This window comes from Streptomyces sp. NBC_00376 (assembly GCF_036077095.1).
Classification (GTDB): domain Bacteria; phylum Actinomycetota; class Actinomycetes; order Streptomycetales; family Streptomycetaceae; genus Streptomyces.
In genome coordinates this window covers 8,666,381-8,722,841 of sequence record NZ_CP107960.1, presented here as the reverse complement: position 1 = coordinate 8,722,841, position 56,461 = coordinate 8,666,381, and the positions used below count along the sequence as shown (strand labels likewise).

The following is a 56,461-nucleotide window of genomic DNA, read 5'->3' as shown; positions in this document are numbered from 1 at the left end:
CAGGCCATGGGATTGGCGGCGCCGGTAGGCGCGTTTGCCTTCGGTGGCCATCGACAAGGCCGGGAAGTCATGTAGGAGGAAGCGCCGCTGACAGCCCGTCCCGTTCTGATAGAAAATCAGGTCACGGCTTCCCGCAACTCTCCGGACTCAGGTTCGCCGGTCGCCGACCGTGCCACCCTGTCCTGCTTCCAGGCCGTGATCATCGGCTGAGGATGCCCTGGAGGCAGAACGGGTCCGAGACTGGCCTTGGCCCCGGCGACCGCTTGGAGGCGCGCCCGTCTCACGTCGCCGGCGTGAGACGGTACGGACGGAGTGAGGAGCGGTCGAGGAGGCTCCGAACGGGGCATGTTGCCGCTCCTGGGGTCGGCCATAGTAATGACCACCGCGCAGGCCGGTTACTCATTCCGGTTTCGAGATCGACACCTGTACCCGTGCAGCGGCAGGCCCTGTGCATGATGGTCGGCCGGCGCCCCCAGCGGTCAGCTCGACAACACACGACGGGGAAGCGGTTTCAGGGGCTGAACAGGCTGGGATTCTTACGGACGAATTCAGCAACCCCTGAAGGAGGTCGTCCGGTGACCTGCTCGACGCCTTCTGCCTTGCGGTCGTATCGATTCTCCGCGTGAAGGCGTCCCATGGTGGTGATGTGCTGGAAGACGTGGTCGGGCAGCCCCAACGGCCTCAGATCGTGGTCGACCCAATCCCGCAACGGAACGTCGGTGTACGTTACCGGTCGGCCCAGAACTGTGGAGACCTCCGCCGCCATGGCGGCGACGTCCTCCGAGCGCGGGCCGGTCAGCTCGTAAGTACTGCCGATGTGCGGGGCCGGGTCGGCCAGGATCTCCTCCACGACCGCAGCGACATCGCCAGCCGCCACAGGGGAGGTTCTCGCCCGGCCGAAGGGCAGTCTGATGGTTCCGTACTTCGCGACCGAGGAAAAGCCGACCCGGAACAGGGGGTTTTCCATGAACACGGTGGGCCTGACCTGGACAACGGGCAGGCCCGACCAGTCGAGAACCTGCTCCACCAACCACTGCTGCCGCTGCTGCACGGACTCGAAGGTGCTGGTAAGGCCGATCTCGGCGACTGTCAACTGGGACATGTTCACGAACGCTTCCAGGCCTCCGGAAGCACGCGCGACGGCCGCCGCCGTCACGGCAGCCTGCAGATACTGCGCCGACACACCCATGCCGAAATACATGCGTGCACAGCCTGCCAGGGCATCGGCGATGTCGCCCGCACGCGTCAGGTCTCCGACGACGACCTCAGCACCGGTCGCGCGCAGCGCCTGCGCCCGCTCGTCGTCCCGACGCACCATGGCCCGGACGGGCAGGTCCCGTTGTCGAAGCCCTTCGACCACGGATCGTCCGACGGCACCGACACTGCCCGCCGCGCCCGTCACCAGGATGGGCGGCACTCCGACTTTTCGGGTGCGGTTCATAGGGGAAGCCTGCGGTCCGCACGACTGCGACGCAACCGGAGCCCGAGAACCTCGGACGCTGGCTCTATCAGTCGCATGCCCGCACCCTGGAGGCGCGATACGGCCGGTCGGCGACTCGCGGCACCGGTTCGGAGTCGAAACGGTGGCCTTGAGGAGCCGGAGAACGCGAGGCTGGGGGCTCGAACCGCTCTGAGTCCTCGTCCGAGACCAGATCCCGGTACTCGCGCAGGTCATGCAACACCGCCAGCACGGACAGCCGAGGAAGCGTCTTGAGCGAACTGGTCTTCACCCGCATCCGCAACACGGTCGGCAAGCTCGGCCCGCCTCACCTGGCCGACGCGATCAACGAGTACGCCCGCCGGGCCGACGAGGGCATCCCCTGGTTGGACTGCACCAGCTTCTACCTAACCGCGGGGACGGTCCGGCGGTGGTGGACTTGCACCTCCACTCGGCCGTACAGAACTTCGTGGCACACCCATGCATCGCTTGAGGACATCACACTCCATCTCCAGCTCGCGTATCCGCTTGTTTCCCTCATTCATCTCCCGGCACAGCCGCTCCGGTTCAGTGCGTTCCCTTCCGCCACAAGGGAAGCGACAGGTCCGCGTGCACGTTCTCGGTGCCACCTGCCACGGCAAGCGCCGTTACACATTCGCGGCCCCTTGCCGCGGCCTGGAGGCCAAAGGTGTGGGCAGGAGTTCCAGCCGCAGCAGACCAGGGCCAGTACATAACACGAGTCCAGGTAGCCATCGCCGAGTTCGTCCTGTCGGCCTTCGGAGCGTGCGGGGTGGAAGGCCGAGGCCGATTACCGCCTGCACGGGCGGTCGCTACGGCCGGGTGAAGGTCATGTGCGTGACGCCGCTGGAGGTTGTCACGGACTCGGCCTGGAAGCGCTGCTCGAGTCCTTCGAGTCCGTCCCACAGGCGCTCGCCACGGCCCAGAACGATCGGGACGACGGCGATGTGCAGATGATCGATGAGGTCTTCGACGAGGAACTCGCGGATCGTGGTCGGCCCGCCACCGATCCTCACGTCCAGGCCGCCTGCGGCCTCGCGCGCCTGACGGAGTGCCTCCTGCGGCGTGGCGTCGATGAAGTGGAATGTGGTGCCGCCTTCCATCTCCACCGAGGGGCGGGGGTGGTGGGTCAGGACGAACACCGGGGTGTGGAAGGGTGGGTTGGGCCCCCACCAGCCGTTCCAGTCGTCGTTCTCCCAAGGCCCGCGCTGGGGGCCGAACTTGTTGCGGCCCATGATCTCCGCTCCGATGCCGACATCCCAGGTGCCGGCGATGGCGTCATCGACCCCGGTACTCCCGTCCGGCTTGCCCAGCATCTGCTGGAAGGTCCTGGTCGGGAAGAACCACTCATGGAGCCGCGTGTCGGCGTGGCCGAACGGGGCATCGAGACTCTGCCCTTCACCAGTGGCGAATCCGTCGATAGAGACGGAGAAGTTGTGGACCCTCACGCGGGACATTGCACGGACCCCTGCCCTCGAAGCGATGTGATTGCGAACTGCAATCACTAGCCGTGGGCGAGCCTAGACTCGGTGATGGCAGCATGCAATCACTGGAGGTGGGCATGCGAGACAAACCGCGGTCCGGATGCGCGGTCAACGCGGCGGTGGAGGCACTCGGGGATCAGTGGAGCCTCATCGTCCTGCGCGACGTGATGTTCGGCGGGCGCCGACACTTCCGCGAGCTGCTCAGCCACTCCGAGGAGGGGATCGCGTCGAACATCCTCAGCAGCCGTCTCAAGGCCCTCGTCGCCGGCGGTCTCCTCACGCAGGAACAGGCCGAACGAGGACGTCGAGCGACCTACAGCCTCACAGAAGCGGGCATCCAGACAGTCCCCATCATGGTCGCGCTCGGCTCCTGGGGAATGCGACACCGCCCGATCACACCCGAACTCAGCGTCCGCGCTGGCCTCTTGGAGGACGGCGGCCCGCATCTCTGGGAGGACCTCATGGACGAACTCCGCGAGGTGCACCTGGGTATTGCCCGCCCGAACCCCAACCACCCCCGGCCCTCCGAACTCCTTCAGGCAGCCTATGAGCAGGCACTCACGGAGGCGCACTGACACACCCCTCCGACCGGCATCAAGATCGCTTGGACTACTGGTCCTCCGCCAATACCCATCTTTCCGCGCGGGCGGCCTGACGATGGTCTTCAGAGTCCGCGCGGACAGGCGGCAGGTCATGCGCGGCGTCGGAGGCGTTCCTCCCAGCGGTGGGTGGTCCATGCCTGCCGGATCAGGCTACGGACGGTGACGATCGTGTCGGCGAGGCCGAAGAATGCGTCGATGACGGTGGTGCGCCGCTCGTAGCAGCGGGCGAGCCGGCGGAAAGCGTTCTGCCAGGCGTGAGTGCGTTCGACATGCCAACGCTGACTGGCAATGGCCAAAGATCGTCCAGACGGTCCAGGGGCGGGGCGAGCAGCGGGGAGTCGTGGCGGTTGGCACCGGCCAGGACACGGCCCAGGGGAATCCCGTAGCCGTCCGTCATGTCCGGTCGTTTGAGGCCCTGTTTGCCGCGGTCGACCGGTGAGCGATCGGCCGCCTCGCCGCCTCCGGGGCCTTGGCGATGGAGCCGTCCACAGCGATCTGATCAAGGACGAGGCAGACAGTCCGGGTGGCCATGCCGACGTGGGGTTCGCGGTTGCTGTCGTGCCTCAGCCGGAAACCGGGTGGGGTCTGTGGGACCGCAGTTTCGGGTCCGTCACTCCGCCCGGGCATGCGAGCGGGTCGATCGGCCATCCGGCGCGCCGGGCACCGGCCCGGTACGCGCTCTCGTAGAAGGCGAGTACGGCGCCACGCGGGTCGGCTTCGGCACGGGCTTCGTCGTACGGCAGTACGGCCAGGTGGCTGTCGTTCCGGGCGACCCAGTACGCCGCCGCGGGTTCGAGCGGCTCCTCTGCCAGGTGCGCCGGCTCTGGGGCTGTGTAGGAGTAGAACGCGGGTGCGGGGAAGGTGTCGTCCCCGAACCAGAAGCCAAAGCTGATCACCTCCCGGGAGTATGCCTCCCGGGTGACGGGGTCCACCTGCTGAGGCTGCTCGATGTGACGCTCGGAGAACCGGGTGTGCGCGATGTCGAAGGTGTGCCAGAAGTGGTGCACCGGGCTCACCTTTCCCGAATACCCTGCGGCGAATTCCTCCAGCACCGACGCCACCTGGCTGAGGACCCGCCAGTAGCGGTTGGCCTGCGCGGGCTCGTACGTCGCATGCTCGGCGTCCTCGGCGAACGGCCGGGCGGAGTCGGGCAGGTCGAAGGGCCTGGGCACGTCCAGCCGCACCCTGATGCCCAACGCTGCCAGCGACTCCATGACCGCGTCGTGGAAGGAAGCAACGGACTGACCGACGAGCGGAAAGGAGATCTCCCGGCCGTCCAGCATCGAGATGACCAACTGATGCGCGACAAAGTCGAAGTCCATCGTGAAGATCGGGTTGCCGTCGACCTGCCCCATCGGGCGCGTCGTGATACCGCGCCCCGCGAGGTGGAACGGAACATTCCACCAGTGGTTGCGCCGGGCGCTGGCGGCGAGACGGATCTTCCCGACGATCTGCGCGAAGCGGTGGAGCGTCTCCTTGGTGTCCCGCCACTCGGCAAGCGGGATCGGCAGGAACAGTTCCATGGTCATCACCCTTCCCTGGCCTTGCTGAACGGACCCACACCATCCGGTAGTCCCGGCGGCGTCCCTTCCCATCAACGGGGTCGCTTGTCACCCTCCCCGGTGTTCCCTGGATCGGGCTGCGCCAGTTTCACCGGACCGTTGCGGCGGCCTGACGGACGAGTGCGTGCCAAGGGCATCGCTCGGGGCCATGGCGAGGCTCGCACCCTCCATCCAGCACGAGAAACAGTACGGTGACCGCAGGCAACCCACTCGCCATGACACGGCAACCCTGGAACGTCATGCGTGGCCGATGGTGACCAGAACATCGTCGGCCAGAGCCCGCGCAGATGTACGGAGATTCCCGATGAACCTCCATATACAAAGGCCGACGGTCTCGGCGGTCAGGGCGGACTGCCGGATCGCCGGATGAGGAACCGGCTAGAACTGCCCGCTACCGAACGCCTGCAGGGTCACCACCCGGACGAGCTTCTCATCCAACGGGCACGGGCCTGAGCCCGATTGGCGCAAGCTGCAGTACGGAGTTCCCTTGCCGCGCCAGACGGTGCGGCCGCCCGGAGCGGCCACCAGGCAGTTGAAGCGCAGATCCCCGCCTGCCGGTGGTGGTCGGCAAAGCGATCGCGCAGGGCGAAGACCTCGGGAGGTGAGTGCCGGCGCAGCGGCACGGGTGGGAACAGCTCCTCCCCGCACAGCAATGGCTCCTGGCAAACTTTTTCGGAATCGAACCCGCCGAGAAAGCAGAACGGCCGGTAAAACGGACACAGGACGACATGTGGGCACTCAACCTGCGTGCGGCACGGCAGTACCACGCCCGCGAGGGGCATCTTCGGGTATCCCGGAAACACGAACACCTGGAAGGAGCAGCGGAGGGAACAGCCGGCCCGGCAGGCCATCAGACAAGTACTGGCAGGCTTGTGGTGATCAAACTCGGCACCTGGCTCGACAACGTACGCAAACGCGCCCACAGGCTTACCGAGCAGCGCCGTGCGGACCTCGTCGCCCTCGGCATGCGCTGGTAGGGCAGGCGGGCGTGCAGGAACCGTCCTCTGACCGGACGGTGCTGTTCTTCGCTGTTGTGCTGGACGTCCTAATGCCGCTCGGTTCCATGCCCGTGAGGGGCACCTTCGGGTGTCTCGGAAGCACGTCGAGCACTTGGAGGCGGAGGCCGGTGCGGCGGGCCGTCAGAACGGGGCTGACGGGGTCGTGGTGGTGAGGCTCGGTACGTGGATCGACAACGCTCGGCGGCGGGGCGACAAGCTCACTGAGCAGCGGCGGGCGGACCTGGATGTGCTTGGGATGCGCTGGTGGAGCGGGGAACGTGGGTGTCTGTCTCAATCCGGTGTCGGCGCTTCGGTGAAGGCCGCGAACGGAAAGGCGGGCGACGGCCGTGTCAGGCGGGCGGGAGCAGGAACTCGTGCAGGGACCGCCGCACCTTGTCCAGGGACTCCTCGAGTTCCTCGGGGTCGTTGTGGCGTAGGGACCAGGTGACGCCCCGCAGTTCACGTCGGACTCCGGCGAGCCTGGTCTCTTCGTGCAAGACCTTGTAGTCACAGGAGTTCCGGGCCGCGTAGGCGCTCATCATCTCCTCGGTGAAGTCGCGGCCCAGGTACCAGACGCCGCACAGATCGACCGCCCGCGGGCCGACCCTCACCTCGTCCCAGTCCAGGACGCCGGACAGCCTCCCGGAGGTGTGCAGGAGGTTGCCGGGCCAGACATCGCCGTGGATCGGCACGACCTCGGCACCGGCGAGCCACCCCCGATGGGCTGTGGCCCATCGTTCGAACACCTGCCGCTCGCGACCGGCCAGCCGGTCCGCGGTGGCTGCGGCCGTCCCGGCATCGAGGGCATCGATCACCTGTCCGGCCCCGTCCGCCCCGAGGATGCCCAGCAGCGGTTCGTCGCCGCAGTTGTGCAGCGCCGAGACGAAAGCTGTCAGGTCGCCGGTGAAAGCTTCACGATCCGCGCGAGCGACGTCGTCGTCCACGACAGCGCCTGGCAGTCTCCTGAGAAGCACGGCGCCAAAGGGCAGCCGCGGCCCGGTCGGAAGCATTCCGAGCACCTCGGGGACGGCCAGCGGCAGGGGCGGCAGTCGCCGCAGGACCTCGGCAGTGTGCTTGCTTCTGCCCTTGGCCTCGGGAGTGCGCGGCACCCTGATGAGGACGTCGGTGCCGACCCTGAGCACGACGTTCGAGAAGCCCCAGCCGACGATTCCGACGGGACCCCCGCTCCACGGAACCGACAGGTTCTGCAGGCTTGATACGACGGCTTCGAGCGTCGCGTCAGGGTCGAGGATCATGAGCAGTCCTTGGCTGTTCAACGATGTCGGCGGCCGACAGGTCCGGGAAGCTTCCGAGCTACCGGGGTCCGCCCGAGACGGTCGCCACGCCCCGGCCGCTTCGGACGTGGACGCCCCAGCAGCCCGCCCTCTGGGCAGCAGCACGCCCCGCGCCCGAACGTCCCCTCGGGCAGGGGGCCGCAGACAAAAGACGGTTCCCCACGACTACAAGGTAGCTTCCACGACGACGACATAATGCGTCACTGCGGCGAAGAAGGGCCCCGCAGCGAGATGGTCGAGCCACTTCTTCGATGCCGGGGCTGAAAGGTAGCCCGCGGACACGGCGCGCTCGGTGTTGCGCTGAAGGCCAAGCACTTGGTCTGCGGCCTGAACATCACGGAAGACCGAGGTGACCGGGACTACGGCTGGCACCGCGAATCCCGCATCCAGTGCGAGCCGGGCCAGCTGACGGCCGATGACCCCGTTGCGTACGATCTTGTCCGTCGGTTGGCGGGTGTAAGCGCGCGAGACCTCGAGATCGGGGTAGTCGATGGTCAGCGAGTCCCAGTCGGGTTCGCCCATGACTCCGCTCCCCCGGCGGCGAGCTCGGCGGCGACCCCGGCCTGGGCGACGACGCCGGTGTCCGAGACCGCCGGGATAGCCGTGTTGCGGCGCTACGGCCGAGGCTATGCGGCGAAGCCGAGCCCAGGAACGTCTTCGCGGCCTGTTCCGGGTCCTGCGGGTCGGCGCCGAGGACCTCGGTACCGGCCTGTGTGTACCCGGCCACGATCGCCGAGCGGGTACCGGCAGTGATCCACACCAGCACGTCGACCCACCGGATTCCCAGGCGGCGCAGGATCACACCTACCTGGTGCGGCCAGGAGGCCCGTTCCCGCGGGGCGGTCTGCTGCACGACGGTCAGCCCGCCGACGTGCCCGCTGATCGCGGTACCGCCTGCGGAGGCGGTGGCGTCCCCGGTCCCGGATATCTGCACCCGGCCGCGAGGCGGAAGGCCGGCGGGCTCGGAGGCCGGCCCGCGGTAGCCGGTCAGCGCAGTTCCCCCGCCGTGGGCGTGAGCGGCGCCGGTGTCCGAGACCTCCACCGCCCGTGCTGGAACACCGTCCCCGGCGCCGGGCCCGGCTTCATCGGGGCCGGCCACATCGGGGCCGGGCGTTGAACGGCGCTCCAGAACCTCATGGCAGAAAAGAGCTTCCCTCTCGTGGAGTGCTGCTGGATCTGAGGGTCAACTGTGGTCGATACCGGTACCGGCGCTGCTGTCCGGCCCGTGCGCGGTGGCGTCTCCGGTCCGCTCCGCCTTCGTCGGCCACGGGCGGAGGTGACTCCCACCGCAACCGGCCCCGGCCTCACCCAGCCTCACGTTCATCCCGTCACATGGCTCACCCCGCCCCGTGGCTCATTCCAGCACCAACAGCACCGCCAGAGCGACGAGGAGGGAGTCGATCCGGTCGAGGAGGCCGCCGGAGCCGGGCAGCCACCGGCCGGCGTCCTTGGCGCGGGCGCCCCGCTTGACCATCGACTCCAGCAGGTCCCCGAGCGGGCCGCCGACCGCCACAGCCACCGCCGTCTGCCACGTGAGGGAGGACAGCACGGCCAGCGTGAGGAGACCGGCCACGGCCCCGGCCAGCGTGCCGCTCCACCGCTTGGCGGGCGACAGCGGGGAGAGCCGGGGGCCGCCGAGACGGCGACCCGCCGCGTACGCGAGGATGTCGGCGATCGACACGGCCACGAACAGGACGAGGCCGAGGGCGCCGGACGGTACGAGGCCGGCCAGGGCACCCAGCCACACGAGCCCCAGCAGGCCCGCCCCCAGGCGGCGGAGTCCGTGCTCCGCGTCGCCCGAGAGCAACGGCACCCCGGCGATCGCAAGCACCCCGGCCGCCGCCACCCGGAGCACCTCCCCGGGGGCCAGCCAGGTGGTCAGGACGAGTCCGACGATCGCCGCGCCCAGCACCGCCCGGTCCACCGGACCCAGCCGGAGCAGCCCACCGAGCTCCGCCACCGCGACCACACCGACCACGGCCGCGAGCACCGCGATCCCCGGTGGACCGAGCCAGAACGCGGCGGTCACCAGGGGCACTCCGAGCGCCCACACGCACCAGCGGACCATCAGCTCACGGCGCCGGGTCGCCGCCACCGCGACGCCCCCGACCGCCAGTGCCCCGCCGAGGTACGGTACGAGACCGGCGACCGTCGTCACCGGGAGGCCGGCCCCGGCGCGCCCGACACCACTGCGGCCGGCGCGCGCAGCGCGTCCAGGGCGCTCCGGCACGCCGCCACGATCCGCGCGTTCTCCGCCGTGTCGCGGACGGCGATCCGGACGGTCCGCCCCTTGTACGCCGGGGACATCAGCGACAGGTCACGCAGGAACACGTCGTGCCGTCGGCACTCGCGCACCAGCTGCGCCGCGCTCGGTCCGTCCGGCGGCAGGGTCACCGTGAGGAAGTTCGCCACCCCCTCGTCGACCGAGGAGAACCCGTCCAACTCCTCGAGTTCGTACGCCAGTCCCCGGCGCAGCACATGGGTGCGAGCCCAGCGCTCCGCGTAGTACGCGGGGTCGCGCAGCGCCGTCACGGCAGCCAGCTGGGCCGGCAGGCTCACGGGCCACGGCGGCGTCCAGCGCCGCAGCTCCCTGGCCGTCTCCGGGCCGGCCACCAGGTACGCGGCCCGCATCCCCGACAGTGCGTACATCTTCGACAGCGAGGTGCAGACCACGACCCGGGCGTTGGCCGAGGCGAGCCCGGCAAGCGAGTCCGCCGGATCGACGTAGCCCAGGTACGCCTCGTCGATCCACCACCGGGTCCGCACGGGCGAGGCCTCGATCACCGCGCGCAGCGTGTCGGCCGGGGCGTGGTGGCCGGTCGGGTTGTTCGGGTTGACCACCACCACGAGGTCGTACCGTCCGTCGTCGGTCGCGGCGGCGAGCCGGGCCGGGTCGAGCAGCCAGCCGTCCTCCGGGCGCAGCTGGAGCCGGTCGACCCGGCAGCCGATCACCCGTTCGGTGACATGGGCGTACTCCCCGTAGCCCGGATCGAGCAGGAGCACCCGGCTCCCCGGCGTCAGCCACCGGCCGAACGCCCGGAAGATCAGCTCGGACGAGCCCGCCCCGATGACCAGCGACTCTACCGGCAGCCCGCGGACCCCGGCGATCTCCGCGAGCAGTCCCTCCGCGCCAGTCGGCGGCGAGGTCCGGGCCGCCCACCCCGGATCCTCCGAAAGGATCGTGCGGACCCCTGGGGACGGCGGGAACCAGGCGTCCAGCACATCCGCCGCGACCACCTCGTGACGGCGGGTCAGCGTCCGGAAGTCGGTGCCGATCGCCGAGAAGAACGCCCCGCCGTGCTCACAGCCGTCCGAACGCGGCGCGAAGGGCACGTCGAGCCGCCAGTCGACGCCCGTCCGCAGCCGCTCCAGGGTCCGGCCGTGGCGCTCCGCGACCGCCCTCGTCAGCTCGGCCACGGAGCCGCTGAGGACCTCGAACGAGACCGCGCCCGAGCGGACCGTGCGCCCCACCGGCCGCAGCCCGGCGGCGAGGTACATGTCGAGCAGCTCCGTGCGTCCCATCGCCACCACCCGGCGGCCGCCCCGCGCCGCGGCCCAGCGCAGCGCCGCGTACATGAGGAGCGGCGCCGCCGCGGTGGACCGCCAGTGTTCCTCGACGGTCAGGACGCGGATCTCGAACGGCGCCTCATCAGTCAGAACCGGCAGCTCCTCGCGCGTCAGGTACTTGTCGAGGGAGTAGCGGCCGACCCACGGCGGGGTGAGGCTGACGAAGCCGATCCGCGTCTCGCCGCGCGCGGCCACGAGATAGACGTTGTCGCCGTCGAGGCCGTCGCTCAGCTTTCCCGACGGATCCACCGGATGCTGGCCGAGCTCCTCCGCGTACACCCGGTGGCGCAGTTCGTGGATCCAGTCGTGATCCCGAGGCGTGGCAGTGCGCAACTGCAGGGCGTGGTCCATGCGTATGTCCCCCTGAGACGGTCCGGCGTTCGCGCCCCAGCATGGAGGAGTCCGGCAGACGGCACCTGAGCACGCGTACTCAGCCGGAAAGCGGAGGAGTTGGAAGCGGTCCAGGTCAGGGCCGAGTCCATGGGCAGGTGCCGAACCACCGGCGCCGGCCGTGCCCCGGCACCGCGGTCCCGGCCGGAGGTGGATGAAGCCCACTGAGCCCGTGCCGATATGGCGTGAACGGATGAGGCCCGGCGCCCAGACGCGCCCTGGGACGCAGTACCGCCGGGCCGCCCCACTCCTCCGCCTTCCGGCGAGCACGACCGGGAGCACGACGACGTCCTCTGTACCAAGGCCGTCCTGCAGCGCAACGCCACAGTCGGCGCCGCGCACTGTCGGCGGTCTCGGCTGCTGCGCAGGTCGCAGGGCTTTTTGGAATTCCGTCGCGGTAAAGGCGGTGGTACCGGCCCAAGACGCCCACCCGTGACGGGACACCTCGTACCGGAATACCGCACGCTTGGAATGACGCTGCCTGCCAGCTGGAGCCTCGGCGTGGGACCCCGACCGGCGTATGCGATACGCGAACGACCTCGATGCCGACCGCAGCCTCATGGCCGTCACAGCGGAGAGGGATCGCAGCAAGGCTGACAAGGCCCCCCTCGGAGTGGATGCCGCCGGCCAACTCCGCGAAGTGCACCTACCTCGCCGACTGGACCGCCACGAAACTCCGCCGGAAGCTGTCCGCGGACAACAAGGAACAGGCCGCACTGGAAAAGCTCGCCACCGGCTGCTCCAACACCGTCGTGAAGTACGAGGTCGCCGCCTGACCGGCTCCAGCGCCCCACCCCGGCCGGCGGTGGCCTGCGGCCGCGGCTTCCCCCAGGCGCCCTCTGGTGAACAGTCCGTCCCCGCACGGCCTGTGCGGCGGCCGGCCTGTGGCCGCTGCGGCGACACCGAGGGCATCGACTCGACCCCGGCCTTCCTCCACACCAAGCAAGCCGAGGCCGCCCGCCTCCGCCAAAAGGGCCCGTCACCGACCTCGGCATCCCACGGCCCTGTCCCGCAGATACCCAGTGATCCACCACCGGACGGTGTCCCGCCATGGGTGCAGCCGATCTCGCCGGTGACCTTCATCATCGCTCGGCTGCGACTACGCGGGGGCGGCTGCACCTGCCAGGTCGCCCACTCCGAGTTCTTCAACACGGGGCGGCAGCCGAAGGGCTGCGGATCACGGCGACCCAGGCTGGGGCTCCTCGCCGTCGTAGGCCGCCAGCGCAGCCTGGCGGCATTCCAGCACGTCGCCAACGTCCTCGTGGGACACGTGCTCCTGGGTCAGTGCAACCATGGCCCTGGCCTCGACCGAGGCCCATGCGTGCCGGGCGCGTTTGTTGGCGCGGCGCCTGGCGTCGCTGCGCAGGAAGCCCGCCCCCGCCGCGAACCCGGCAGAGGCCAGAGCGGCGAGGGCGGCGGGAACGCGCACGTCCGCCGAGGCCAGTCCTGCCGCTCCCGCCGTGCCCGCGAGCAGGGCCGCGGGGAAACCGAGGGCGATGTCCGTCTTGGCCCAGAACTCGGCCCGACGGTGGGCGAGTTTCCTCTGGCGCGTCGCCTCGTCTCTCAGCCGCTCGATCTCGGCACGCAGGCGGTGCGCGAACTCGTCCGGGCTCAGGCGCGTGGTTCCGTCAGCGGAAGTGACCATAAAGGCATTCCAACACGCCTACACCAGAAGGTACTTGGCGAGCCCGGACAACCTTCGGGCGCGGCGGACGTGAGCTTCCCACAATGCCCCGCCCGGACGGCCCTGCTAGCACAATGGGCCCCAGACAGCCCGCAGTACCCGGACCAGGCTTCCGATGAGACGGTTCCCGGAACAGACGACGACAGCCTCGACGATCACATGACCTGGCGCAGCGTGACGCCGTCCTCGTAGCCCTCCACGGTCTGGCGGGCGCGGTCCACGACGGCCGACCACCGAATCTGTTCACGTGCCATATGGGTACATGTACCCGTTGCTGTGCCACTGGGTACGGGGCCACGTCGTACGTCGTCTTCGGGCCGCAGCTCGACCAGACCCGCCGCGCACGCGGCCACCTCACGCTCCGCTCCTATCGGCCCTCCACCGAGCGGCAGCTGCCACACCACGACGTCGCCATGGACTACCCGACGGCAGCGCGATAGCGGTCCCAGGCATCGCGGCTGTCAGGAGTGAACGGGTGCCGATGCATGAACTCGTGCAGTTCGGACTCCGGCAGCCAGCCGTGCCACGCCACCTCGTCGGCCCGGGGCTTCGGGTCGACGAGTACGAGGGCCTCATGGATACCGAGCCAGTGCGGGCTCAGGCCATCTCGGTTCAGGAACTTCACGACGGATCGGACCGTCGTGTCGATGCCCAATTCCTCAGCCAGTTCCCGGACGGCGGCCTCCTCATAGGACTCTCCCGCCGCGACGGCTCCGCCTGCCATCAACTCGTAGTGTCCCGGGAACCGGGAGACCTGTTCGGACCGGCGATGGACAAGGACCTGTCGCCGACTGTCCCGGCAGACTGTCACCGCAATCCGATGCAACCAGCCGCGGCGGACGGCCTCGCCCCGGCCTACCACTGCCAACACCCGGTCCTGCTCGTCAACGTGCTCAACCATCTCGTCCACGAGCCCCACAATCGCAGGCCCCTCTGACAACGGGGCCATCTGCGCCACGATCCTCACCGTCTTGGCGGCACTTGCGGTTCGAGGCGGGCCTGGCCGCGCTCAGGAGTCGGTGTCTTGCGGAAACTTCGATCCCGAAGAGGCAGCGATCGAGTGACTCTTCAGTGGCAGCAGCTTCGAGGAGCTCATGAAAGCCGACAAGCCTTCTATTGTCGCTGGCCAGGACAACGACGGCTGTGTGGTCTTCGCCTTCTCGGACCGTTTGGTCTCAGCGTGGTGTGCCGTCAGGGAGCCCAGGATCAGCGAGGTGGCAGGGCTCTGGTCTCCGCTGCGAGAGCGGGACGGAGAGGTCCTCGACGTGGAAGTAGCCGGCGAGATTCTGGATGATCTGCCCCGTCTTGCCCGTGCTGCCAAAGGGCAGGGAAGCGGTGTCGATTGCTGGGCTGCATGAGTCACGGCCGCTGCCGAATCAGCGCTCTCCTGACGAAGGAGGTTCGCTGCAGACGCGGTGACGACGACCCCATGACGCAGCACACGGATGTTCCGTGAACGGGAGCGCGGACCGGCTGCCGCGCACTCGGGTCGTCAGGACCGCTCCTGTGGGCGTCACGATGCCGCGAGTACGCGCCATGTGAGGGCCGGGAGAGTCGACAGGTCCGACCGGCAGGTGCCGCGCCAGGCGATGTGTCCGTCGGGGCGCACCAGGAGTGCGGCGTCCTCGTGGTTGGAGGCGATGAGGCGTGCCCACTGCCCAGGCTCGGCCTCCCGCTGTGCGGCGGTGCGGACGCTGCGGAGGGTGAAGTTCCACCCTGGGCTTGGACAGCGGGTGTTTATGCTGCGGGAGTGAGGTCTTGCGTCGCCAGAGCTCTGGTCTCGATTGGGGTGACGTAGCCGTACTCGGGGTGCTTGCGCAGGCGGTTGCGGTTGTACTCGACCTCGATGAAACGGAAGACGTCGGCTCGGGCGGCTTCGTGGGACTCCCAGACCGTGGTGCCGATCTCCGCTTTCAGTAGACCGAAAAAGCTTTCGGCAGCGGCGATATCGTAACATGACCCGGTTCGTCCCATGCTCTGCCTCAGGCCCAACTCCTGTATCAGAGAGCGGTATTCACGTGAGGTGTACTCTGAACCGCGGTCCGAGTGCGTGATGCACCCCTCCTTCAGCCCGCCGCGGGCAGCGGCCATCCGCAGAGCGTCGACAACGAGCTCGGCCCTGTGGTGGTCGGCCATCGCGTACCCGATCACCTCGCGTGTGGCCAGGTCAATGACCGTCGCGAGATACCACCAGCTGGCCAAGGTGGGCAGGTAGGTGATGTCGGACACCAGCTTCGTGCCAGGCTCGGCGGCGGTGAAGTCGCGGCCGACCAGGTCCGGCGACGGCGCCGCTTTGGTGTCGGCCTTCGTCAGACCGCGACGCCGACGTCGCGTGATCCCGCGGATGCCGCGTTCCCGCATGATCCGTTCGACCTTCTTCCGGTTGACCGGCCTGCCCCCGCGCCGCAGGACCGCGGTCACCCGCGGGGCACCGTAAGCGCCACGGGATTCGGCGTGGATTTGCCGGATCTCCCCGGCGAGCTCGTCCTCGCCCTCCTGCCGAATCTGGGCAGCCTCCCGGCCCGCAAGGTAGGCGTAGTAGGCCGAGCGGCCCACCTTCAGCAGCCGGCACAGCAGCGACACGCTGTACCCGCCGGGATTGGCCTCACTCGCCCTCTCCACCTCGATGAACCGGTAGCGCGCGGCTACTTCGTCCTCTGCTGCGCGAAGAAGGCCGTGTCTTTTCCCAGCACCTCGATCGTCTGCTCCTGCTCGCGGGCCTTGCGCCGCAGCCTCGCGAGCTCCTCACGTTCCGCCGTCGTGAGCGCACCGGCCGGTCCCTCACCCCGGTCGATCTACGCCTGCTTCACCCAGCCCCGCAGGCCCTCCGGACTCACGCCGAGATCCCGGGCGACCTCGGTCACCGTCTTGTCCGAGGACAGCGCCAGCGCGACCGCATCCCGCTTGAACTCGGCCGTGTACTGCTTGCTCGTATTGCTCTTCTTGCTCACTACCTGGAACTGCTTCCTCCGGGACCTGTCGTCCCAGTATCAGGCTGTCTAGGCCGAGGGTGGAACTTCACTCCAGCGTTAAGTGCTCAGCGCGTCGGACGGTAGGTCGCGATGATCACTCCGCTGCTGGTCGGCTGGGCGCTCACCAGCTCCAACTTCTTCAGGGCAGCGTCGTCGGCGAACAGCTTCTTGCGACCCTCGCCGGCCACCACCGGGTGGATCAGCAGCACCAGTTCGTCCAGCAGGTCCTGCTCCAGCAGCGAACGCACCAGCGTCGGGCTGCCCGCGACGGTGATGTCCTTGCCCTCGCCCGCCTTGAGCTTCTCGATTGCGGCCGCCAGATCGCCGTTGATGAGCGTGCTGTTCGCCCAGCCCTCGACACTGTCCAGCGTGGAGGAGACGACGTACTTGGGCGAATCGTTGATCCACTTGGCGAAACCGGCGTCCTCGCCGCTGTTCACCGTCGGCCAGTACCCGGCCCACTCAGTGAAGGTCACCCGGCCCAGCAGAATCGTGTCGGCCGTCTCCAGCGTTTCCCTCAGCGCCGCGCCCATCTCCTCGTCGAAAGCGAACTGCCACTCGTTCGGCGACTGGGCGACACCGTCGAGCGAGACGAACAGACCCGAGACGACCTTGCGCATGATTCCTCCGTGCTGAGTTCGGGGTCGTCTGCCCGGTCCTGGCCGGGACGGCCCTCTGACCGGGACGAACCGACTCCGTCGGCTGCGCCAGGAAGACTATGCGGGCATCGAGGCTGAAGTCTTGTACAGAAGCGACAGGGGCTCCGCCTTGTCCGGAGCTCTCAGCCGAGTGGTGGTCCGGCCGATGTACCGGGTTAAAGACCGCGCCAGATGCGGCTGGTCGAAGTAGCCCAGCCGGTGCACGACATCCTGGGCCGACACACCCTCCTGGATCAGTACCGCCGCCTCGCGGGCGCGGTGGATCTGTCGGATGGCGCCCCGGGTGAGGCCCGTCGCCGCGACGAAACGCCGCTGGAGGGTGCGCTCGGAGACACCAGGGGAAGCGCCGTCGAGCACGGCGGGCACGATCGGGTCGCAGTCCACGATGCCCTCACGCACCATGCGCCGTACGAACGCCTCGGCGTTGTCGTAATCGGGTGGGTGCCAAGCGGAGCCCTTCAGCCAGACGGAGCGCCGCGTCACGTCGGGTATCTCCGCGCTACCGCCCACGAGCCGGCTGATCGGTATGTGCGGCATCGAGGTGCCGAGGGCAAAGCTGATGCCGAAGAACGTGGCGTCCTTGGGGACGGGGGCCGGGCATGCCTTGGGCTCTGGGCCCAGTACGGTTGCCTGGACCTGGCCGTGGTGCTCCCAGAAGACGAGCTCCCAGTGCGATGTCGCAATCGACGTCATCCGGCCCACTTCGCCGCTGCGGCTGCGCCACACCCGCTCGATGAACGGCAGCTCCGACGGCCGGCTCTCGATCTCCAGACCCAACCGGATCATCCCCCGTTCACCGCTGCCTGAGCCGTCAGTGTGTCACGCCGTCCGGACGGCCAGAGCGCATGCGAGATGCTCGGGGAGGATCGGCACGGCTCGGCCTGAACGCGGCCAGTGGGCCGATGCCCGCGATGCCCAGTTCCCGGACCACCGCCAACGCGGTTCAACCGCGAGTACCGCAGCGCCTACGGGCCGCCTCCCGGACAGGACGCGGCCCGGCTCCGCTCCCGGCTCATCCCGGCTTCCACAAGCCCTTGACAGGCCGAGGACGGGCCCTGGGGAAAGCTCTGCGGTCTCGTTCAAGCCCTTGGAGCTCGCAGGTGTTGACGTCGGGCCAGCTCCTCGTCATCGACCAGAGTGAGCATGGGCTGACCGGGCGCACACAACATGGTGACGAGGAATCGGCTCCAGGAGTCCGTCCGGTTGTTGCCGTCCTGGTAGTGGACGACATCGCCACCTGGCTCCCAGAACGTCTCCCCGGCCCTGATCACCCGCTCGGGCTCGCCTTCCAGCTCGAAGACCATCTCCCCCTCCAGCATGTAGCCGAAGGCGGGTCCCGAGTGCCGGTGGGGAGGGGTGCCAGGATCACCGGGAGGGAATTCGACGAGAACCGTCATCGCCTCTGCCCCCTCCGGAACGAACGGCGGTTTCGCCGACTGCAGCACGGTGAGCGCCGTCTTCCACGCTTCCGAGCGTGGCCGGCTTCCGGCGCCGCCCGCCGTCGGTTCATTGTTCGCCATGGATGAGGCCTCCTCCGATAGGCGGGCTGGGTCAGGAGAGCCAGTCCGTGTAGTGCGTGGGGGCGATACGGGCGTCGCCCTCGGTGATGAGAACGTCGCCGCTGACAGTCGGCGAACATGCCGTCGGTGACGACGCTGCGACCGTCGGGACGGGCGTCAAGGATGATCCGTCCGAGGTCGTCGAGGGGGAAGACGTCGGGCCCGCCGACGTTGAGAGTGCCGTTCAGGGGGTACCCGCGGCGACTTCGGCGACGGCGTCGGAGACGTCCTGGGCGGCGATCGGCTGGATCGGGGTGGTGGGCAGACGGACGACGTCACCCTCAGTGGTCCACGACAGGACCGCGGCGACGAACTCCGGCGGCACGGCCTTGTGCCCTGCCACGTTCAGCTTCTTCACGACCTGCGATCCGATCAGCCCCGTACCGCCGATCACTGCGAACTTCATCGGTCACCTTTCGTCGCGTACTGCTGGGTCGTGCCCCCAGCCTGCGACGGCTTGGTGTGCGGCGCACGCGGGCCGTGCCCGGCCGGTCGGCGCCCCCGTGACGTACCCGTGCTGGTGAGCTCTGGCGGCACACCAGGTGGTGCTCCGGCTCGGCAGCGCTCTGTCACCGTCAGGTCACCCGGGCCGCACGGGCCGTAGCAGCCGAAGCGGTCCGGCTCGATCGAACATACGATGGTCGGGAGCGTGCCCGGGCAGCTCGTCGTGCCGGCCGTCGGGAGCGCGCAGGGCGGAGGAGTATGGCACAGGCCACCGACGCAACGCGGACCGTCATCCTGACAGTGGACGACGACCCGGGAGTCTCCCGCGCCATCGCCCGCGACCTGCGGCGCCGCTACGGCGGCGGTTACCGGATCGTACGCGCCGAGTCCGGCGAATCCGCGCTGGAGGCGCTGCGCGAGCTGAAGCTGCGCGGCGACCTGGTGGCCGTGATCCTCGCCGACTACCGGATGCCGCAGATGAACGGCATCGAGTTCCTCGAACAAGCCCTCGGCGTGTACCCGGGGGCGCGGCGCGTGCTGCTGACCGCCTACGCCGACACCGACGCTGCCATCGACGCGATCAACGTCGTCGACCTCGACCACTATCTCCTCAAGCCTTGGGACCCGCCCGAGGAGAAGCTCTACCCGGTCCTGGACGATCTCCTCACGGCCTGGCGATCCAGCGACTACCGCCCGGTACCCGCCACCAAGGTGGTCGGGCACCGCTGGTCCGCCCCCTCCTCGCGGGCGCGCGAATTCCTCGCCCGCAACCAGGTGCCGTACCGCTGGTACTCCTCCGACGAACCGGAGGGGCAGAGGCTTCTGGCGGCGGCCGGGGCCGACGGCCGACGGCTCCCCCTGGTGATCACGCCGGACGGTACCGCGCTGATCGAGCCGGAGTCGACCGAACTGGCCGCCCACGTGGGGCTCGCGACCACGCCGACCGCCGCGTTCTACGACCTCGTCATCATCGGCGGCGGCCCGGCCGGACTCGGCTCGGCGGTGTACGGGGCCTCCGAGGGGCTGCGGACCGTACTGGTCGAGCGGTCGGCGACCGGTGGACAGGCCGGCCAGAGTTCCCGTATCGAGAACTACCTCGGCTTCCCGGACGGCGTGTCCGGTGCGCAGCTGACCGATCGTGCCCGCCGCCAGGCGAGCCGCTTCGGTGCCGAGATCCTCACCGCTCGCGAGGTCACGGGGCTGGAGGTGAACGGTCCGGCGCGCGTCGTGCGCTTCTCCGACGGCTCAGCGGTCGCCGCGCACAGCGTCATCCTGGCGACCGGCGTGTCGTACCGGCAGCTGGGGGCGCCGGGATGCGACGAGCTGACCGGCTGCGGGGTGTACTACGGCTCGTCCCTCACCGAGGCGTCGTCCTGCGAGGGCCAGGACGTGTACGTCGTCGGCGGCGCGAATTCCGCCGGGCAGGCGGCAGTGTTCCTGGCTCGGGGCGCGAAGTCGGTGACCATGCTGGTGCGCGGTGAGTCCCTGACAGCGTCGATGTCGTACTACCTGATCCAGCAGATCGACGAGGCCCCGAACATCACTGTGCGGCCCCGGACCGTCGTCGAGGAGGCGCACGGCGAGGAGCACCTGGAACGGCTGATTCTGCGGGATACCGTGACCGGCGCCACCGAAGTCGTCGATGCCCAGTGGATGTTCGTCTTCATCGGTGCCGCCCCGCTGACCGACTGGCTCGGCGGGACTGTGCTGCGCAACGAGAACGGCTTCATCCTCGCCGGACCGGATTTGACGCCGGACGGGCGCCCCCCTGCCGAATGGGCACTGGACCGGCCGCCCTACTACCTGGAGACCAGCATCCCGGGTGTGTTCGTGGCGGGCGACGCGCGCGCCCGGTCCGCGAAGCGCGTCGCGTCCGCCGTGGGAGAGGGAGCCATGGCCGTGATACTCGTCCACCGCTTCCTGGAGCAGTCATGAGTTCCCTGAGTCAACCTCTATGCCGCCAAGAGGGTGTCGTCGGCTGTGTTGATCTTCCCGTTGGCCTGATGGATCCCGGGGTCGTAGCAGGCTCCGTCACGCGAGCAGGCCCAGATCACGCGGAGCCAGGCGCGGGCGAGGATACGGGTGGCGTGGGGGTGACGCTTCTTGCGGGCCCGCGCGTCGGTGTAGATCTTCGCTGCCCAGTCGCTGCCGTGGCGGCTGTTGTCCGCGCAGGTCGTGATCGCGACACGGGCTCTCCGGTTCGTCGCAAAACGGAAGGTCACGGCATGGGACTTCCCGGAGGCCCGGGTGACGGGGACGACTCCGGTCTCGGCGACGAACTGCTCGCAGGAATCGGCGCGTTCGAGGATCGGGCCGATCTCACCGATGATCTGTCCGAGGTTGACCTTCCCGATGCGGGGCATGGAGACCAGCAGCGGCGCGTAGGGGTGTCCTTCGACGGCGGTGGTGATCTCGCGGTCCAGCTCGCGGATCGTGGCGCGCATGGCCCGCACGAGCTGGACCTGGACGCGGATGAGCGTGGCGACGGTGGCCTCACCGAGCCGGGTGGCGGCGGCCGGGGCGGCGCGCAGGCGCTCGATGAGCTGCCTGCCGGTGCGCTTGCCGGAGTAACCGCGCCGTTTGCACCACGCTTCCAGCCTGGCGGGGGTGAGTTTGGCGGCAGCCTGCGGGGTCGGGTAGCGGTCGAGGAAGTCCAGAGCGATGTCGCTGTCGCGGTCGGCGAAGACCGCCTTGCCGCCCGGCCACAGCTGGTCGAGCTGGGCATCGAACTGGTTGACGGCGGCAATCTTGGCCTCGACGTGGTCGGCGCGCTGGCGGGTGAGGGCCTGCAGCTCCAGGGTCCTGGGGTCGGTCGGGGTCAGCCGTCGCAGCTGGTGACCGTCGGTGCGCAGGTAGTCGGCCAGCTTGTGGCCGTCCCCGGCGTCGGTCTTGGCCTTGGAGGCTCCCCAGCGCGGGCGCATGGCGTGGAAGGCGTTCGGGTGCACAGGCACCACCGGGTGGCCGGCGGCCAGCAGCCGGTCCACGACCAGGCCGCGGGTCGTCTCGATCGCCACCGGCAAGTCGGCCGGACTCCCGTGCCGGGCAAGGCGTTTGAGGGTCGCCTCGATGCCTTGCTCGGTGTGTGCCAGCTCCCAGCGGTCCACGCGGGTGCCGGAGCTGTCCATGACGCCGACGTCGTGGGTCTCGGTCGCCCAGTCCCATCCGATGAACACGAAAGAAGTACTCCTGTGACGTCTACGGAGCACCTGCCCGGTGGTGAGGTCGTCTGCCGCGAGCTCATTGATCGGCCCTCTGCGGGGCGTGTCCCTGAAGCCGATCAGACGGCCTCGGCCCGGCGGGGCCGGCGTAACTCATGCTGGCCGTCGAACGGCTCGCGCACTTGGCCGTGCACCCACCGGGACCGAGAGGTCACAACCCTACCGAAGAGGGCTGCAGAAGGGATGGTCCTCTAATGAGCGCACAGGTCATGGCCTGCGACCCGCACGAGATCGGCTCGCTGTTCCTCTTCGAGAAGCTCTCCCCGGAGCAGCTCGGACGGCTGTGCTCCGAGGGACGGATGGAACAGTTCGAACCCGGCCCGGTGTACACCGAGGGCGACCCGGCGACCTGCTTCTACGTGATGGTCGAGGGAACCGTCGTACTGTCCCGCCGGGTCGGCGGCGACGATGTGGAGGTCAGCCGGACCTCGCAGCGCGGCGTGTACGCGGGGGCCATGCAGGCATATCTGGGCGACCAGGTCCCGCAGACGTACATCAACTCCATGCGGGTGACGGAACCCACCCGGTTCTTCGTACTGCCCGCACAGTCGTTCGCGGACGTCATGCGGGAGTGGTTCCCGATGCCGACGCACCTGCTGGAGGGGCTCTTCTTCGGCTCCAAGAAAACCCAGCGGGCCATTGGCCAGCGGGAACACCTGCTGGCGCTCGGATCGTTGTCCGCCGGACTCACCCACGAGCTCAACAATCCGGCCGCGGCCGCCGTCCGCGCCACCGCGGCGCTGCGTGAGCGGGTCGGCAGGATGCGGAACAAACTGGCGGTCATCGCCCAGGGCCGCTACTCCCGAGCGGCCCTCGCCGAGCTCATCGAGATCCAGGAACGCACCGCCGAACGCGTCGCCAAGGCACCAATGCTGACCCCTCTGGAGGCGTCCGACCGGGAGGACGAGCTCGCCGGCTGGCTGGAGGATCACGGCATCCCGGAGGGCTGGCGGATCGCGCCGGTCTTCGTCCAGGCCGGGCTGGACACCGACTGGCTGGACCAGGTCGCGGCGACCGTGGGCGAAGGCATCCTGCCGGGGGCGATCGGCTGGCTCAACTACACGGTCGAGACCGAGCTGCTGATGGACGAGATCGACGACTCCACCACCCGCATCTCCCGCCTGGTGGACGCGGCCAAGCAGTACGCGCAGCTCGACCGCGCCCCTCACCAGGACGTCGACGTCCACGAACTCCTCGACAGCACGCTGCTGATGCTGTCCGGCAAGATCGGCCCTCGGGTGAGGGTGGCCAAGGACTACGACCGCTCCCTCCCCGAAATACCCGCCTACCCGGCGGAACTCAACCAAGTGTGGACCAACCTCATCGACAACGCGGTGGCCGCCATCGGCAGCACGGGCCACGACGGCACCCTGACGGTCCGCACGGCCAGGGAGGGCGACCGACTGCTCGTGGAGTTCCGCGACACCGGCCCCGGCGTCCCCGAGGACATCCGCAGCCGCATCTTCGACCCCTTCTTCACCACCAAGTCCATCGGGGAGGGCACCGGACTCGGCCTCGACATCTGCTGGCGGATCGTCGTCAACAAGCACCATGGCAGCCTCCAGGTCGAGTCCGTACCGGGCGACACGCGATTCCAGGTGCTGCTGCCGCTGACCGCCCCCGAGACCGAAACCACAACCACCGAGGAGTCCGTATGACCGACATCGACGGCATCGCGGCGAGCGTCCCGCCCAGCAGTACCGGCTGCGCGGACTGCGACGCAGTGGGGGGCTGGTGGTTTCACCTCCGGCGCTGCGCGCAGTGCGGCCACATCGGCTGCTGCGACTCGTCACCGGCCCAGCACGCCACCGCCCACTGGCAGTCCTCTGGGCATCCCGTGGTTCAGAGCTTCGAGCCGGGTGAGGAGTGGTACTGGAACTACGCCACCGACGTCCTGTACGAGTCCGGACCCGAACTGGCCCCGCCGACCAGCCACCCGGCCGCCCAGCCGACCCCGGGACCGGCCGACCGTGTCCCGCAGAACTGGCCGGATCTGCTCCATCCCTGAGAACCAGCGGCGGGATGACCAAGATAGGCATATATACGCCCACGAGCGCCCGAAGTGCTCCTGCCCCCAGTCCGCCCAGCGCTCACGGTCGTGTTCCGCGGGGGGTGCCTCTATGTCCTTCGTCAAGGTGTGACCGTGTGCCGCAGTCGGCGACTCTTGAGCACCCCGGCAACCATTCCGGCTCGGCGGGGGTCCTCCATACCAGGCCCCGCTCGGGGCCATCGACGCAAGGGGGAGGAGCGTCATGGGGGTCCGCAGGGCAGCGAAAGGCGTCGGCGAGTTCCTGGTCGAGACGGTGGGAGAAGCCGTCGCCGAGGTGATCCTCAGCCTGCTCGCCTGTGCCCTGCTCGGCTGCCTGGCTCTGATCGCCTACCTGAGCTGGTCCCTCAGCCCGCGCTTCACCATCGCGGGGGCTGGGCTGCTCAGTCTCCTCCTCGCCCACGGCGCCTGGCAGACCTTCCGCACCCCCGCGAAGGGGCGCCGTCGGGGCCTCGCCGCCCTGACCGCTGTCGGGTTCACCGTGACCGCCATGACGGCCCTCTTCCTGCTGCTCTACTCCACAGGATGCGACTGCCTGTGAGGCCGTTTGGTTCAGCTACGCAAGTCCGAGGCCGGTCATGCGGTAGCTGTTTCGGGGACTCGTGACTCGTAGAAGGTGCCGTCGCGGAGCATGGCGAACAGAACGCTGATGCGTTGGCGGGCGAGGCGGAGGAGGGCCTGGGTGTGGGTTTTGCCGCGGGCGCGTTGCTTGTCGTAGTAGGTGCGGGAGGCGGGGTCGGCGTTCATGCAGGCGAAGGCGGAGAGGAACATGGCGCGTTTGAGCTGGCGGTTGCCGCCTCGGGGCGCGTGTTCGCCGTGGATCGAGGTGCCCGACGACTTCGTGGTCGGGGCGAGTCCGGCGTAGGAGGCCAGGTGGGCGGCGCTCGGGAAGCTGGTGCCGTCACCGACGGTGACCAGCAGGACTGCGGCGGTCCTGACACCGACGCCGGGCATCGACGTCAGGACCTTGGAAAGAGAGTGGGCCTCCAGCAGGCTGTTGATCTGGGCTTCCATCGCCCGGCGCTGGGTGTGGACGGCGGTGAGCTGGCCGGCCAGGGAAGGGATCACGATGTCCAGGGTGCCGGTCCCGGGGACGACGACGGTCTGCTCGTCCAGGGCGTCGAAGACCTCGTCGATCAGTGAACACCCGTTCCCAGGTGCCGTCGACGGCCCGCATTTGCAGCCGGTTGTAGACGCCCCGCCAGTTCCCGTACTTCTCGGGCAGGTGGACCCACTGCGTTCCGGTCTGGAACTTGAAGGCAATCGCATCGAGCACCTCACGGTGGTCACGCCACCGGCTGCCTCGCCTCGGCGTTCGGTCCGGGAGCAATGGCTCGATCCGCGCCCACTGCGCATCACTCACCGGCACACCTGGACCAACGACCGACTGATCCAAACGAAACTGTCAGAGGGCGTGGCAGAGGGTACACAGCCCCCGGGCAGCCGTCAGGCAGGCACTGGAGAGCCCGTGGCCGTCAAACTCGGTGTGTGGCTCGACAACGTACGCAAACGCGCCCACAAGCTCACCGAACAACGCCGGACAGACCTCAACACCCCCGGCATACGCTGGTAGGAGGCGGCTGTGGGCAGATGCGGGACGGGTCCGGATCCGACGTGGATCCGGACCCGTCTTGCGGCTCTGCTGGAGGTGTCACCGACCAGCAGAATCGCTCCAGAGTCACATGATCAGGCGACCACAGAACGAGAACCAAGCTTCGCAGCGCCTGCTCAGTGTGCCTACCCGGCAGGCGAGCCCGGTCACAATGGCACCGCCTGCGTCTCGGCGCATCTGCCGCTTCGTCGGGTCCGGGCCCGGTATTCGCTGACTCATGTCTACTGCGAGCAGCAGCCCCTTCCTTCTCCGCCTCCTATTCCGTGCCTCGGCTCACCGGCCTTCCAGGCCTTCTGGGCCTTCCGCCGGTCCTCAGTGCGCGTCCGCCCCCCGCGTCGGCGACGCCGAAGCGCCCCAACTCTGCGGGGTGTCGCTCATCGTGAAGCGCAACTGGCCACCTCGCAGCAGGTCGGAGTGGCTCAGCACCGGCTTGGTGACGCTCCGGCCGTTCAGCGACAGTGACTGGACGTATTGCTTGTCCGCCGCCCCCGAGGCGCTGATCACCAGCGGACGGGACGCGGCCGGCATCTGCACCTTTGCCTGGTCGAAGAACGGGCTGCCCACCGAGTACTTCCCCGATGCCGGGTTGACCGGGTAGATGCCCAGCGAGGAGAGCACGTACCAGGCGGACATCTGGCCGCAGTCCTCGTTGCCGCTGAGGCCGTCCGTGCGGTTCGCGTAGTTCGCCGCGGCGATCTCGCGCACCTTCGCCTGCGTCTTCCACGGCTGGCCCGCGTCGTCGTAGAGGTAGGCAGCGTGGTGGCTCGGCTCGTTGGTGTGGTTGTTGTGGCCGCTGGCAAAGTAGCCGTCCAGCCACGACGCGAACTTTTCCTTGCCGCCCATCAGATCCATCAGCCCCGGCACGTCGTGCAGGACGTCGAGCGTGTACACCCACTGGTTGCCCTCGGTCCAGCCGCCGTCGGCCCAGGATCCGTCCAGATTACGGGCCTGCATGAAGCCGGTCGCGGGGTTGTACAGCTTCTTGTAGTTCGCGCTGCGCTGGAGGAACATCTCCGCGTCCTCGGTTTTGCCGACCGCCTTCGCGACCTGCGCGACCGCCCAGTCCTCGTACGCGTAGTCCAGCGTGCGGGACGCCGACTCCGCGGTGCGGTCAGCAGCGACCCAGCCGTTCTGCTTGTAGTAGGTCAGGCCTGCCCGTGCCTCCACCGGAGTTCCCTGCTGGCGGTCGGAGTAAGCCAGTTCGGTGTCCTTGTCCGGCGGGGTCATCGCGTCCTTGTACACCGCCTCGTACGCAAGCTTGCGGTCGAAGCCGGTGAAGCCCTTGGCGATGTCCTCCGCGATCACCGAGTCGGCGTTGGTGCCGACCATGATGTTGGTCTCCGTGATGTTCTTCCACATCGGGAGCCAGCCACCCTCTTGGTAGTCGTTCAGCATCGAGGTGACCATGCCGTCGATCCGCTCGGGGGCGAAGAGCGTCAGGAACGCGTTCTCGACCCGGAAGGTGTCCCACAGCGAGTAGCCGGTGTAGCTGACTCCGGAGTGGACCTTGTCGTCGTACGCGCTGTAGTAGCGGCCGTGCTCGGAGTTCTCCGACGGGTACTGCAGCGCGTGGTACATCGACGTGTAGAAGACCGCCTTCTGGTCGGCGGTCGCGCCGCGCAGCCGGACCAGGTTCAGCTTCTGGTTCCACTGCGTGCGGGTCTTGTCGGCGATCTGCTCGAAGGACTGGTCGTCCGGGGCCTCGGCAGCCAGGTTGGCACGGGCCTGCTCCAGCGAGATGAACGACGTCGCGATCCGCACCTCCACGGTCCGGGTGCCGGAGGGGAAGCGCACATACGCAGACACGTCGCCGTCGGTGCGATCGCCCTGGCCCTCGTGCAGCGTCCCGCCGGTAGCCGTGCCGTAGCTGTCGAAGCCGGTGTCGATCCGAGCGACGAAGTACCCCTTGAAGTTGGATGCCTTGAACGGGCCGAGGTTGCTGTCCTGACGGTCAGGGTTGTAGCCGGTGATCTCTCGGGCTGCGGGATCGATGTGCACGTTGCCGGTGACGCCCGCACGGGTCGCCTGCAGCACGAAGTTGCTGTCCGCGCCCTCGGGATAGACCGTACGCAGCAGGCCGACGCGAGACGTCCCGGTCATCTCCGTCTTCAGCGTCCGGCCCGAACCGGCCTGCATCTTGACCGAGTAGCGGTCCGCAGCGGCGTGCTCGTCGGAGTGGCTGAACGGCAGCGCCCGGTCGTCGGCCTTGGTCTTCACGGGGCCCACGCCGGGCATGCCCGACACGTAGCCGGAGTCGCCCATCCAGATGGCCGGCTGGTGGGTGCCGATGAAGCCGCTGATCTTCGTGTCGGAGTAGTGGTACGGCGTCCGGCTGACGTAGTTCTGCCGGGTCATCGGCGACCAGCGGGTCATCGCGAACGGCGGGGCGGTGCTGGGAATCATGCCGCCGTACTCGGTGGCGCTCTGGCCCGCCGTCCCGATGAACGGGTTGACCAGGTCCACGTTGGACCGGTCGGTGTCCGCCCAGCCGGTGGTGGCGAACGGCGGGAGGAACGCGGCGACGAGCGCCGTCGCGATGACGAAGGCCCACGCCAGGAGCGCCGACCTCGGACGTCGCAGGGGCAGGGCGCCCGGGACGCCGGGGGCTAGGGATCTGCCGCTGTGCATGCTGCTGCCTCCAAATAGTTGACATCGTTGTCAAAGGATCTCCAGAGTTTGGCGCGAGGGTGCCCGGTGCACAAGACGCTGAAGGGAGAATTCCCGTATGCGAGAGGCTCGTTGTCCAGATCCGGCATCGAGTGGAGGGCCGCCGCGCCCAGCGTCGTAGCGGCCCGGCACCGCTCCGCCCGTGCACCGGACTGGCCGCGTCCGCCTCACACATCTGCTGGGCCTGGACACCGTGACGGTGTTCGCGACGTACGCCTCGGTGGGGATGGGTGTGCTTCAGCGAGCGCACGGGCCAGCCTTCCGGTTTGGAGCCCGACGAGGTACACCGGACCAGTGGTGATGCGGGGAAGCCGTAGGTGGCGGTGCATGACCAGGACCGGATTCCGGCGGTGCGGCGGCTCTGCATGACGGCGACGGCGCGGGTCCGGGAGGCCGAGGGAGGGGTGCCGCGGCTGATCGCGAGCATGGACGGGGACAGCAAAGTCTTCGGGCCCGTGGCGTACAAGTTGAAGCTGCCCGAGGCGATTCGGCGAGGGGTGGTTGGCGCCGTATCAGGTGCTGTGTCTGGGCATCCGCGATCCGGAGCTCCACCATCCGCGCTCCTGGAGGGGGCCCCGGTCAGAGGCGGTGCGCGGGGCCAAGATGGCGGCGATCCGGACCAGCTTGGTGCCGGCCGCGGCCGAGGAGCGGATCCGCAAGGTGTTGTCGTTCCATTCCCGGGTGGGGCAGCGGAGGCGATGGCGGCCCGGGTGCCGGCGGTCGCCGCGGCGCTGGCCGAGGACGACCCAGAGCTTTACCCGCCCGCGGGCCGAGTGTGGGCGGACTGGCTCTACGGTGAGCACTCCCCCGCCCACCGCCGCCAAGTCCTTGACGAATTCGCGTCCGATCTCGTCAGTGGCACTTCTTTCGCGGATGCGCGTGGGGCGATGGTCGACATCGCGCAAATAGTCGGGCGTGCCCTGCGTACGCGTCCGGGGCTCGGGAAACTCGCCACTTTGATCGTGCCGGAATTCCTCGGACCGGTCGAACGGCCGGGTGAAATTGTGACGTCGGACGCCTACAAGACCCTCTCGAAGATCCTCGGGCGCTGCGGGCGCACGACACGGACACCATCGAGGCGATCGCCGATCCCCGCGTCCGCAGCGGCCGGGAGGACACCGACGACCAGGACCAGGAGCACGAAGCGACGACGCCCTGGAGGAGGAAGACGGGGCGGGGGTGCGAGTGAGTAGGGTGGCGGCCGGAGTTCTGCGGTTCAGCGAGGAACGCGACCCGGCCGGCCGTCGCGCGGGTACCAGTCGGCGAAGTCCTGGTCGCCCCACAACCCGTCCAGCTGGTCTCTCACCCACATCGCTGTCTGGGTCTGCCGCACGATCGGGTGACATCTGATCTGGCTTGCCCTGTGGGGCGGGTGGGAAGGATGTCGCTGTGCCCAAGCCTTATCCGCAAGAGTTCCGCGAGGATGTCGTACGGGTCGCGAGGAACCGCGGCCCGGGCGTGACGATCGAGCAGGTGGCCGCCGACTTCGGAGTCCACGCGATGACGCTGTGGAAGTGGATGCGCCGGGCGGACATCGACGACGGCACAAAGCCCGGAACGACCAGTCAGGAGAGCACGGAGCTACGGGAAGCGCGTCGACGGATCAAGCTGCTGGAGCAGGAGAACGAGGTCCTGCGCCGGGCCGCGGCCTACCTGTCCCAGGCGAACCTGCCGGGAAAAGGATCTACCCGCTCGTGAAAGAGCTGGCCACGGACGGAATCTCCGTCACGGTCACGTGCCGGGTCCTCAAGCTCGCCCGCCAGCCCTACTACCGCTGGCTCGAACGGCCGGTGACCGATGCCGAGTTCGAGCAGGCCGCTCGCGCGAACGCGTTGTTCGACGCCCACCGCGAGGACCCGGAGTTCGGCTACCGCTTCCTGGCCGACGAAGCCCGCAGCGTGGGAGCCGGCATGGCCGACCGGACCGCGTGGCGGATCTGCCGGGACAACAGCTGGTGGAGCGTGTTCGGCAAGAAGCGCGGCAGGATCAAGAAAGCTGGCCCGCCGGTGCACGACGACCTCGTCCGCCGGGACTTCACCGCCGGCGCACCGAACCGGCTGTGGCTCACCGACATCACCGAACACGTCACGGGAGAAGGGAAGCTGTATCTCTGTGCGGTCAAGGACGTCTTCAGCAAGCGGATCGTGGGCTACTCCATCGACTCGCCGATGAAGTCCCGTCTGGCCGTCGCGGCCCTGGACAACGCTGTTGCCCGACGTGAGAACGTCGCCGGCTGTGTTCTGCACAGCGATCGCGGGTCGCTGGACGGATTCAACTGATCGTCGCAACACCTTGATCGGGAGGTGGAGCGATGGGCTCTGTGGAGCGGCACAAGCAGGTTCGTGCGTATCGGGGGTTGGTGCCGTCGCCGGGCAGGCCGTCGGTGGCCTGGCGTGAGGACAGGGTCAGGTTCTGGACGGTGATCGCTCGGGGTGCCAAGACCGAGGATGCGTGCAGTGCTGCCGGGGTGTCCGGGCCGGTGGGATTCCGCTGGTTCCGGCACGCTGGCGGCGTGAATCCGTGTCTTCCTGATGATGTGTCCGGGCGCTACCTGTCGTTTCCCGAGCGGGAGGACATCGCCGTCTGGCATGCCCAGGGCGCCGGCGTCCGCGAGATCGCCCGCAGGCTCGGACGGGCGCCGTCGACGGTCTCCCGTGAGCTGCGGCGCAATGCCTCTACCCGGACCTACAAGCTGGACTACCGGGCCTCGACCGCGCAGTGGCACGCTGAACGCCGGGCCCGGCGCCCGAAGACGGCCAAGCTCGTGGACAATCCGAGGCTGCGAGCCTATATCCAGGCCCGGCTGTCGAGGGACGTCACCGACGCCGGAGGCAACCGTCTGGGCCCGGAGGGCCCGGCCTGGAAGGGGCGCAACAAGCCGCACCGCGGCGACAGAGGCTGGGTGACAGCATGGAGCCCGGAGCAGATCGCGCGACGCCTGCCGGTCGAGTTCCCCGACGATGAGGACATGCGCATCAGTCACGAGGCGATCTACCAGGCGCTCTACGTCGAGGGACGTGGTGCGCTGAAACGCGAGCTGGTGGCCTGCCTGCGCACCGGACGGGCGCTGCGTGTTCCCCGGGCACGCAGCCGGCAGAAGGCGTGGGCCCACGTCACCGACAAGGTCCTCCTCGGCGAGCGTCCCGCCGAGGCCGAGGACCGCGCCGTTCCCGGGCACTGGGAGGGCGACCTCATCATCGGGCTGAAGCGCTCGGCGATCGGGACTCTCGTCGAGCGCACCACCAGGTTCACCATGCTGGTCCACCTGCCGCGCGAGGAGGGCTACGGTGTGGTCCCGCGCACGAAGAACGGACCCGCTCTGGCCGGATACGGTGCCAGCACGATGAAGAACGCCCTGGCCAGGACGATGACCACACTGCCTGAGCAACTCCGGCGGTCTCTCACCTGGGACCGCGGCAAGGAGTTGTCCGCGCACGCCGCCTTCACGGTCGAGACCGGCATCCCTGTCTACTTCGCTGACCCCCACAGCCCCTGGCAACGCGGGACCAACGAGAACACCAACGGCCTACTGCGTCAGTACTTCCCCAAGGGCACCGACTTGTCCCGCTGGAACAGCGAAGAGCTCCAGGCCGTCGCGGCGGTCTTCAACAACCGGCCCCGGAAAACACTCGGGTGGCGAACCCCGGCTGAAGTGTTCACCAAGCAGCTACGATCGCTCCCACCAGCCAGCGTTGCGACGACCGATTGAATCCGTCCAGTTTCGGTCCCGGAAGTTCGTCCAAGCGCTCGGCCGGCACCAGATCGCCGGCTCGATAGGGAGGGTCAGGGCGGCAGGCGACAACGCGGCCATGGAGTCCTTCTTCAGCCTGCTGCAGAAGAATGTCCTCGACCGACGGAAGTGGGCCAACCGCCAGGAACTACGGATCGCGATCGTGACCTGGATCGAGCGGACCTACCACCGACGCCGCAGACAAGCCTCACTCGGTCGGCTGACCCCCGTCGAATACGAACCGTCATGACCACACCGGCCCTCCTGGCCGCGTGACCAAACCTGTCACCCAACCCTGCATCAGACCCCTCTGGGCGTCGATGACGCAGGCGGTCGGCTCGGAGTTGCGGCCTTCGGCCTCGCGGACCAGGTGTCTCAGGAGGCCGTTGAGCTGGGGGATTGTTCTGCCGGAACCGGCGGCACGGACGCGAACGTCATGGGTGCACGCTACGGTGCGGGGCGGCGTGCGGTGTCGCTGATACGGATCAGGATGCCGATGAGCGCCCAGTTGGCGATGACTGAGGAGCCGCCGTACGCCAGGAACGGCATCGTCATACCGGTCAGCGGGATCAGGCCCATCACACCGCCTGCGACGACGAAGACCTGCAGGGCGAATGCGCCTGACAGGCCGATGGCGAGGAGTTTGCCGAATGGGTCACGGGCGGCGAGGGCGGTGCGTACGCCACGCTCCGCGATCAGGCCGTAAATCAGCAGGATTGCCATCATGCCCGTCAGGCCCAGTTCCTCGCCGAAGGTGGCGAGGACGAAGTCGGAGTTGGCGGCGAACCGGATGAGTTCGGAGTGGCCCTGGCCGAGACCGGTGCCGAGGGTGCCGCCGGACCCAAAGGCCCACAGCGCCTGCATCGACTGCTCGGAGTGACCGGCCACGCCCTGGCGGCTGAGCATGTATTCGTGCATGGGGTCGAGCCAGGCCTGGACACGCTGCTGAACGTGCAGTTCGAAGGAGGCGACGCCGACGGCGCCGGCCGCGGACATCAGCAGACCGAAGACGATCCAGCTTGTCCGTTCGGTGGCGGCGTACAGCATGATGACGAACATTCCGAAGAACAGCAGTGACGTGCCGAGATCGGTCTCGAAGACCAGGATCAGGATCGATAGAAACCAGATGGCCAAGATCGGACCGAGGTCACGGCCGCGCGGCAGGTACAGACCCATGAAGCGGCGGCTGGCCAGGGCCAGCGCGTCGCGCTTGACCATCAGGTAACCGGCGAAGAAGACCGCGAGCACGATCTTCGCGAACTCACCGGGCTGGATACTGAAGCTGCCGACGTGGATCCAGATCTTGGCGCCGTATATGTCGGCGCCCAGGCCCGGGACCAGCGGCAGCAGCAGGAGGAACAGGGCGCCCACCATGGAGATGTAGGTGTAGCGCTGCAGGACGCGGTGGTCCTTGAGGAAGATCAGAACGACAATGAAGAGGGCGATGCCCATCGTCGTGTACATCAGCTGCCGCGGCGCGGCCGTTCCTGCCTGCTTGATCGACTGCAACAGCTCGGACTGGTCCAACCGCCAGATGACGACCAGGCCGAGTCCGTTCAGCAGCGTGGCCAGCGGCAGCAGCAGCGGGTCCGCGTTCGGCGCGGCCTTCCGTACGAAGAAATGGGCGACGCCGGCCAGCAGGCCCATACCCAGGCCGTAGCTCAGCAGACCCGACGGCACCTGGTTGTTGACGGCCAGGCCCGCGTTGGCGTAGGCGAACACGGTGATGACGACGGCGAACACCAGCAGCGCCAGCTCGGTGTTGCGCCGGCTCGGTGCGCCGATCGTATTCGTGTGGTGCGTCGACGTGTCTGTGGTGCGGCTCATCGTGTGACGGGGCCTCTCAGTGCTGACCCCAGCAAGGAGGCAGCCTTCTGCTCTCCTCCACAAGGCCGGCGGGCCGGAGCCGGGGGCTGGGAGTAGGTACGGCAGTGGTCTGGAACAGCGGCTTCGAAGCCGTCGTGGTCGGCGGCACTGTGGCCCTGGCTATCGCCTTAGACGTGAACGAAGCGTGCGCGGTTCCTGTGATGCCTGTGGTACTGCTGGCCTTGCCCCAGCCCGTCCGGTGCTGTCCCGGGACTCGCTGTCGTGCCGTCGCTCCCCTCGCGAGGCACTGTCACGTTGACTGACCGGCCTGGAATGATCTTCTGGTTGATCGTGCCGGGAGAGGTCGTCCGTGGGCAGCGCGCCGCCGTCGTGCAAGGGGCACCGGTACCCGGTGGAGATCATCGCGCACTGCGTGTGGCTGTACTTCCGTTTCCCGCTGTCGTTCCGCGAGGTCGAGGAGCTGATGCTCGAACGCGGCGTGCTCGTCTCCCGCGAGACGGTCCGCCGCTGGGGTGCGAAGTTCGGGCAGGTCTACGCCAACGGCCTGGGCCGCCGGCGTGTGCAGACGGGCGACAAGTGGCTCTACCTTCTTGAACGGGTTGGTCCTCCCGTTCGTAGGGTGAGGACACCCAGGGGAGCTGGGTGTGGCTGACAAGTGGCTGCCGTTCGTGGCTTCAGGTGCTTGGCCGCCTGGCTCCCCACGACGACTCGGCCGCCGATTGGGAAGTGCGAACAAGTCGCTGTGTAGAGCAATGCCGGCGAGGTCGTCCGTGGTACGCAAGGCATGTACGACCGAATGGAGCACGATGAGCCGGATATGGGCGGGAACCGACTGCGGCAAGACCCACCACCACTGCCTGGTCCTGGACAGCGAGGGCGACACGCTGCTGTCGCGTCGGGTGGCCAACGACGAGCCGGAACTGCTGAAGCTGATCGGTGACGTCCTGGACCTCGCCGACGGCGGCAAGACGACCTGGGCGCTTGACATGACCGGCGGCGAGCCCGGCCTGCTGATCGCCCTTCTGGTCAACCATGGCCAGGAGCTCGTCTACATCCCCGGTATCGCGGTCAACCGGGCCACCGACAGCTACCGCGGCCAGGGCAAGACGGACGCCCGTGACGCCCGCGTGATCGCCGACCAGGCCCGGATGCGCCGCGACCTCCAGCCGATCCGCCCCGGCGACGAAGCCACGCTCGAGCTGCGGCTGCTGACCGACCACCGCGTCGATCTGGTCGCCGACCGCACCCGCACCACCAACCGGCTCAAGGCCCTGCTGAACAGCATGTTTCCGGCCCTGGAACGGGCCCTCGACCTGGGTAACGTCGGCCCGCTGGTGCTGCTAACCGGTTACCAGACACCGGCAGCGATCCGCCGCGCGGGCAGTCGGCGGCTGACCGCCTGGCTGCGCAACCGCAAGGTCTGCAACGCTGCTGCCCTCGCCGAGAAGGTGGTTGAGGCCGCCGAGCGCCAGCACACCGCCGTCGTGGGTGAGAAGGCCATCGCGAAGATGGTGCACACCCTCGCCAAGGAGGTGATGGTCCTCAACGAGAAGATCACCGAGACCGACAAACTCATCGAGGGCCGGTTTCGCGAACACGAACTGGCCGACGTGATCCAGTCCATGCCCGGCATCGGCACGATCCTCGGTGCCGAGTTCCTCGTCGCCGTCGGCGGCAGCCTGGACGCCTTCCCCACGGCCGACCGGCTCGCGGCCTTCGCCGGCGTGGTCCCCGCCCCACGCGACTCCGGCCAGGTCAGCGGTAACGACCACCGACCGACGAGATACCACCGTCGCCTGCAGCGCGTCTTCTACATCTCCGCGCTGGTCAGCGTCCAACGAGACCCCAACTCACGGAAGTTTTACGACCGCAAGCGCGCCGAGGGGAAACGGCACGTCCAGGCCGTCCTCGCGCTCGCACGCCGTCGCGTCAACGTCCTGTGGGCTCTGATCCGTGACCGACGGTGCTACCAGGTCATACCCTCAGTGACGACGGCGGCTTGACATCGGCATTGGGAAGCACCTGGACGAGGTCTTCCTCAGGATCAACGGTGCGCTGAAGTACCTGTGGCGGGCCGTCGACGCCGATGGCAATGTGCTCGACGTTTTGGTCCAGGACCGGCGGGACACCGCTGCGGCCAGGCGGTTCTTCCACAAACTGCTCAAAAAGACCTGCTCGGTGCCGAGGGTGATCGTCACCGACAAGCTCCGCTCCTACGGCGCGGCCCACCGCGAGATCATGACCTCCGCAGAAACACCGCGCCCACAAGGGACTGAACACCGGGCCGAGAACAGTCATCAGCCGACGAGGCAGCGCGAACGCGCGATGAAAGGATTCCGCAGTACCGGCGGGGCCCAGCGGTTCCTGGCCGCGTTCAGCGGTATCTCACCGCACTTCCGACCACGCCGCCACCTGATGACCGCCACCGAGTACCGCACCGAGATGACCACCCGCTTCGCCATCCGGGACGAGATCACCGGCGCCACCGACCAGCCCATCGCAGCGTAAGCCAGGCCCCCACCCGACCCCTGCACACCCTGACGCGCCCTCAATCGATCAACACCGCACCAACGTGACAACGCCAGTGCTCGGCCCCGGCCGGAACGCGGCCAGGCCCAAGAACAGCCAAAATTGGGCGACGTGTTCGCGGAACATCGCCGAGGATGGCCGCCATGACCCACGTGATCGAAGCCCCCCATGCCGAAGACGCCGCTTCTCTGGGGCCTGTGCAGTTGAGGGCCTGGCTGCAGACGTATCTCAATGACGAAGCGGGGATCGATGAGACATGGATCCGTGAACAGCGCGGCGCCTCCGCGACCGCGGAAGGGGTCGCACAGTGGCGGGAGTTCATCGAGGCGGTGAAGCAACAACCGGACCTGTTGTTTTGCCGTGTCGTCCGCTCCGATACGGAGATCGTCGGCTTCCTCTGCGGCCGTCGGGACGAGGTGGTAACCCTCGGGCCAATGTATCTCCTGAACGAAGCCCAAGGCCAAGGTGTCGGAGGCCGATTGATGAGTGAGTTCCTCGCCTGGGTGGGAAGCACACCGATGCGTCTTTGGGTCACTGATTACAACGAACGAGCGGTCCGTTTCTACGAGCGCTACGGATTCAAGGCCACAGGTGAGCGAGAGCTCTGGCGAGGAAAACTGCCCAACGTGCGCATGACCCGAGACTCCCCGTCGAACGACAACCTCAGCTGAGTGTGCACGGGCCAGGTCGGCTGAGATGTGACCGCAGGCTATCTCGACGGCCAGCCGCGCCCTGACGGGCGGCTGGCCGTCCCACGTTGCGGCCACGACAACGCCGTCATTTCGTGCGGGCCGTCGTGGCCATGTAGGACACGGTCTTATCAGTCGACCAGCCTGGGCATCGGCACGTCGGCGGGGAGCAGCCCGCGTGCCTTGAGCTCTGCCCACAGCAAGCCCGGGATCGGGTGGGCGAGCATTGCGGCGGCGTCGCGGGCCTCGGTGGCGCTGCGGGTTCCGACAAGGGCGCTCGCGACGGCCGGGTGTCCGAACGGGAAGCGGAGTGCGGCGGCGCGCAGCGGCACTCCGTGGCGTTCGCACACTGCCTTGAGGTCCAGTGCCCTGGTGAGAAAGTCGAGTGGCGCGGTGGTGTAGTTGTAGGTGGAGCGAGGACGGGGGTCGGCGAGCAGTCCGGAGTCGAAGACGCCACCGATGACGGCACCGACGCCGCGGGCGGCGGCGAGCGGCAGCAGTTCGGCCAGACCGTTCTGGTCGAGCAGGGTGTAGCGGCCGGCGAGGAGGACGGCGTCGATGTCCGTGTCGCGGACGAAGCGGGCGAGCAGCTCGGTCTGGTTCATGCCAACGCCGATCGCTCCGACGACTCCCTCGTCCCGCATCCGTGCGAGCTCCGGGTAGGCCTGGTCGAGGGCCTGCGCGGCATGAGCCTCGGGGTCGTGGAGGTAGACGACGTCTATCCGGTCCAGGCCAAACCGCTTCAGGCTGTCCTCGATCGACCGGCGCACGCCGTGGGCACTGAAGTCTCAGCGCCTGCGGTGGGTGGCGGGCACGGCGAAGCCGTGGGCGAGGTCGTTGCCTGTGGCTTCCGGGGTCGGGACCAGGATGCGGCCGACCACCCCACCGGGCCTTGACCCCTGATTCTGAACACGGGTTATGCGGCTTCGGCCAGCGTAGTTGATGTTGTTTGGAGTGTTTGTTCGTAGGCGATGGGGCTGCGGTGTCCGAGGCGGGAGTGGCGTCGGACGGTGTTGTAGCGGTGGAGCCAGCGGAAGAGGTCCAGGCGGGCTTCGCGTTCGTCGTTCCAGGCCCTGCGGCCCTGGAGGGTCTCGCGTTTGCAGGTCGCGTTGAACGACTCCGCCAGGGCGTTATCCGCCGAGCTGCCGATGGCGCTCATGGACTGGGTCACGCCAGCCTGGCGGCAGGCGTTGGCGAAGGCCCGGCTGCAGTACTGGGCCCCGTGATCGGTGTGCATCACGGCGCCGGCGAGGCTGCCGCGGGTCCGCTCGGCTGCTTTCAGGGCGTCGACGACGAGGTCGGCGCGCATATGGTCGGCGATCGCCCACCCGGCCAGGCGCCGTGAGCAGAGATCGATCACGGTCGCGAGATAGCGGAACGTCCCGCCTGCCAGCGGCAGGCATGTGATGTCGCCGACGTACTTTCGGTTCACCTCGTCCGCGGTGAAGTTACGGCCGATCAGGTCCGGCACCTTCGCCGCGGCGGGGTCCGGGATGGTGGTGCGATGCTTCCTGCGCAGGCGGAGGCCGGCCAGCCCGATCGCCTGCATGATGCGGGCGACCCGCTCGTGGTTCACGCGCTCGCCGTCCTCGCGGAGTTCAGCGGTGATCCTGGGGGCGCCGTAGGTGCCGTCCGAGGCCCGGTGGATCACGCGTATCCGGGCGGCGAGCTGGGCGTCGGCAGCCTGGCGGGCTGCCCGCAGCGGTGCACTGCGGCGCCAGTGGTAGAAGCTCGAGCGGGCGATGCCCAGGATGCGGCACAACCGCTTCACGCCGTAACGGCGCTGGTGGTCCTCAACGAACTGGCAGCGGTTCACCAGCCCGTCTCCGAGGCGAAATAGCGGGCCGCCTTGCGCAGGATCTCCCGTTCCTTCTTCAGCTCGGCGTTCTCCCGCCTCAAGGCGGCGACCTCGGCCTCCAGAGCCGACGGCGCCACCGGAACCGTCGGCGGCATGGCCGCCCGACGGCCGCGCGGACGACCGGCTCCGGCCGCCCGGATCCAGTTGCGCAGCGTCTCCGGGTTCACCCCCAGGTCGGCGGCGATCTGCTTGATCGTCGCCTCGGACCGCGAATCGTACAGCGCGACCGCGTCCGCCTTGAACTCCGGCGGATAGCGCTTCATGACCACGACACGTCCATCTCTCAGATCCTCAAGATCCACTATCTCGAGTGTCCAAGATCAGGGGTGAAGGCCCCGTGGTCGGGCAGTTCGTCGGGGCGGCGTTGGACCTTGCCAGCCGGCGCGGAGGCATGGTTACCAGTAGGTCAAAATGCCGTACCAGTTTGAGAGCCAAGACGGCTATTGCGTCGCCGGAGGCGCGAAGGATGGCGCATTCCTTCCGCACCGAAAGGGGCTCAGCGGACTCGTTCGAATCCTCCACGGGCGGGGACGGGCGGCCCGGCCCTGCAGACGCAGCAGCCGCACTCGTCCACGACCTCGCTGCCAACCTGGGCGACGCCGGCCTTCCCGGTCGACGCACCCACGAACGCGGTCACCGCGGCGCAGCGACGGTGGACGGACCCCGCCATCGACCGGAGCCCGGAAGCCTGTCCCGGCCGTCCCGCTCATCCGCGCCGCCGAAAAGGCCTCGCACGGAACTGTTCCCGGCGGCGCTCCACGCCCCGCCGTTCGGCATACTGCTCTTCGCCCGCCCCGTCCACGGCTGCGCGCCGACCGCCCGCCAGGAGACAACTACCGCGCCCCCGCAAGGTGGTTTACCGGCTGTTTCGGCGGTGCGCGTCTGGCAGGCGGGCGTCGTACGGTGCCGACCTCGCGCCACGGTCGAAGGCCGCAACGGGGCCGGCCGCCGGGGTCTCTTCGACGTCTACCTCGTCAAGGCGTTCGAGCCGACCCCCGCGAGCACCGCGCAACTCGCCGCGGCCGCCGCACGACCGCAGACCGCGTGTGCGGTGAATGCGGGGCCCACCCCGACCAGCCCTGCACCCCGTGGGGCGACACCGGCCGCACACTGTGCCAGACCTGCACACACATCGAGCGCCTCCGCACCGCCCAGTACCGAAGGCCGCCGCGACGAGCTTGGGGTCCATCGTGTTCACCAGGTCGACGAGGCGGATGCTGCGGATCGCGGGTTGTCCATCCGCCATGCCTCGCGATGGGTCAGGCACCGCTGCAGGACCGTCCAGGAGGCGGGATCCAGAGGAACGGGATGGGGCCGCTTTCGAGCCGGACCGTCTGGGCCTGCTGGTCGATGTCGTTGATCTGCAGCATCCGTACCTCTGAGCTGGAGGCGCCGTGCCGCAGCGCGAGCATGCCCACCACTGCCTCGTGCGGATGCACGTGCTCATCGGTCGTCCAGCGCCGGAACAGCTCGCGTTGCTGGTCGAGGGCGAGGGTCCTGCCGCAGAAGCCGTTCGCTTCCTTCGCAACCAACTGGCGGGTGGGGTCGACCAGCACCACCCTCTGGGCCCGGGCGAAGCGGAAGAACTGTCACAGCACGGTCAGCCGCCGCTTGCGTCCCCTGGGAAGGATGCCCAGAAAGGCTTCGATGTCCTGCACGTCGACGAGGACCCAGTCCCTCTTGTCACGCATGGTGGCCAGGGCCGTCTTCAGAGTGTGATTGCTGTGAGGGCGAGTGCCGGCCCGGCGGGCTCGTTCCTGAGCACGCATCCGGGAGGAGTCGAAGGTTGCGACGGCTTGCCGCAGCGGTTCGGGGACGGCCTCGACGCGTCGCCTCCGTCGGCTGGCGGCGAGCCGTTGAAGGACTCGGCGAGTGTGTTGTCCGCGCTGGATCCGATCGCGCTCATGGACTGGCGGACGCCGGCTCTGCGGCAGGCGTCGGCGAACGCCTGGCTGGTGTACTGGGCGCCGTGGTCGGTGTGCATGACCGCTCCGGCGAGGCTGCCGCGGGTGCGTTTGGCGGTGGCCAGGGCCTCGGTGACGAGATTGGTTCGCGCCCATCCGGCCGGGCGGCGTGAGGCGAGGTCGATGACGGTGGCCAGGTATAGGAACGCTGCTGGAGGCGATCGGCAACTTCCGCCGGGACGCCTGCCTCGACCGCAGCCGGCAAGCCGTCCGGAAAGAGCAGTGGCGGAGGAGGAAGCCGCGCGGCGGGAAGCCTGGCGGCCGGTGTGCGAGGACTGCGGGCAGAAGTTCACCGACGACCGCTGGAAGGCGGTCGAGTACACGCGGGACTGGAGCAGGTGCCAGTCGCACCCGCACCTGCGAGGACTGCCAGACCCGGACCGTCACAGCCGAGCAGCAGGCCGAGGCCCGGATCGAGGAGCGCGAGCGCCGGGAGCGGGAACAGGAGCGCCTGTGCCAGGAGGCGGAGGACCGGGCCGCCGCGCACAAGGCCGGCGGCTGGTTCCCCCGCTTCCGTACCTGACCGGCAGGTCACGGCGGCCGACTGCGCGGACAGGCCCAAGGTGATCCTGGGCAGGCCTGCGTGGTCGGTGTCGGCTGCAGGGCTGGTCGGAGCGTGCTGCTGCGGGGACACGCCTGACCACAGGCTCGACCACGGCGCCGGCCGCCCCGACCACGCAGGTCAGCAGCGGTCTTTGCAGGTCAGCAGTGGGTATTTGCCACGGGTTGGTCACCCTCGCACGCGACGAGGAAGGCCTTGTCGAGATCGGGCCGGCGGGCGAGCTTGCCGGACGCCTTGCCGGTGAAGATCTGTTCGCACCCTGCGGCTTTCAGGGCGTCTTGTTGCGCTTCGGGGTGTTGATCGCGCCTGGACGAGGCCGGGGCGGTCCTTAAGTGTGACTGGTCACAGATTGACACTCCCCGTGGCGGTTCCCAAGCTGATATGAGGGGCGCTGGTAGGGAGCGTGGTCGTGAGTGCTGAGCACAACGAACTTGCCCGGTTGCTGGCAGCTGCGGAGACGGCGGCGCCGGTGGAGGCCGTCGATGTGGTCGCAGAAGACCTGCGGCGACGTTTCAAAGCTACGAAGGTCTCTTTCCTCATCGTGGACCTGACGGGGAAGGCGGTGGCGCGGCTGCCCGTCGCCGGCACCATGGGGCGGGAAGCGGAGCGGGTCCCCCTGTCCGGCAGCGTCTACGAGCAGGTGATCCGTACCCAGCGGCTGTATCAGAAGGCGACCGGTCAGGAACAGCGGGTGATCGCGCCGGTCACCAACCGCGGGGATGCCATCGGGCTGCTGGAATTGCTCCTGCCGGCCGACCCCGGCGAGGACTTCCTCGATGCGATCAGGGAAGCCGCCCACATCCTGGCCTACATCGTGATCGCCAACGGGCGGTTCACTGATCTCTACGCCTGGGGCAAACGCTCCAGGCCCTCCACCTTGGCTGCAGAAATCCAGTACCAGCTGCTGCCCATGTCACTGTCGTGCGAGGCAGCACAGTTCACGCTGTGCGGGAGCCTGGAGCCCTCCGAAGACCTCAGCGGCGACACCTTCGACTACGCCCTGGACCGCGACACCCTGCACCTGTCGGTGACCGACCCCATGGGCCACAACATCGACGCCGCCCTGGCCGCCACGGTCTTGGTGAGCGCCCTGCGCAGCGCCCGCCGCGCAGGAGCCGACCTGGCCGAGCAAGCCCACCGGGCCGACCAGGCCCTGGCCGACCACGGCCACGGCCACGCCACCGGGCAGCTACTGCGCATCAACCTCCACACCGGGCAGGCCCAGCTCGTCAACGCCGGCCACCCCTGGCCGCTGCGCATGCGCGAGGGGGCTCCGGAGGTGATCACCTGCGAGGTAGACCATCCCTTCGGCCTGTCCGTGCCCGCCCCCCACCCCTACCGCGTTCAGGACATTGATCTGCGCCCCGGCGACCGTCTGCTCATGCTGACCGACGGCATGCTCGAACGTCATGGGGAGAATGTCGACCTGCTCGCCCTGGTGGAGCGCACCCGGGACCTGCATCCGCGGGAGACCGCACTGACGCTGACGTCCGCGGTCCTGGACGCCGCTGGCGGCCGGCTCGAAGACGATGCCACCGTGATGTGCCTGGACTGGCACGGCCCCCAGGAGACCCAGCGGCAAGATGCCGGCTCCGGCGCGGACACTCAGCAAGCCTCAGCAGGCCGCACGAAGTCATAGCCATGACCAGGGCGCTCCTCTGGACGGTTTCAGGCGGCCGACGAGTACCTCTCGCTCGTCGGGGCATCGCTTCTGAGTACCGTGAAGTCGACGTCCAGTTTCGAATCGTACGCCTCGGACTGGATCTTCCCCGCCGAGAAGGTACAGCCCCGGTGAGCGGCGAGGGCTCCAGGCCCCGGAGGATCCTGACGGTCTGCAAGGGCGGCCACTACCGAGCCCCGCTCGCCGCGGCCGTCCTGGCACGCCGCGGTCCAGACGCGGGCCGCCGCTGTCAGGAACTGGTACATCAGCGAAGGCGCCCACACTAGCCACGAAAGGTCGGCCACGTGGTTCTTTGGCCGTAGCAACGAACACGGCGCCCGCCCCGGACACATCCCAAGGACGGGCGCCGCCGTGGCCCACTCCAGTCCGAGGTCAGCCAACTGGTGAGGCTTGTCGGCGGAGAGCTTGGCGCGGCAAGCCCACGCGGCGCCGCTCAGGGACCGCGCGGACCGTCTCACCCTCTACCGGCGCATGCGCCGAGTTGGTCGAGGTCTGTCCGGCGTTGCTCGGGGAGCTTTGCGGCGCGTTCGCGGATGTTGTCGAGCCACGTGCCGAGCTTGACCACCACACCCCGTCAGCAGCGTCCTGACGGCCCGTCGAGACGGCCTGCCGCCGCGGCTACCAGCTCATCCCGAGGGCATCCAGGTCCGCACTCACTCCTGTGCGCCGTTCCATCCTGCGGAAATCTGTTCTTTGCCCCAATCCGGGCGGTGCGGCCTCTTGTGAGGTGGTATTGCCGATACCGTGCGGTGTCTACGGCGTCAAATAGCGGGCGCCGAAAAATGGAGGCAGCACCCTATGCTGATTGCTCAGCGTCCCGCGTTGACCGAAGAGGTTGTCGACGCGTTCCGCTCCCGGTTCGTCATCGAGCCACTGGAGCCGGGCTTCGGTTACACCCTCGGCAACTCTCTTCGCCGTACGCTCCTCTCCTCGATCCCCGGCGCTGCTGTCACCAGCATCCGGATCGACGGTGTCCTGCACGAGTTCACCACCGTGCCGGGCGTCAAGGAGGACGTCACCGACCTCATCCTCAACATCAAGCAGCTGGTCGTCTCCTCGGAGCACGACGAGCCGGTCCTGATGTACCTGCGCAAGCAGGGCCCCGGCCTGGTCACCGCTGCTGACATCGCCCCGCCGGCCGGTGTCGAGGTCCACAACCCGGACCTGGTCCTGGCCACGCTCAACGGCAAGAGCAAGCTGGAGATGGAGCTGACCGTCGAGCGCGGTCGCGGCTACGTCTCCGCCGTCCAGAACAAGCAGGCGGGCCAGGAGATCGGCCGTATCCCGGTCGACTCCATCTACTCGCCGGTGCTCAAGGTCACGTACAAGGTCGAGGCGACCCGTGTCGAGCAGCGCACCGACTTCGACAAGCTGATCGTCGACGTCGAGACCAAGCAGGCCATGCGTCCGCGTGACGCCATGGCGTCGGCCGGCAAGACCCTGGTCGAGCTGTTCGGCCTGGCGCGCGAGCTCAACATCGACGCCGAGGGCATCGACATGGGCCCGTCCCCGACGGACGCCGCCCTCGCCTCTGACCTCGCGCTGCCGATCGAGGAGCTCGAGCTCACGGTCCGTTCGTACAACTGCCTCAAGCGCGAGGGCATCCACTCCGTGGGTGAGCTCGTGGCCCGTTCCGAGGCCGACCTGCTCGACATCCGCAACTTCGGTACGAAGTCGATCGACGAGGTCAAGGCGAAGCTGGCCGACATGGGCCTGACTTTCAAAGACAGCCCGCCCGGATTCGACCCGATCGCCACCGCGTTCGGCGCCGACGACGACGCGGACGCCGGGTTCGTCGAGACCGAGCAATATTGACAGGGTGATTCACGAGGTTCGGCGCTGGCGGGGCACGAGCCGCCAGGGACCGGGGTTCGGCACCGCAGCCACGGCAGCAGGCGGTGAGCAGCGCGGCTACCGGCGGCTGCCAGGCGGACCGGTATCGGGGTGCCGTCGACGACCGTGACGAGTTCGGCCCACGGGTTCGGGCAGGTGCAGCCCGTCCGCGCCGGATACGAGCCACCGCTTGTGGGAGTCTTCGCTTCCTTGTCTGGGGTGGTTCTCGGTTCGGCGTCCGGTCTTGGGCGCTGTGGACCGGGTTGATTCGGTTTGTTTCATGGGGTGTTGAGCGGTGATGGCCAGGTGCTGGTGTTGGACAAGTCTGAGGATTAGCTGGTCACTGGGTGAGGATTACCTGGTCAGCGGAGCGAAAGCTCCCGCCCAGCACCGACGCGCCAGACCGGTCTACGCGGTTAGATGCGAAGAGTCAATGATTGTCGCCCGGACTCTCGCGCCTCGGGCGCAACCGCGGTCTTCGGGTATTTGTGATCGTCCGGTGGCGTTTGGCTGATCAGGCGCGGTCATGGAGAGTGACTTGGTAGCCGTCGGGGTCGGCGAAGGTGAATGTCGGGACTGCTGCACGGATAGGTGACACCTGACTTGGCTTGCTGAGAGGCGGCCTGGAAGGATGTTGCAGTGCCCAAGCCGTATCCGAAGGAGTTCCGCGAGGACGTCGTGCGGGTCGCGCGTAATCGCGAGCCCGGCGTCACGCTGGAACAGATCGCCGCCGACTTCGGCGTCCACCCGATCACGTTGTCGAAGTGGTTGCGCCGCGACACCGACGAGGGCGGCACCAAGCCCGCAACGGCGTCGGGCGAGTCGGCCGAACTGCGCGAGGCCCGCAAGCGCATCCGGCTCCTGGAGCAGGAGAACGAAGTGCTGCGGAGGGCTGCGGCAACATCCTTCCAGGCCGCCTCTCAGCAAGCCAGGTCAGGTGTCACCTATCCGTGCAGCAGTCCCTTCTGCGAAGTAGTCGCCGGCTTCGTCGTGGTAAGCGGTCTCTGCAGGCATCGTGACAGCATCGCGCCGGTGGCTGCCAACCGCGAGCGGTTTTGTGCAACCCAGGGTGCGTCCGGTCAACGGCTGCCTTGACTTGGGTCTGATTGTGGTCGGCTCGTTTTCAGCTGTCGCCGATTCCTCGGGGAACCCAGCCAGATGGTGACCGTGTGATCCCCAGGGGCGTACCGGCTCCATGTCCCGCCGATTTCCCTAACGATGCGGCTGGTGGTCTTGTCGTGGTATCCGATGGCGACGGTTTACTGCTGGGCTCTCTTATGAAGTCAAGCTGGTCGCTTTGTAGCCGAGTTACCGGGGTCAGTCTTCCGCGTCATGATGGCGTCCGCTTGCGCGATCAGGGCGAAGACGGTCACGGCGACCGTCGACGCGGCCCCCCGTGGCCAGGGCCTCCGCCATGTACCTGCCCAGGCCCGGTCGCAGGATGTCCACGAACACGAACAGTACGACAAACCCCGCGAGGCACGCCGCGACAGCGGCCCGCCAGCAGCGGTGACGTGCAAATAATCACTGGGCCAGGCCCATACCGATCAGCGGTGCAGGGGACAACTGCGGCTCATCGAGGGCGGCGAGCGCCCCGTATCCCACTCCGCTGAACGTCCAGCAGGCGGCGCTCACGAGTGCTGCCTCGCTCCAGGACACGGCCCCTTCGCTTGTGCCGCCCGACGACGACGCCACCGGCCCGACGGGCGCGCCCGCCGCTGGGAGACGCCTGCCGCGGTCACGGAAATGATCAGGAGCGGGCCAGCAGCCCAATAGATCACGGTCATCGGCCAGGCCGGCTCCTTGCCGACCAGCATGGTCGTCATCCTGGCAGCCATACCGATGCCCAGCAGCACATACCCGAGACCCCAGACGCGGACCACCCGCACAGGTCCCCCGATCGGCTGCGGCGGCCGACGCGGCCGGAGCACAGCCACCCCGCCCAACCATGCACACCCCAGTCCCAGGGCCGCCATGAACACTCCCCCGGCCGTATCCCATGCATCGGTCTGGATCCCGGGCATCCGCGCCTCACTCTCCCACTTCACGCGGCCCCCAGCGCCACCCCCGGGTCATCATGATGGCCGTCCGGACGGGACACCTCATCTGCAGGGCGCGGCAGACGACTGGAACGGCTGCCTTCCGGCATCCGGCAAGGTGGGCGGCCGACTGGACTTCAGTCATGCAGGCACTTGGCGGATTGGTGCGAAAGCGCGTTGTTCGTCGAACGGCTGCCGTGTCCGGAGGCAGTGGTGGTGCTGCCCGAGGAAGCGGTTGAGCAGGTGACGCTGGGCGGCGTTGTGCCAGTCGCCGTGCTCGCGTCGGCGTCGGTAGTGGGCGTTGGCTCCGGGCGAGGCAGCGAGGGCGGCAGAGGCACAGAGGAACCCGGCGTTCATGAGGCGGTTGTTCTTGATGAAGCCGCGTCCAACGAAGTGCTTCTTGCCAGAGGCCCGGGTGATCGGCGCGGAGCCGGCGTAGGGTTTCAGGGCCCTGGCGTCGGCGAACAGGGCCTGATCTTCGCCGGGTTCGGCAAGGAAGCGGGCTCCGATCAGGGGCCAGTCCGGGGAAGCTGAGCAGGATCTCGCTGTCGGCGTGCTGGCGAAAGGCTGCTCGACCGCCTCCGCGGCTTGGCAGGCGGCGTCCAGTCGCTTGAGCAGCGCCGGGAGCTGATGGCCCAAGGCGTCTTCGACCGCAGGAAGCTGGTGGGCGTACTCGGCACGGAAGATGTCCCGTAGCCGTTCGGCCTCGGTGTCAAAGGCTCGGGTGCGTACACTGCGTTTGAGAGCGGCCCGTAGCTGGGCGAGGGTGAGTTTTGCAGCCTTCGCTGGAGTTGCTGCCAAGGCGAGGTTGACACGGGCGTCGGGCCTGGTCAGGTTACCTTCCTTACCTTGAAAGGCGTGCAGGGCGGCGGGGTAGTACTCGCGCAGTAGCGAGCGGACCTGGTTGGCCACTTGCTGTCGGCTCCAGACGGCGTCCTGCTGGGCGCGGGCCAGGACCGTGATGGCCTGGGCGAGTTCGGAGTCGGCCGGCAGCAGCCGGTGAGCGTGCATGTCGGTGTGCAGGATGTTCGCCAGGACCAAGGCGCCGCCTGGGTCGGACTTCTTGCGGCTGACACCGTGGCGGTCACAGTAGTGGGCGGCGGCCGGTGCGTTGATCGCGAAGACTTTGCGATTGCCGGACCGCAGGGCGGCAACGAGGAGGCCATGGCTGGTCTCGATGGCCACCCGTATCGGGGGGTCGGTGATGTCGCCGTGCTCGGCGAGGAAGTCCAGCAACTGGTTGTAGCCGACCGCGTCTTCGGTGATGCGGGCCTTGGCCAGCAAGGTGCCAGGGTCGTCGACGAGGACGATGTCGTGGTGCCGCTCGGCCCAGTCGATGCCGCAGAGCACGGTCAAGTTGTCCTCCCAGATCGATCTATTTGTGCAGTTCACGAGCACATGCGGGTAACGCGGCGCCCTAATCCCAGGACTCTTCGGTCCGCCATCTCAGTAGCCGTTCGCGACACCAGCGCAACCCAGGGGCTCGATCTGTCTGCAGAGCTCGCTGGCTCGCGGGTGAACAAAAGGTCGGCCCTGGGGCGGGCTCGCACCGTGACAATCAACGACTGGTCGGCCGCTGTGAGTTACGCGGTGGCTACGGAGGCACCGGGCCGTGCCGCTCTTGACCGAGGCCTGGAGCGGCCAGGGGAAACGGAGGCATCGGCCCAGTGCCCGCGTGGACACCGCGAAATCCGCCGGGGATAGTGCCGCTCTTTGCGGAGAACTCTGGGGCCGGGGAGGAATCAAGGCATCTATCACCGACACAGGCCGACTCAAGCCCTTGCACTCATGAGCTCGAACCGCCTACACCCTGGATTAGGGATTACGTGCCAAGTGGCGAACCTGGTCCAGGAATGACGCGCGCCCGGCCGCAATTGGTCAAGGGGTCGGTCGGCGGCGCGCACCGGTGCGGTGCGGGACATCGGATGCGGCGCGCCGGGCGCGGGCGAGAGTGCCGGGCATCGTCAAGTGGTGCGCACCGGGTGCGGGGGCGGACATCGTGGTGCGCACCAAAGTGGCGTCCATCGCCCTGGGTGCGCGCCGGGGAGGAGCCCACCCAGTGGCTCCCATCGGGCGGGCTCCACCGGGTGGACTCCACCCGGTGTCGTGCATCGTCACCACAGCCAGGCGTGCCGCACCCGGGACAGTGCGCGGCCGCGTTGCCGATGCGGTTCTGCCGGGCCGGTGCCGACGCGACTGCCCGGTGATGAGGCGGCGGAGTCCGGCGTCCTGGAGTGGCCGTCGCTGCTTGCGGAGTTCCTGCTTCTTCTCCGCCTTCGACTTCGGTGTCCGGGGCCGTTTCCAGATCGGCTCCCACAGCACAGGTCCATCGGGCACGGCATTCGGCTCCGAGGTGGCTTCGCGTGCGCGGGCGAGGATGTCCTCGATGCTGGGTTATTCCGGTGTGCTCACGCGACTCCTGCTGGGGTCCGGCCCGGTCCGTGCTGGACGCCGGGCTGCTGGGTGCGCGGCGACGGGGAGGTCGCCGGGGCGGGCTGTGGTCCGCCGTGGGCGGTGGCGCGGTCCCGGACGCCGTCCTGGAGCTTGGCGGCCATCTTGGCGGCGGCCTCGAACGTCCGGCGGGTCTCTTCCACCGCGGCAACGTCGCTCGCCTGCTCCTGGACGCGGCCGGCATTCCGGTCCGTGCGGGACTGCCGCAGGCGGGAGCTCGGGGTAGCGGGTACAGCGACAGGGGCCGGCCGGGTACGGGAGCCCAGGCGGTCCGAGCGGCGCACCGCGTGGACGCGGGCGGTCAGCGCGGCGGCGGCGAGGCGTGCCCGCTCGTAGGGGGCGGCGGTCCGGTTGCGGGTCAGGGGACGCAGCACGGCCTGGTCCTCGGTGTCGCGTGGGTACAGGGCGCGGAGGTCGGCGGTCATCATCCGGCGGCCGATGGGGCGGGTGTAGTCGTCGACGACCGCTTGCACGATCTGTTCGTCCAGGCCGGGCTGGTGGAGTCGGCCGCGCAGGACGTGGACGAGGTGGCGGCGGGCCTCGGCGAGCAGGTGCCGGCGCTTGAACGCGCCGCGCATCACGTACCCCACGGCGACGGTGTCGACGGCCGCCGGGGTGACATCGACGACCGGCCGGACCCGCGCCCACACCGACGCGGCCGCCCGCCCGCGCCCGCTCCGCGAGCCGGTGGACAGTGTCAGCGGTGAACGCCTGGATCGCTGAGGCCCGCCACCGTTCTCGCGGCTCGGTCAGCGACGGCGGCACCTTGCGCTTCGGCGGGCGTGTCTGATCGGCGGCCTGCCGGTCCAGCGCGTAGTCGGCCTGCTCCCCCGGCGGGTGCCCCTGCCGCTCTTCGTAGCCGGCCGTGAGAACGGACTTCGCGTCAGCGATCTGCTGGCGGCGGGTGGACTGCCGGCCGATGAGACGCTGGTCGATTCCCGCGATTTCCATGACCGGCTGGCAGCCGGGCGTCACTTCACGCGGCTCCCGCGCCCGCCCGAGGCGGGCGGACACCTCTTCCATGAAGTACAGGGAGTAGAGGGTGCCGGCCGCGACGATGTGCTCCAGCATCGACTCCGCCGACAGGTTCCCCCACTTTCCGTCCGGACGCCGGGCGCGGATCGACACCACCGCATGATCGTGGAGCAGAGGCTGTCCGGCTCTGGGCTCGTAGTGCCGGAAGACGGCGACGATCAGCCCGTCCCGGATCGGCTCGCGGTCCTTGCCTCCGCTCCCCCAACGGATCTGTGCGACCGAGTCCTCCAGCCACGCCGGCGTCTTGTCCCGGGCGATGTCCTGGCACAGCTCCAGCACCAGGCGGTACTCCTCACCGAGCAGCGCCCACGCGACCTGTGCCGTCGATGGCGCCCGGAACACCAGGTCCATGGCCAGCCAATGCGTCCGCTCCTTGGCCTTCTCGGTCTTCTCCCACTGGTTGCGCTCGATGGGCCTGCCCAGCACGGTCGCCCGCCGGGCGCGGCCGGGCTCTTGCCCTCCTCAAGGAGCTTGCGCTCGATCTGGTCGGCGTCCGGGTGCCGGCCCTCACCCAGGAGGAGTTCAGCCTGCCGCTCGGTCACCACGTCCCCGGCCGTGAGGCGGACCGCGGCCAGGCGCCCCGGCCTGTCCAGACCCCGGGCGGGATGCCGGCTTCGTCCTGGGCGGCGCGCAGCGGCTTGCCCGCCCCGGCAGCGGCCGTCGCCGACCAGAACGCCGTTGCAGTAGTACGGCCAACGCCTCGGGCCGACCTTCGCGGCGCTGAGCATCCGGCCATGGAACCCCACCCATGACCTGCGGGAAAGGACGATCCCAGGGGCTCCACCCGTGGCCGGGGAGGCCCGCCAAGCCCGGTTGCTGCGTCTGTTCGGCCGATGAGCGAAGGAAAAGGCGAGCTCGACCTTCGACACCTGCGGCATGACCAGCGCCTTTCACAAAGAGCATCCCGATGCTGCCCTGGCAAGAGCCGCCATGCCTCCCAAACTCAGGCTCTGGCTCAACTTCTTTGGTGGTACGTCGCTCCCGCTGGCCCGCTGGTTTCCCGCGTCCGCCGCGCCGTCCTTGCGATCGACAGGCCGGCATCACAGGAGTTGTGCCAGAACCAGCTCAGGTTCTGGTTCAAGTTCCGTGGTCCGCGACTGTGGGTCACCGCTCATATCTTGAAGAGGGCTTCCTCTTGTGGCGGGATCGAAGGGTCGAGAACGTCGCGGAGACGGGTGATGTCCTGGCGCCGTCTCGGGCCGTTCGCGGCCTCACCCCACAGTCTGCGAGTTCAGAAGGCTCAGCGACCACTTTCTGCACATCGCCTCCTCCACCTACAGTAATACCGGTGGCGCCACGCCGAGGAACAGCCGTGCGAATGGCGGCGTCGCGACGTCGAGCTGACCGCGCGGAACCAAGGAGATCCACACCGAGTCCGGCGGGATCTACGGCTCGCCGCGCGTGCATGCCGTGCTGAAGCGCGAGGGCACACGCGTGGGCCGCAAGCGGGTCGAGCGCCTGATCCGCGAGGCCGACCTCGCGGGCATCGGCCCGCGCCGTACGGGCTTCACGCGCCGGGATCCGAAGGCTGCCCTCGCCCTGGAGCTGGTCAACAGGGACTTCACCGCGCCGGCGCCGAACCGGTTGTGGGTCACCGACCTCACGATGATGTCCACCGGCGAGGGCCCGCTGTGGCTCTGCGCGATCCGTGACGCGTTCTCCCGCCGGGTGGTGGCCTGGGAGGTCTCGCGCGAGCGGACGCCGACCTGGTCCTGACCACGCTGGAGTACGCGCTTGCCAGCCGCGAGGTCGAGCCCGGAAAGCTCATTCATCACGCCGACCACGGCTGTCAGTACACATCCATCAAGCTCACAACTCGCCTGCTGCGAGCAGGAGTCGACGCGACAATGGGCTCCGTCGGAGACAGCTGCGTCAACGTGCTCGCGGAGAACCTGTGGCCGCTGATCGAGACCGAGTGCGTGCGCGGTCGCGTCTTCGCGACACGTGCCGAGGCGAACCTCGCACTCTTCGAGTACACCGACGGCTTCCATGACTCCCGTCGCGTCCAGGAACGGCTCAATCCATTCCTGGGTCCGCCAGTTACGGGACACCGAGTTCGAAAAGGCCGTAGCCCGCGTACGAGCCGGAAGCCAGGGCTGCGATGCCGAGGAGCATGAGCTGGTGGGTCAGGCTGAGTCTGCGCAGGGCGAGGGCGAGCGGGAGAAAGAGCGGGAAGAGGGGGAGCAGGTAGCGGGAGACGTTGCCAAATATCTGCTGGCTGCCAAGGACGAGGACGAGGGTGAGGACGGTATAGACCATCAGGACGGCTGGGGGACGCAGCCTGATCAGCAGCACGAGCAGTGCGATCGCGAGCAGGACGACACCGACGCCGATCAGGTCCGCGAAGGGCCAGGCGGAGAGATAGCCGGAGTGGCCCACCGGGACGGATGTGAGGACGTCGAGGGTATGCCGACCGTAGTCCCACTCGTGGGCCCAGGCACCGGACTGAAGTCTGAAGTAGCCGCTGTAGTCGCCCATTTGGTAACCCACCCAGCCGAGATAGGCGAGGAGGCCGAGCGGGGCGACGGCCATCGCAGCCATCGGACGCAGGATGCCGTCCCGGAGGCGGTAGAGCGAGAGCAGGGCCGCGACGGCGACGGCAGCGATCAGCGCCACGGCAGTGGGCCGGTTGAGCCCTGCCATGCAGGTGAGGAGACCGGCGGCGAGCCAGCGGCGGGTCAGGACGGCATGGCAGGCCCAGACGGCCAGGGCCACGTAGAGGGAGTCGGAGTAGACCGCCCACTCCACGCCGGAACCGGGCCAGACGGCCCAGAGTCCGGCCGCGGCCAGCCCGGCCCGTCTGCCGCCGAGGCGTTCGGTGATGGCGTAGATGCCCAGGGCGGCGGCCAAGGAGGCAACGACGGAGACCAGCAGGCCTGCGCCGTACGGGCCGAGGCCGGTGAGCTCGGAGACCAGCCGCATCAGCGCCGGGTAGAGCGGGAAGAACGCCGCCGAGTTCCCTTCGAGGGTGATCGGGCCGGTGGCGCCGGGGATCGGAACCAGCTGAGGGTCGTACCCGTGCACCGCGATCTGCTGGTACCACCAGCCGTCCCAGCTGGCCAGGACGTCCCACGGGTGGGCGCCTCCGCCGAAGCGCGGGTGCTTCGTGCGGTAGTCCCCGGCGGAGTGCAGCAGCCACATGAAGGTGGCGAAGCCGATGAACTTGAGCGTGCCGTAGACGGCCAGTACGGGGCCGTAGTGCTCGGCTGTGCGGCGCAGCCGGCTCCGGCGGTCGGGGCCCGTGGTGGCGGGCTGCTGCGACAGCCTCGCGTTCCAGCTCAGGGCGGCGGTCGCGGTCGTACGGGCCGTGGTCCTGATCATGCGCGGAACACCCACACTCGGAAGAAGAGGAACCGCAGCAGTGTCGCGGCCAGGTTGGCGGCGAGGAGTACGGCGAGTTCGGTGGCCTGCCCGGCCGAGGGCACCGCGTGGTGCAAGGTTGCGAGCGATCCGCCGGTGAGCGCCAGACCGATCAGGAGAACGACCAGGCCCCTGCCCTGGTGGCGCAGCACACCGCCGCGGCCACGGAGGCCGAAGGTGAGCCGCCTGTTCATGGCAGTGTTGGCGACGGCGCAGACCAGCAGCGCGAGTGCGTTGGCGGCCTGGGATCCGGCCGCCGGGCGCAGCGCCGCGTAGAGGAGCAGGTATGCGAGGGTGCTGACGGCTCCTACGGCGGCGAAGCACACGAGTTGGGTGGCGAGCCTGCCCGATGCGTCGGCGCCACCATCACGGAGCGACCCGCCCGGCGGCAGCGTGCCCCGCGCCAGTGCCCCGCCGATCCTGGCGATGCCGCGCAGGTCGGCCAGTGCCGTGGCGAGGATGTCGACCCGGGTGTCGGGATCGTCCACCCAATCGACCGGCACCTCATGGATGCGCAGCCCGGCACGCTCGGCGATCACCAGCAGTTCGGTGTCGAAGAACCACTCCGAGTCCTGTATGAGGGGCAGCAATCGCTCGGCCACATCACGCCGCACCGCCTTGAATCCGCACTGCGCGTCGGAGAAGCCCACGGCGAGGACGGAGCGCAGGAGGGCGTTGTAGCAACGAGAGGTGATCTCTCGCTTGGGGCCGCGCACCACCCGGGAACCGGGGGCCAGGCGGGTGCCGATGGCGATATCGGAGTGGCCGGAGAGCAGCGGGGCCACAAGCGGCAGCAACGCCGTCAGTTCCGTGGACAGGTCCACGTCCATGTACGCGAGTACGGGGGCCGTCGAGAGCGACCATGCGGTACGCAGCGCCCGGCCGCGCCCCTTCTCGGCCAGCCGAAACCACTGCGCTTCGGGCAGTTCGTCTGCCAGCCGAGCGGCGATCCGCGGGGTGCTGTCCGTGCTGGCGTTGTCGGCGATGGTGATACGGAACGGATAGGGGAAGGTCTCGCACAGGTGTGCGTGGAGCCGCCGCACGCTCGGCTCCAGATCTCTCTCCTCATTGAACACGGGGACGACCACGTCCAGAACGGGCTCCGGGTGGTGCGTCGCCACCGGTGCGCGGTGCGGCAGTCGGCTCAAGTCCTTCAGGGCAAGTGACCCTTGGTTTCTCACGTTCTATCCTTTTTTGTGACCTTGTACGGGGTAGGCCGAAGACACTTGGGGCGGCGGTGCGCCACGGTGCTACGGGGTGACGAGCGAGGACGAGGCGGTCGACGGTTAGTTCCGCGCGGTCGCCGTACCCGAAGGCGGAGCCGAGGTCGAGGACGGCGACACGCCCTCCGTGCTCCCCGGCAGGGTCTCGGTGGCCGTGGCCGTACTCCCGGTCGCGGCCGGCGGCGCGCTTTCAGCGGTCCCGTCCGGGGACGCGGGGGCAGTGGAGGTGCCCGAGGACGGGGGCGCGCTCAGGGACGCGTCGGGTGTCGCGGGCGGGGCGGAGAGCGACGGGCTCGACGCGGGCCGTGGGCCGGGGTGGCTGGGCTCGACCCGGGTCGCACGGCCGGGCAGCAGGAACAGCCCGACACTGAGACCGACGACGGCCAAGACGGAGCCGACTGCCCTCTGCGCGGCCCGTTTCCGACAGCGGACACTCACCCCTGCCTGGAGACGTTCCCGGTGCTTCGGCTCGAACGGTGTGGGCGTCTCGGTGTCGCGCATCATCCGTGCCAGCTGCCGCTCGAAGTGATCCATGGGGTTCTCCTTCACCGCACCGGCTCGTTCACATTGCCCAGGAGCTGCCTCAGCTGCGCCACTCCGCGTGCGGCGTGGGACCGAGCCGTGCCCACCGGGCACCCGAGTGCCTCCGCCACCTGCCCTTCGGGCAGGTCCTGGTAGTAGCGCATCACCACCGCCACCCTCTGCTTCGGCGACAACTGGGCCAGCGCGGCCTCCAGCCGAGAACGCTCCACCACGTCCGCGGACACATCGCCGACCACCGCCACCTCGGGCAGCTGTTCGACGGGGCGTTCACCCCACCAACGCCGCTGTCCCAAGCGTGCCGCTGCACGCACCATCACCTTGCGGACATACGGCTCCGGTGCATCATCCGCGACCTTGGGCCAGACGAACCAGAGCTTGACCAAGGACTCCTGCAACAAGTCCTCGGCCCGATGCCGATCGCCTCCGACGAGCAGACGGGCCAGGTGGACCAGCGCCGACCAGCGGGCAGCCACGAACTCGTCGAACGCACGGGCTCGACTCTGCTCCATCCGCACTGTCCCTGTTCTCGTCGGTTGCCTACACCCTGTAAAAGGCACTGGCGTGCGACCCACGATGCACCTGCGACCCGTGATCTGGGTCACAGGGCATGTCAACGACAAGCGCGAGACGCTCCTCCGTCCCGTCCCGTCAGCGACGCCGCCGACGAGGACGCGGTTCGACGGCTGCGGCCCGTCAGCCACCCCCGCAGAGGCGCTCGACGCCTACCGGAAGGTGCATCGACTGCCGGCCGCCGAGTTGAGCATCAAGCCGTCCGCCTCGCTGTGCGATCTGCAGCTGCGCATGTTGCGCAGCGCCCCGGCGCTCGGCCTACCCGAGCCCCTGTCCCGCCCGCCCGAGGGCGCTGCCCTCGCGGGCGACCGTCGGCGGAGCCGCGGCAACTGCCCGCCGCTGCCCGCGTGA

The 56,461-nt window shown here is 68.6% G+C and carries 47 protein-coding genes and 14 pseudogenes (1 of these 61 only partly in view); 24 read left to right on the top strand and 37 right to left on the bottom strand.

Going from position 1 to position 56,461, the window contains the following annotated elements; genetic code table 11:
* Positions 1-511: 511 nt before the first annotated feature.
* Together OG842_RS39225 and OG842_RS39220 are read right to left on the bottom strand one after the other, a co-directional pair.
* Complete coding sequence (locus tag OG842_RS39225; RefSeq protein ID WP_266734095.1) at positions 512-1,441, bottom strand: NmrA family NAD(P)-binding protein; 930 nt, start codon at positions 1,439-1,441, stop codon at positions 512-514.
* Positions 1,442-1,508: 67 nt separating this feature from the next.
* Entirely contained in the window at positions 1,509-1,736 is a 228-nt protein-coding gene (locus OG842_RS39220) for a hypothetical protein (RefSeq protein ID WP_266734096.1), read from the bottom strand.
* On the opposite strand from OG842_RS39220, the pseudogene OG842_RS39215 reads away from it, so the two are divergent.
* Positions 1,711-1,812 (top strand): annotated as a pseudogene (locus tag OG842_RS39215) (AAA family ATPase); the annotation flags it as partial. The gene OG842_RS39220 and the pseudogene OG842_RS39215 overlap by 26 nt on opposite strands.
* Before the next feature lie 456 nt (positions 1,813-2,268).
* On the opposite strand, the gene OG842_RS39210 reads toward OG842_RS39215, so the two are convergent.
* Positions 2,269-2,913 carry a dihydrofolate reductase family protein gene (locus OG842_RS39210; RefSeq protein ID WP_266734097.1) on the bottom strand — a complete coding sequence of 215 codons (645 nt, stop codon included), beginning with the start codon at positions 2,911-2,913 and terminating at the stop codon, positions 2,269-2,271.
* A 104-nt stretch (positions 2,914-3,017) separates the two neighbouring features.
* Here OG842_RS39210 and OG842_RS39205 point away from each other — a divergent pair, with 104 nt between their 5' ends.
* On the top strand, positions 3,018-3,515 hold the full coding sequence (locus OG842_RS39205) for a winged helix-turn-helix transcriptional regulator (RefSeq protein WP_266734099.1): 498 nt from the start codon (positions 3,018-3,020) through the stop codon (positions 3,513-3,515).
* 116 nt (positions 3,516-3,631) lie between these two features.
* On the opposite strand, the pseudogene OG842_RS39200 reads toward OG842_RS39205, so the two are convergent.
* Positions 3,632-4,064 (bottom strand): annotated as a pseudogene (locus OG842_RS39200) (IS5/IS1182 family transposase); the annotation flags it as partial.
* 41 nt (positions 4,065-4,105) lie between these two features.
* Positions 4,106-5,065 carry a DUF5996 family protein gene (locus OG842_RS39195; RefSeq protein ID WP_266737206.1) on the bottom strand — a complete coding sequence of 320 codons (960 nt, stop codon included), beginning with the start codon at positions 5,063-5,065 and terminating at the stop codon, positions 4,106-4,108.
* A 767-nt stretch (positions 5,066-5,832) separates the two neighbouring features.
* Here OG842_RS39195 and OG842_RS39190 point away from each other — a divergent pair.
* A complete protein-coding gene (locus OG842_RS39190; RefSeq protein WP_266737207.1) occupies positions 5,833-6,081 on the top strand; it encodes a helicase associated domain-containing protein in 249 nt (82 codons plus the stop codon).
* A gap of 371 nt (positions 6,082-6,452) precedes the next feature.
* On the opposite strand, the gene OG842_RS39185 is transcribed toward OG842_RS39190, so the two are convergent.
* The 4 genes and pseudogenes from OG842_RS39185 to OG842_RS39170 all read right to left on the bottom strand — a co-directional run bounded on the left by OG842_RS39185 (position 6,453) and on the right by OG842_RS39170 (position 11,315).
* Complete coding sequence (locus OG842_RS39185; protein ID WP_266734100.1) at positions 6,453-7,358, bottom strand: phosphotransferase family protein; 906 nt, start codon at positions 7,356-7,358, stop codon at positions 6,453-6,455.
* A 204-nt stretch (positions 7,359-7,562) separates the two neighbouring features.
* Positions 7,563-7,931: pseudogene (locus OG842_RS39180) on the bottom strand (methyltransferase domain-containing protein); the annotation flags it as partial.
* Between the two features lie 820 nt (positions 7,932-8,751).
* The gene (locus OG842_RS39175; RefSeq protein WP_266734102.1) at positions 8,752-9,555 is read right to left on the bottom strand and encodes a phosphatidate cytidylyltransferase; all 804 of its coding nucleotides are present in this window, start codon (positions 9,553-9,555) and stop codon (positions 8,752-8,754) included.
* The gene (locus OG842_RS39170; protein ID WP_266734103.1) at positions 9,552-11,315 is read right to left on the bottom strand and encodes a histidinol-phosphate aminotransferase family protein; all 1,764 of its coding nucleotides are present in this window, start codon (positions 11,313-11,315) and stop codon (positions 9,552-9,554) included. Before OG842_RS39170 ends, OG842_RS39175 begins: the two co-directional genes overlap by 4 nt.
* Positions 11,316-11,971: 656 nt before the next feature.
* On the opposite strand from OG842_RS39170, the gene OG842_RS39165 reads away from it, so the two are divergent.
* Positions 11,972-12,130 carry a hypothetical protein gene (locus OG842_RS39165; RefSeq protein ID WP_323185825.1) on the top strand — a complete coding sequence of 53 codons (159 nt, stop codon included), beginning with the start codon at positions 11,972-11,974 and terminating at the stop codon, positions 12,128-12,130.
* A 401-nt stretch (positions 12,131-12,531) separates the two neighbouring features.
* On the opposite strand, the gene OG842_RS39160 is transcribed toward OG842_RS39165, so the two are convergent.
* Entirely contained in the window at positions 12,532-12,999 is a 468-nt protein-coding gene (locus OG842_RS39160) for a hypothetical protein (RefSeq protein WP_266734104.1), read from the bottom strand.
* Between the two features lie 457 nt (positions 13,000-13,456).
* Positions 13,457-13,939 carry an NUDIX hydrolase gene (locus tag OG842_RS39155; RefSeq protein ID WP_266737208.1) on the bottom strand — a complete coding sequence of 161 codons (483 nt, stop codon included), beginning with the start codon at positions 13,937-13,939 and terminating at the stop codon, positions 13,457-13,459.
* A gap of 193 nt (positions 13,940-14,132) precedes the next feature.
* On the opposite strand from OG842_RS39155, the gene OG842_RS39150 reads away from it, so the two are divergent.
* Positions 14,133-14,396 carry a hypothetical protein gene (locus OG842_RS39150; RefSeq protein WP_266734105.1) on the top strand — a complete coding sequence of 88 codons (264 nt, stop codon included), beginning with the start codon at positions 14,133-14,135 and terminating at the stop codon, positions 14,394-14,396.
* A gap of 155 nt (positions 14,397-14,551) precedes the next feature.
* On the opposite strand, the gene OG842_RS45365 is transcribed toward OG842_RS39150, so the two are convergent.
* From OG842_RS45365 to OG842_RS39120, 7 genes and pseudogenes are all read right to left on the bottom strand, one after another.
* On the bottom strand, positions 14,552-14,779 hold the full coding sequence (locus tag OG842_RS45365; RefSeq protein WP_353962608.1) for an aromatic-ring hydroxylase C-terminal domain-containing protein: 228 nt from the start codon (positions 14,777-14,779) through the stop codon (positions 14,552-14,554).
* Positions 14,776-15,660: an IS3 family transposase gene (locus tag OG842_RS39145; RefSeq protein WP_266734107.1), complete on the bottom strand. Its 885-nt coding sequence runs from the start codon at positions 15,658-15,660 to the stop codon at positions 14,776-14,778. The genes OG842_RS45365 and OG842_RS39145 overlap by 4 nt, the downstream gene beginning before the upstream one ends.
* Before the next feature lie 173 nt (positions 15,661-15,833).
* Positions 15,834-15,989: a transposase gene (locus tag OG842_RS39140; RefSeq protein ID WP_266734109.1), complete on the bottom strand. Its 156-nt coding sequence runs from the start codon at positions 15,987-15,989 to the stop codon at positions 15,834-15,836.
* An 86-nt stretch (positions 15,990-16,075) separates the two neighbouring features.
* Positions 16,076-16,630, bottom strand: a complete 555-nt coding sequence (locus tag OG842_RS39135) for a dihydrofolate reductase family protein (RefSeq protein ID WP_266734111.1) — start codon at positions 16,628-16,630, stop codon at positions 16,076-16,078.
* Positions 16,631-16,726: 96 nt separating this feature from the next.
* Positions 16,727-17,455: a helix-turn-helix domain-containing protein gene (locus OG842_RS39130; protein ID WP_266734112.1), complete on the bottom strand. Its 729-nt coding sequence runs from the start codon at positions 17,453-17,455 to the stop codon at positions 16,727-16,729.
* Positions 17,456-17,748: 293 nt separating this feature from the next.
* Positions 17,749-18,189 (bottom strand): cupin domain-containing protein, encoded by a 441-nt coding sequence (locus tag OG842_RS39125; RefSeq protein WP_266734114.1) that lies wholly within the window; start codon positions 18,187-18,189, stop codon positions 17,749-17,751.
* Positions 18,190-18,220: 31 nt separating this feature from the next.
* Positions 18,221-18,634, bottom strand: a pseudogene (locus OG842_RS39120) (hypothetical protein).
* A gap of 296 nt (positions 18,635-18,930) precedes the next feature.
* Here OG842_RS39120 and OG842_RS39115 point away from each other — a divergent pair.
* Complete coding sequence (locus OG842_RS39115) at positions 18,931-20,607, top strand: FAD-dependent oxidoreductase (RefSeq protein WP_266734116.1); 1,677 nt, start codon at positions 18,931-18,933, stop codon at positions 20,605-20,607.
* A gap of 17 nt (positions 20,608-20,624) precedes the next feature.
* Here OG842_RS39115 and OG842_RS39110 read toward each other — a convergent pair whose 3' ends face one another.
* On the bottom strand, positions 20,625-21,845 hold the full coding sequence (locus OG842_RS39110; protein ID WP_266734118.1) for an IS110 family transposase: 1,221 nt from the start codon (positions 21,843-21,845) through the stop codon (positions 20,625-20,627).
* Positions 21,846-22,084: 239 nt separating this feature from the next.
* Here OG842_RS39110 and OG842_RS39105 point away from each other — a divergent pair, with 239 nt between their 5' ends.
* The 3 genes from OG842_RS39105 (at position 22,085) to OG842_RS39095 (ending at position 24,478) form a co-directional block, all read left to right on the top strand.
* Positions 22,085-23,548: an ATP-binding protein gene (locus OG842_RS39105; protein WP_266734120.1), complete on the top strand. Its 1,464-nt coding sequence runs from the start codon at positions 22,085-22,087 to the stop codon at positions 23,546-23,548.
* Positions 23,545-23,898: a UBP-type zinc finger domain-containing protein gene (locus OG842_RS39100; RefSeq protein ID WP_266734122.1), complete on the top strand. Its 354-nt coding sequence runs from the start codon at positions 23,545-23,547 to the stop codon at positions 23,896-23,898. The genes OG842_RS39105 and OG842_RS39100 overlap by 4 nt, the downstream gene beginning before the upstream one ends.
* 244 nt (positions 23,899-24,142) lie before the next feature.
* Complete coding sequence (locus OG842_RS39095; RefSeq protein ID WP_053639247.1) at positions 24,143-24,478, top strand: hypothetical protein; 336 nt, start codon at positions 24,143-24,145, stop codon at positions 24,476-24,478.
* A gap of 35 nt (positions 24,479-24,513) precedes the next feature.
* On the opposite strand, the pseudogene OG842_RS39090 reads toward OG842_RS39095, so the two are convergent.
* The 3 genes and pseudogenes from OG842_RS39090 to OG842_RS39085 form a co-directional block, all read right to left on the bottom strand.
* Positions 24,514-25,080: pseudogene (locus OG842_RS39090) on the bottom strand (transposase); the annotation flags it as partial.
* A 58-nt stretch (positions 25,081-25,138) separates the two neighbouring features.
* Positions 25,139-25,300, bottom strand: a pseudogene (locus OG842_RS45360) (transposase); the annotation flags it as partial.
* Between the two features lie 561 nt (positions 25,301-25,861).
* Positions 25,862-28,177, bottom strand: coding sequence for a GH92 family glycosyl hydrolase (locus tag OG842_RS39085; RefSeq protein WP_266734124.1), 2,316 nt, complete (start codon positions 28,175-28,177; stop codon positions 25,862-25,864).
* A gap of 1,428 nt (positions 28,178-29,605) precedes the next feature.
* Between OG842_RS39085 and OG842_RS39080 the strand changes: the two genes are divergently transcribed.
* The 4 genes and pseudogenes from OG842_RS39080 to OG842_RS39065 all read left to right on the top strand — a co-directional run.
* Positions 29,606-29,914: a transposase gene (locus OG842_RS39080; protein WP_266734126.1), complete on the top strand. Its 309-nt coding sequence runs from the start codon at positions 29,606-29,608 to the stop codon at positions 29,912-29,914.
* On the top strand, positions 29,911-30,495 hold the full coding sequence (locus OG842_RS39075) for a DDE-type integrase/transposase/recombinase (RefSeq protein WP_266734128.1): 585 nt from the start codon (positions 29,911-29,913) through the stop codon (positions 30,493-30,495). The genes OG842_RS39080 and OG842_RS39075 overlap by 4 nt, the downstream gene beginning before the upstream one ends.
* A 32-nt stretch (positions 30,496-30,527) precedes the next feature.
* Positions 30,528-31,925: an IS30 family transposase gene (locus OG842_RS39070; RefSeq protein ID WP_266726503.1), complete on the top strand. Its 1,398-nt coding sequence runs from the start codon at positions 30,528-30,530 to the stop codon at positions 31,923-31,925.
* A pseudogene (locus OG842_RS39065) lies at positions 31,855-32,196 on the top strand (integrase core domain-containing protein); the annotation flags it as partial. The gene OG842_RS39070 and the pseudogene OG842_RS39065, both read left to right, overlap by 71 nt.
* Before the next feature lie 60 nt (positions 32,197-32,256).
* On the opposite strand, the pseudogene OG842_RS39060 reads toward OG842_RS39065, so the two are convergent.
* Positions 32,257-32,340 (bottom strand): annotated as a pseudogene (locus OG842_RS39060) (IS5 family transposase); the annotation flags it as partial.
* Between the two features lie 53 nt (positions 32,341-32,393).
* Positions 32,394-33,773 (bottom strand): FtsW/RodA/SpoVE family cell cycle protein, encoded by a 1,380-nt coding sequence (locus tag OG842_RS39055; RefSeq protein ID WP_266734129.1) that lies wholly within the window; start codon positions 33,771-33,773, stop codon positions 32,394-32,396.
* 349 nt (positions 33,774-34,122) lie between these two features.
* On the opposite strand from OG842_RS39055, the pseudogene OG842_RS39050 reads away from it, so the two are divergent.
* The 4 genes and pseudogenes from OG842_RS39050 to OG842_RS39035 form a co-directional block, all read left to right on the top strand.
* Positions 34,123-34,353 (top strand): annotated as a pseudogene (locus OG842_RS39050) (IS6 family transposase); the annotation flags it as partial.
* Between the two features lie 226 nt (positions 34,354-34,579).
* Positions 34,580-35,776, top strand: a complete 1,197-nt coding sequence (locus tag OG842_RS39045) for an IS110 family transposase (protein WP_266726579.1) — start codon at positions 34,580-34,582, stop codon at positions 35,774-35,776.
* Positions 35,763-36,281, top strand: a pseudogene (locus tag OG842_RS39040) (IS6 family transposase); the annotation flags it as partial. The gene OG842_RS39045 and the pseudogene OG842_RS39040, both read left to right, overlap by 14 nt.
* A gap of 164 nt (positions 36,282-36,445) precedes the next feature.
* Positions 36,446-36,973 carry a GNAT family N-acetyltransferase gene (locus OG842_RS39035; protein WP_266734131.1) on the top strand — a complete coding sequence of 176 codons (528 nt, stop codon included), beginning with the start codon at positions 36,446-36,448 and terminating at the stop codon, positions 36,971-36,973.
* Between the two features lie 149 nt (positions 36,974-37,122).
* Here the strand turns inward: OG842_RS39035 and OG842_RS39030 are convergent.
* The 4 genes and pseudogenes from OG842_RS39030 to OG842_RS39015 form a co-directional block, all read right to left on the bottom strand.
* Positions 37,123-37,869 (bottom strand): annotated as a pseudogene (locus tag OG842_RS39030) (aldo/keto reductase); the annotation flags it as partial.
* 38 nt (positions 37,870-37,907) lie between these two features.
* Positions 37,908-39,118 (bottom strand): IS3 family transposase gene (locus OG842_RS39025; protein ID WP_328512697.1). Its coding sequence is split into 2 segments (ribosomal slippage): positions 37,908-38,818 and positions 38,818-39,118, totalling 1,212 coding nucleotides; the frame shifts between segments, so codons are not numbered across the junction.
* A gap of 990 nt (positions 39,119-40,108) precedes the next feature.
* Positions 40,109-40,405: a hypothetical protein gene (locus tag OG842_RS39020; RefSeq protein WP_266734134.1), complete on the bottom strand. Its 297-nt coding sequence runs from the start codon at positions 40,403-40,405 to the stop codon at positions 40,109-40,111.
* A gap of 293 nt (positions 40,406-40,698) precedes the next feature.
* Positions 40,699-40,956 (bottom strand): annotated as a pseudogene (locus OG842_RS39015) (transposase); the annotation flags it as partial.
* Between the two features lie 888 nt (positions 40,957-41,844).
* Here OG842_RS39015 and OG842_RS39010 point away from each other — a divergent pair.
* Complete coding sequence (locus OG842_RS39010; protein ID WP_443064082.1) at positions 41,845-43,014, top strand: PP2C family protein-serine/threonine phosphatase; 1,170 nt, start codon at positions 41,845-41,847, stop codon at positions 43,012-43,014.
* Between the two features lie 29 nt (positions 43,015-43,043).
* Here the strand turns inward: OG842_RS39010 and OG842_RS39005 are convergent, their stop codons facing one another.
* A complete protein-coding gene (locus OG842_RS39005) occupies positions 43,044-43,301 on the bottom strand; it encodes a hypothetical protein (RefSeq protein WP_266734136.1) in 258 nt (85 codons plus the stop codon).
* A gap of 553 nt (positions 43,302-43,854) precedes the next feature.
* Between OG842_RS39005 and OG842_RS39000 the strand changes: the two genes are divergently transcribed.
* On the top strand, positions 43,855-44,871 hold the full coding sequence (locus OG842_RS39000) for a DNA-directed RNA polymerase subunit alpha (RefSeq protein ID WP_266734138.1): 1,017 nt from the start codon (positions 43,855-43,857) through the stop codon (positions 44,869-44,871).
* Positions 44,872-45,528: 657 nt separating this feature from the next.
* Positions 45,529-45,984 carry a transposase gene (locus OG842_RS38995; protein WP_266734140.1) on the top strand — a complete coding sequence of 152 codons (456 nt, stop codon included), beginning with the start codon at positions 45,529-45,531 and terminating at the stop codon, positions 45,982-45,984.
* A gap of 429 nt (positions 45,985-46,413) precedes the next feature.
* Here OG842_RS38995 and OG842_RS38990 read toward each other — a convergent pair whose 3' ends face one another.
* The 4 genes and pseudogenes from OG842_RS38990 to mobF form a co-directional block, all read right to left on the bottom strand.
* The gene (locus OG842_RS38990) at positions 46,414-46,548 is read right to left on the bottom strand and encodes a hypothetical protein (protein WP_266734141.1); all 135 of its coding nucleotides are present in this window, start codon (positions 46,546-46,548) and stop codon (positions 46,414-46,416) included.
* A 521-nt stretch (positions 46,549-47,069) separates the two neighbouring features.
* Positions 47,070-48,299, bottom strand: a pseudogene (locus tag OG842_RS38985) (IS110 family transposase).
* A 1,037-nt stretch (positions 48,300-49,336) separates the two neighbouring features.
* Complete coding sequence (locus OG842_RS38980) at positions 49,337-50,029, bottom strand: hypothetical protein (protein WP_266734142.1); 693 nt, start codon at positions 50,027-50,029, stop codon at positions 49,337-49,339.
* Between the two features lie 124 nt (positions 50,030-50,153).
* A pseudogene (gene mobF, locus OG842_RS38975) lies at positions 50,154-50,840 on the bottom strand (MobF family relaxase); the annotation flags it as partial.
* Positions 50,841-51,776: 936 nt separating this feature from the next.
* Between mobF and OG842_RS38970 the strand changes: the two are divergent.
* Both OG842_RS38970 and OG842_RS45355 read left to right on the top strand, forming a co-directional pair.
* Entirely contained in the window at positions 51,777-52,130 is a 354-nt protein-coding gene (locus tag OG842_RS38970; RefSeq protein ID WP_266737209.1) for an IS3 family transposase, read from the top strand.
* 131 nt (positions 52,131-52,261) lie between these two features.
* A complete protein-coding gene (locus OG842_RS45355; RefSeq protein WP_353962603.1) occupies positions 52,262-52,531 on the top strand; it encodes an IS3 family transposase in 270 nt (89 codons plus the stop codon).
* Here the strand turns inward: OG842_RS45355 and OG842_RS38965 are convergent.
* The 4 genes from OG842_RS38965 to OG842_RS38950 all read right to left on the bottom strand — a co-directional run bounded on the left by OG842_RS38965 (position 52,455) and on the right by OG842_RS38950 (position 56,049).
* The gene (locus OG842_RS38965) at positions 52,455-53,735 is read right to left on the bottom strand and encodes a glycosyltransferase family 39 protein (RefSeq protein WP_266734144.1); all 1,281 of its coding nucleotides are present in this window, start codon (positions 53,733-53,735) and stop codon (positions 52,455-52,457) included. The two genes, OG842_RS45355 and OG842_RS38965, sit on opposite strands and share 77 nt — an antisense overlap.
* Entirely contained in the window at positions 53,732-54,922 is a 1,191-nt protein-coding gene (locus tag OG842_RS38960; RefSeq protein ID WP_266734145.1) for a glycosyltransferase, read from the bottom strand. The genes OG842_RS38965 and OG842_RS38960 overlap by 4 nt, the downstream gene beginning before the upstream one ends.
* Before the next feature lie 138 nt (positions 54,923-55,060).
* Positions 55,061-55,531 carry a cellulase gene (locus tag OG842_RS38955; protein WP_266734146.1) on the bottom strand — a complete coding sequence of 157 codons (471 nt, stop codon included), beginning with the start codon at positions 55,529-55,531 and terminating at the stop codon, positions 55,061-55,063.
* Positions 55,532-55,542: 11 nt separating this feature from the next.
* Positions 55,543-56,049, bottom strand: a complete 507-nt coding sequence (locus OG842_RS38950; RefSeq protein ID WP_266734148.1) for a SigE family RNA polymerase sigma factor — start codon at positions 56,047-56,049, stop codon at positions 55,543-55,545.
* 79 nt (positions 56,050-56,128) lie between these two features.
* Between OG842_RS38950 and OG842_RS38945 the strand changes: the two genes are divergently transcribed.
* On the top strand, positions 56,129-56,461 hold the full coding sequence (locus OG842_RS38945) for a hypothetical protein (RefSeq protein WP_266734150.1): 333 nt from the start codon (positions 56,129-56,131) through the stop codon (positions 56,459-56,461).
* Positions 56,458-56,461, top strand: the 5' end (the start) of a protein-coding gene (locus tag OG842_RS38940) for a hypothetical protein (protein ID WP_266734151.1). 359 nt of this gene lie beyond the right edge of the window; the window shows 4 of its 363 coding nt (coding positions 1-4); its start codon is at positions 56,458-56,460; the stop codon falls past the right edge of the window. Before OG842_RS38945 ends, OG842_RS38940 begins: the two co-directional genes overlap by 4 nt.

Bases quoted from the DNA above. Each gene is read 5' to 3' on its own strand.
- OG842_RS39135 (WP_266734111.1), bottom strand. From the start codon at position 16,630: ATGCGCAAGGTCGTCTCGGGTCTGTTCGTCTCGCTCGACGGTGTCGCC.
- OG842_RS39185 (WP_266734100.1), bottom strand. From the start codon at position 7,358: ATGATCCTCGACCCTGACGCGACGCTCGAAGCCGTCGTATCAAGCCTG.
- OG842_RS39045 (WP_266726579.1), top strand. From the start codon at position 34,580: ATGAGCCGGATATGGGCGGGAACCGACTGCGGCAAGACCCACCACCAC.
- OG842_RS39210 (WP_266734097.1), bottom strand. From the start codon at position 2,913: ATGTCCCGCGTGAGGGTCCACAACTTCTCCGTCTCTATCGACGGATTC.
- OG842_RS39005 (WP_266734136.1), bottom strand. From the start codon at position 43,301: ATGTACCAGTTCCTGACAGCGGCGGCCCGCGTCTGGACCGCGGCGTGC.
- OG842_RS39165 (WP_323185825.1), top strand. From the start codon at position 11,972: ATGCCGCCGGCCAACTCCGCGAAGTGCACCTACCTCGCCGACTGGACC.
- OG842_RS39105 (WP_266734120.1), top strand. From the start codon at position 22,085: ATGAGCGCACAGGTCATGGCCTGCGACCCGCACGAGATCGGCTCGCTG.
- OG842_RS39155 (WP_266737208.1), bottom strand. From the start codon at position 13,939: ATGGTTGAGCACGTTGACGAGCAGGACCGGGTGTTGGCAGTGGTAGGC.
- OG842_RS39205 (WP_266734099.1), top strand. From the start codon at position 3,018: ATGCGAGACAAACCGCGGTCCGGATGCGCGGTCAACGCGGCGGTGGAG.
- OG842_RS39095 (WP_053639247.1), top strand. From the start codon at position 24,143: ATGGGGGTCCGCAGGGCAGCGAAAGGCGTCGGCGAGTTCCTGGTCGAG.
- OG842_RS39160 (WP_266734104.1), bottom strand. From the start codon at position 12,999: ATGGTCACTTCCGCTGACGGAACCACGCGCCTGAGCCCGGACGAGTTC.
- OG842_RS39150 (WP_266734105.1), top strand. From the start codon at position 14,133: ATGAAAGCCGACAAGCCTTCTATTGTCGCTGGCCAGGACAACGACGGC.
- OG842_RS38955 (WP_266734146.1), bottom strand. From the start codon at position 55,531: ATGGATCACTTCGAGCGGCAGCTGGCACGGATGATGCGCGACACCGAG.
- OG842_RS39130 (WP_266734112.1), bottom strand. From the start codon at position 17,455: ATGATCCGGTTGGGTCTGGAGATCGAGAGCCGGCCGTCGGAGCTGCCG.
- OG842_RS39225 (WP_266734095.1), bottom strand. From the start codon at position 1,441: ATGAACCGCACCCGAAAAGTCGGAGTGCCGCCCATCCTGGTGACGGGC.
- OG842_RS38950 (WP_266734148.1), bottom strand. From the start codon at position 56,049: ATGGAGCAGAGTCGAGCCCGTGCGTTCGACGAGTTCGTGGCTGCCCGC.
- OG842_RS39070 (WP_266726503.1), top strand. From the start codon at position 30,528: ATGGGCTCTGTGGAGCGGCACAAGCAGGTTCGTGCGTATCGGGGGTTG.
- OG842_RS38965 (WP_266734144.1), bottom strand. From the start codon at position 53,735: ATGATCAGGACCACGGCCCGTACGACCGCGACCGCCGCCCTGAGCTGG.
- OG842_RS39100 (WP_266734122.1), top strand. From the start codon at position 23,545: ATGACCGACATCGACGGCATCGCGGCGAGCGTCCCGCCCAGCAGTACC.
- OG842_RS45355 (WP_353962603.1), top strand. From the start codon at position 52,262: ATGGGCTCCGTCGGAGACAGCTGCGTCAACGTGCTCGCGGAGAACCTG.
- OG842_RS39195 (WP_266737206.1), bottom strand. From the start codon at position 5,065: ATGGAACTGTTCCTGCCGATCCCGCTTGCCGAGTGGCGGGACACCAAG.
- OG842_RS39035 (WP_266734131.1), top strand. From the start codon at position 36,446: ATGACCCACGTGATCGAAGCCCCCCATGCCGAAGACGCCGCTTCTCTG.
- OG842_RS39220 (WP_266734096.1), bottom strand. From the start codon at position 1,736: ATGCGGGTGAAGACCAGTTCGCTCAAGACGCTTCCTCGGCTGTCCGTG.
- OG842_RS39000 (WP_266734138.1), top strand. From the start codon at position 43,855: ATGCTGATTGCTCAGCGTCCCGCGTTGACCGAAGAGGTTGTCGACGCG.
- OG842_RS39125 (WP_266734114.1), bottom strand. From the start codon at position 18,189: ATGGCGAACAATGAACCGACGGCGGGCGGCGCCGGAAGCCGGCCACGC.
- OG842_RS39115 (WP_266734116.1), top strand. From the start codon at position 18,931: ATGGCACAGGCCACCGACGCAACGCGGACCGTCATCCTGACAGTGGAC.
- OG842_RS39170 (WP_266734103.1), bottom strand. From the start codon at position 11,315: ATGGACCACGCCCTGCAGTTGCGCACTGCCACGCCTCGGGATCACGAC.
- OG842_RS39085 (WP_266734124.1), bottom strand. From the start codon at position 28,177: ATGCACAGCGGCAGATCCCTAGCCCCCGGCGTCCCGGGCGCCCTGCCC.
- OG842_RS39190 (WP_266737207.1), top strand. From the start codon at position 5,833: ATGTGGGCACTCAACCTGCGTGCGGCACGGCAGTACCACGCCCGCGAG.
- OG842_RS39055 (WP_266734129.1), bottom strand. From the start codon at position 33,773: ATGAGCCGCACCACAGACACGTCGACGCACCACACGAATACGATCGGC.